Origin of the sequence: Thaumasiovibrio clandestinus, assembly GCF_047250365.1 — a bacterium.
In the GTDB taxonomy this organism is placed as follows: Bacteria; Pseudomonadota; Gammaproteobacteria; order Enterobacterales; family Vibrionaceae; genus Thaumasiovibrio.
This window is the reverse complement of the sequence record NZ_JBLBVL010000001.1, coordinates 229,834-287,504: the sequence shown is the minus strand read 5'-3', so window position 1 is coordinate 287,504 and position 57,671 is coordinate 229,834. Positions and strand designations below refer to the sequence as shown.

At 45.0% G+C, this 57,671-nt stretch carries 46 protein-coding genes (2 of these 46 only partly in view); 29 read left to right on the top strand and 17 right to left on the bottom strand.

Going from position 1 to position 57,671, the window contains the following annotated elements; genetic code table 11:
• Positions 1-430: the 5' portion of a YchE family NAAT transporter gene (locus ACKLNH_RS01360; RefSeq protein ID WP_413110435.1), read on the bottom strand. 212 nt of this gene lie to the left of the window's left edge; the window shows 430 of its 642 coding nt (coding positions 1-430); the start codon lies at positions 428-430; its stop codon lies beyond the left edge, outside the window.
• Positions 431-1,019: 589 nt separating this feature from the next.
• On the opposite strand from ACKLNH_RS01360, the gene adhE reads away from it, so the two are divergent.
• Together adhE and thpR are read left to right on the top strand one after the other, a co-directional pair.
• Positions 1,020-3,716, top strand: a complete 2,697-nt coding sequence (adhE, locus tag ACKLNH_RS01355) for a bifunctional acetaldehyde-CoA/alcohol dehydrogenase (protein ID WP_413110434.1) — start codon at positions 1,020-1,022, stop codon at positions 3,714-3,716.
• A gap of 164 nt (positions 3,717-3,880) precedes the next feature.
• Complete coding sequence (thpR, locus tag ACKLNH_RS01350) at positions 3,881-4,414, top strand: RNA 2',3'-cyclic phosphodiesterase (protein ID WP_413110433.1); 534 nt, start codon at positions 3,881-3,883, stop codon at positions 4,412-4,414.
• Positions 4,415-4,541: 127 nt separating this feature from the next.
• On the opposite strand, the gene ACKLNH_RS01345 is transcribed toward thpR, so the two are convergent.
• Positions 4,542-4,712, bottom strand: coding sequence for a hypothetical protein (locus tag ACKLNH_RS01345; RefSeq protein WP_413110432.1), 171 nt, complete (start codon positions 4,710-4,712; stop codon positions 4,542-4,544).
• A 201-nt stretch (positions 4,713-4,913) separates the two neighbouring features.
• Between ACKLNH_RS01345 and htpX the strand changes: the two genes are divergently transcribed.
• Positions 4,914-5,786, top strand: coding sequence for a protease HtpX (gene htpX / locus ACKLNH_RS01340; protein ID WP_413110431.1), 873 nt, complete (start codon positions 4,914-4,916; stop codon positions 5,784-5,786).
• A gap of 181 nt (positions 5,787-5,967) precedes the next feature.
• On the opposite strand, the gene tyrS is transcribed toward htpX, so the two are convergent.
• Complete coding sequence (tyrS, locus tag ACKLNH_RS01335) at positions 5,968-7,179, bottom strand: tyrosine--tRNA ligase (RefSeq protein WP_413110752.1); 1,212 nt, start codon at positions 7,177-7,179, stop codon at positions 5,968-5,970.
• Positions 7,180-7,338: 159 nt separating this feature from the next.
• Between tyrS and ACKLNH_RS01330 the strand changes: the two genes are divergently transcribed.
• Positions 7,339-8,223, top strand: a complete 885-nt coding sequence (locus ACKLNH_RS01330) for a LysR family transcriptional regulator (protein ID WP_413110430.1) — start codon at positions 7,339-7,341, stop codon at positions 8,221-8,223.
• A 104-nt stretch (positions 8,224-8,327) separates the two neighbouring features.
• On the opposite strand, the gene ACKLNH_RS01325 is transcribed toward ACKLNH_RS01330, so the two are convergent.
• On the bottom strand, positions 8,328-9,653 hold the full coding sequence (locus ACKLNH_RS01325) for an anaerobic C4-dicarboxylate transporter (RefSeq protein ID WP_413110429.1): 1,326 nt from the start codon (positions 9,651-9,653) through the stop codon (positions 8,328-8,330).
• A 549-nt stretch (positions 9,654-10,202) separates the two neighbouring features.
• Between ACKLNH_RS01325 and ACKLNH_RS01320 the strand changes: the two genes are divergently transcribed.
• From ACKLNH_RS01320 to ACKLNH_RS01310, 3 genes are all read left to right on the top strand, one after another.
• Complete coding sequence (locus tag ACKLNH_RS01320; RefSeq protein ID WP_413110428.1) at positions 10,203-10,544, top strand: hypothetical protein; 342 nt, start codon at positions 10,203-10,205, stop codon at positions 10,542-10,544.
• A gap of 8 nt (positions 10,545-10,552) precedes the next feature.
• Entirely contained in the window at positions 10,553-12,967 is a 2,415-nt protein-coding gene (locus ACKLNH_RS01315; protein WP_413110427.1) for a hypothetical protein, read from the top strand.
• Between the two features lie 162 nt (positions 12,968-13,129).
• On the top strand, positions 13,130-14,014 hold the full coding sequence (locus tag ACKLNH_RS01310; RefSeq protein ID WP_413110426.1) for a D-amino acid aminotransferase: 885 nt from the start codon (positions 13,130-13,132) through the stop codon (positions 14,012-14,014).
• A 50-nt stretch (positions 14,015-14,064) separates the two neighbouring features.
• Here ACKLNH_RS01310 and ACKLNH_RS01305 read toward each other — a convergent pair whose 3' ends face one another.
• The gene (locus tag ACKLNH_RS01305) at positions 14,065-15,018 is read right to left on the bottom strand and encodes a LysR family transcriptional regulator (RefSeq protein WP_413110425.1); all 954 of its coding nucleotides are present in this window, start codon (positions 15,016-15,018) and stop codon (positions 14,065-14,067) included.
• A gap of 111 nt (positions 15,019-15,129) precedes the next feature.
• Here ACKLNH_RS01305 and ACKLNH_RS01300 point away from each other — a divergent pair, with 111 nt between their 5' ends.
• From ACKLNH_RS01300 to ACKLNH_RS01285, 4 genes are all read left to right on the top strand, one after another.
• Positions 15,130-16,365, top strand: a complete 1,236-nt coding sequence (locus ACKLNH_RS01300; RefSeq protein ID WP_413110424.1) for an argininosuccinate synthase-related protein — start codon at positions 15,130-15,132, stop codon at positions 16,363-16,365.
• 12 nt (positions 16,366-16,377) lie between these two features.
• Entirely contained in the window at positions 16,378-17,133 is a 756-nt protein-coding gene (locus tag ACKLNH_RS01295) for a 2OG-Fe dioxygenase family protein (RefSeq protein WP_413110423.1), read from the top strand.
• A gap of 9 nt (positions 17,134-17,142) precedes the next feature.
• Positions 17,143-18,072 carry a DMT family transporter gene (locus ACKLNH_RS01290; protein WP_413110422.1) on the top strand — a complete coding sequence of 310 codons (930 nt, stop codon included), beginning with the start codon at positions 17,143-17,145 and terminating at the stop codon, positions 18,070-18,072.
• 285 nt (positions 18,073-18,357) lie between these two features.
• Positions 18,358-19,407, top strand: a complete 1,050-nt coding sequence (locus ACKLNH_RS01285) for a serine hydrolase domain-containing protein (protein ID WP_413110421.1) — start codon at positions 18,358-18,360, stop codon at positions 19,405-19,407.
• An 84-nt stretch (positions 19,408-19,491) separates the two neighbouring features.
• Here the strand turns inward: ACKLNH_RS01285 and glgX are convergent, their stop codons facing one another.
• A complete protein-coding gene (gene glgX / locus ACKLNH_RS01280; protein WP_413110420.1) occupies positions 19,492-21,564 on the bottom strand; it encodes a glycogen debranching protein GlgX in 2,073 nt (690 codons plus the stop codon).
• Positions 21,565-21,749: 185 nt separating this feature from the next.
• Entirely contained in the window at positions 21,750-22,058 is a 309-nt protein-coding gene (locus tag ACKLNH_RS01275; RefSeq protein WP_413110419.1) for an isoamylase early set domain-containing protein, read from the bottom strand.
• Between the two features lie 268 nt (positions 22,059-22,326).
• On the opposite strand from ACKLNH_RS01275, the gene ACKLNH_RS01270 reads away from it, so the two are divergent.
• The 6 genes from ACKLNH_RS01270 (at position 22,327) to ACKLNH_RS01245 (ending at position 28,981) form a co-directional block, all read left to right on the top strand.
• On the top strand, positions 22,327-23,022 hold the full coding sequence (locus ACKLNH_RS01270) for a GntR family transcriptional regulator (RefSeq protein ID WP_413110418.1): 696 nt from the start codon (positions 22,327-22,329) through the stop codon (positions 23,020-23,022).
• Complete coding sequence (prpB, locus tag ACKLNH_RS01265) at positions 23,019-23,900, top strand: methylisocitrate lyase (RefSeq protein WP_413110417.1); 882 nt, start codon at positions 23,019-23,021, stop codon at positions 23,898-23,900. The genes ACKLNH_RS01270 and prpB overlap by 4 nt, the downstream gene beginning before the upstream one ends.
• A gap of 41 nt (positions 23,901-23,941) precedes the next feature.
• On the top strand, positions 23,942-25,093 hold the full coding sequence (gene prpC, locus ACKLNH_RS01260) for a bifunctional 2-methylcitrate synthase/citrate synthase (protein ID WP_413110416.1): 1,152 nt from the start codon (positions 23,942-23,944) through the stop codon (positions 25,091-25,093).
• 18 nt (positions 25,094-25,111) lie between these two features.
• Complete coding sequence (locus ACKLNH_RS01255) at positions 25,112-26,563, top strand: bifunctional 2-methylcitrate dehydratase/aconitate hydratase (RefSeq protein ID WP_413110415.1); 1,452 nt, start codon at positions 25,112-25,114, stop codon at positions 26,561-26,563.
• A 64-nt stretch (positions 26,564-26,627) separates the two neighbouring features.
• Positions 26,628-28,505 (top strand): propionyl-CoA synthetase, encoded by a 1,878-nt coding sequence (locus ACKLNH_RS01250; RefSeq protein ID WP_413110414.1) that lies wholly within the window; start codon positions 26,628-26,630, stop codon positions 28,503-28,505.
• A 164-nt stretch (positions 28,506-28,669) separates the two neighbouring features.
• Positions 28,670-28,981, top strand: a complete 312-nt coding sequence (locus ACKLNH_RS01245; protein ID WP_413110413.1) for a DUF3081 family protein — start codon at positions 28,670-28,672, stop codon at positions 28,979-28,981.
• Between the two features lie 56 nt (positions 28,982-29,037).
• On the opposite strand, the gene bamJ is transcribed toward ACKLNH_RS01245, so the two are convergent.
• The 3 genes from bamJ to ACKLNH_RS01230 form a co-directional block, all read right to left on the bottom strand.
• Entirely contained in the window at positions 29,038-29,508 is a 471-nt protein-coding gene (gene bamJ / locus ACKLNH_RS01240; RefSeq protein ID WP_413110412.1) for a BamJ family beta-barrel-assembly machinery protein, read from the bottom strand.
• 138 nt (positions 29,509-29,646) lie between these two features.
• Positions 29,647-30,291: a murein L,D-transpeptidase catalytic domain family protein gene (locus ACKLNH_RS01235; protein ID WP_413110411.1), complete on the bottom strand. Its 645-nt coding sequence runs from the start codon at positions 30,289-30,291 to the stop codon at positions 29,647-29,649.
• Between the two features lie 335 nt (positions 30,292-30,626).
• Entirely contained in the window at positions 30,627-33,803 is a 3,177-nt protein-coding gene (locus tag ACKLNH_RS01230) for a chitinase C-terminal domain-containing protein (protein ID WP_413110410.1), read from the bottom strand.
• 211 nt (positions 33,804-34,014) lie between these two features.
• Here ACKLNH_RS01230 and ACKLNH_RS01225 point away from each other — a divergent pair, with 211 nt between their 5' ends.
• Complete coding sequence (locus ACKLNH_RS01225; protein WP_413110409.1) at positions 34,015-34,632, top strand: alpha-ketoglutarate-dependent dioxygenase AlkB family protein; 618 nt, start codon at positions 34,015-34,017, stop codon at positions 34,630-34,632.
• Between the two features lie 68 nt (positions 34,633-34,700).
• Positions 34,701-34,994 carry a glutaredoxin gene (locus ACKLNH_RS01220; RefSeq protein ID WP_413110408.1) on the top strand — a complete coding sequence of 98 codons (294 nt, stop codon included), beginning with the start codon at positions 34,701-34,703 and terminating at the stop codon, positions 34,992-34,994.
• 48 nt (positions 34,995-35,042) lie between these two features.
• On the opposite strand, the gene ACKLNH_RS01215 is transcribed toward ACKLNH_RS01220, so the two are convergent.
• The gene (locus ACKLNH_RS01215; RefSeq protein WP_413110407.1) at positions 35,043-35,951 is read right to left on the bottom strand and encodes an aldo/keto reductase; all 909 of its coding nucleotides are present in this window, start codon (positions 35,949-35,951) and stop codon (positions 35,043-35,045) included.
• A gap of 288 nt (positions 35,952-36,239) precedes the next feature.
• Here ACKLNH_RS01215 and ACKLNH_RS01210 point away from each other — a divergent pair, with 288 nt between their 5' ends.
• The 3 genes from ACKLNH_RS01210 (at position 36,240) to ACKLNH_RS01200 (ending at position 40,564) form a co-directional block, all read left to right on the top strand.
• Positions 36,240-37,217: a phosphate/phosphite/phosphonate ABC transporter substrate-binding protein gene (locus ACKLNH_RS01210; RefSeq protein ID WP_413110406.1), complete on the top strand. Its 978-nt coding sequence runs from the start codon at positions 36,240-36,242 to the stop codon at positions 37,215-37,217.
• 36 nt (positions 37,218-37,253) lie between these two features.
• Entirely contained in the window at positions 37,254-39,476 is a 2,223-nt protein-coding gene (locus ACKLNH_RS01205) for an EAL domain-containing protein (protein ID WP_413110405.1), read from the top strand.
• 128 nt (positions 39,477-39,604) lie between these two features.
• Entirely contained in the window at positions 39,605-40,564 is a 960-nt protein-coding gene (locus ACKLNH_RS01200) for an ADP-ribosylglycohydrolase family protein (protein WP_413110404.1), read from the top strand.
• A 90-nt stretch (positions 40,565-40,654) separates the two neighbouring features.
• Here the strand turns inward: ACKLNH_RS01200 and ACKLNH_RS01195 are convergent, their stop codons facing one another.
• The 4 genes from ACKLNH_RS01195 to pabB form a co-directional block, all read right to left on the bottom strand.
• A complete protein-coding gene (locus ACKLNH_RS01195) occupies positions 40,655-42,016 on the bottom strand; it encodes an L-serine ammonia-lyase (RefSeq protein WP_413110403.1) in 1,362 nt (453 codons plus the stop codon).
• A 229-nt stretch (positions 42,017-42,245) separates the two neighbouring features.
• Complete coding sequence (locus ACKLNH_RS01190; protein ID WP_413110402.1) at positions 42,246-43,499, bottom strand: SLC5/6 family protein; 1,254 nt, start codon at positions 43,497-43,499, stop codon at positions 42,246-42,248.
• Positions 43,500-43,684: 185 nt separating this feature from the next.
• Entirely contained in the window at positions 43,685-44,287 is a 603-nt protein-coding gene (locus tag ACKLNH_RS01185) for an NUDIX hydrolase (RefSeq protein ID WP_413110401.1), read from the bottom strand.
• A 26-nt stretch (positions 44,288-44,313) separates the two neighbouring features.
• On the bottom strand, positions 44,314-45,678 hold the full coding sequence (pabB, locus tag ACKLNH_RS01180; RefSeq protein ID WP_413110400.1) for an aminodeoxychorismate synthase component 1: 1,365 nt from the start codon (positions 45,676-45,678) through the stop codon (positions 44,314-44,316).
• A 157-nt stretch (positions 45,679-45,835) separates the two neighbouring features.
• On the opposite strand from pabB, the gene ACKLNH_RS01175 reads away from it, so the two are divergent.
• On the top strand, positions 45,836-47,353 hold the full coding sequence (locus tag ACKLNH_RS01175; RefSeq protein ID WP_413110399.1) for a fumarate hydratase: 1,518 nt from the start codon (positions 45,836-45,838) through the stop codon (positions 47,351-47,353).
• Between the two features lie 608 nt (positions 47,354-47,961).
• Entirely contained in the window at positions 47,962-49,446 is a 1,485-nt protein-coding gene (locus ACKLNH_RS01170) for a glycerophosphodiester phosphodiesterase family protein (protein ID WP_413110398.1), read from the top strand.
• A gap of 121 nt (positions 49,447-49,567) precedes the next feature.
• Here ACKLNH_RS01170 and ACKLNH_RS01165 read toward each other — a convergent pair whose 3' ends face one another.
• Positions 49,568-50,965 (bottom strand): amidohydrolase, encoded by a 1,398-nt coding sequence (locus tag ACKLNH_RS01165; protein ID WP_413110397.1) that lies wholly within the window; start codon positions 50,963-50,965, stop codon positions 49,568-49,570.
• A gap of 178 nt (positions 50,966-51,143) precedes the next feature.
• The gene (locus ACKLNH_RS01160; protein ID WP_413110396.1) at positions 51,144-52,784 is read right to left on the bottom strand and encodes an electron transfer flavoprotein-ubiquinone oxidoreductase; all 1,641 of its coding nucleotides are present in this window, start codon (positions 52,782-52,784) and stop codon (positions 51,144-51,146) included.
• A gap of 179 nt (positions 52,785-52,963) precedes the next feature.
• On the opposite strand from ACKLNH_RS01160, the gene ACKLNH_RS01155 reads away from it, so the two are divergent.
• The 5 genes in view from ACKLNH_RS01155 to ACKLNH_RS01135 are tightly spaced (at most 5 nt apart) and all read left to right on the top strand, a layout consistent with a single transcriptional unit that may run on beyond the window.
• Positions 52,964-53,722 carry an electron transfer flavoprotein subunit beta/FixA family protein gene (locus tag ACKLNH_RS01155; protein ID WP_413110395.1) on the top strand — a complete coding sequence of 253 codons (759 nt, stop codon included), beginning with the start codon at positions 52,964-52,966 and terminating at the stop codon, positions 53,720-53,722.
• Positions 53,719-54,681, top strand: coding sequence for an electron transfer flavoprotein subunit alpha/FixB family protein (locus ACKLNH_RS01150; RefSeq protein ID WP_413110394.1), 963 nt, complete (start codon positions 53,719-53,721; stop codon positions 54,679-54,681). Before ACKLNH_RS01155 ends, ACKLNH_RS01150 begins: the two co-directional genes overlap by 4 nt.
• A gap of 5 nt (positions 54,682-54,686) precedes the next feature.
• The gene (gene pdhA / locus ACKLNH_RS01145; protein ID WP_413110393.1) at positions 54,687-55,754 is read left to right on the top strand and encodes a pyruvate dehydrogenase (acetyl-transferring) E1 component subunit alpha; all 1,068 of its coding nucleotides are present in this window, start codon (positions 54,687-54,689) and stop codon (positions 55,752-55,754) included.
• Positions 55,744-56,730 (top strand): alpha-ketoacid dehydrogenase subunit beta, encoded by a 987-nt coding sequence (locus tag ACKLNH_RS01140; protein WP_413110392.1) that lies wholly within the window; start codon positions 55,744-55,746, stop codon positions 56,728-56,730. The genes pdhA and ACKLNH_RS01140 overlap by 11 nt, the downstream gene beginning before the upstream one ends.
• Positions 56,727-57,671 carry the 5' portion of a dihydrolipoamide acetyltransferase family protein gene (locus ACKLNH_RS01135; protein ID WP_413110391.1) on the top strand. It continues 189 nt past the right edge of the window, so the window shows 945 of its 1,134 coding nt (coding positions 1-945); the start codon lies at positions 56,727-56,729; the stop codon falls past the right edge of the window. The genes ACKLNH_RS01140 and ACKLNH_RS01135 overlap by 4 nt, the downstream gene beginning before the upstream one ends.

Below are 57,671 nucleotides of genomic sequence, written 5' to 3'. Positions count from 1 at the left end.
CTGGGTACCTTGCACCATAAACGATAGTGGAACTGATGGCACCAGGTCCCGCCATGAGTGGCATTGCTAATGGTACGACACCGACCTGCTCACGTTTTATCGACTCTGTCTCTTCTTGCTTATTTTGTTTATCTTCGCCGAGCTTACCGCTCATCATCGAAAACGCGATACTGAGTAATAATATGCCACCAGCAACCCGAAATGAGTCCAGAGAGATACTAAAGAGATCTAAAAGTATTTGCCCTGCTAACAGAGAGACAGTCAGAATGATAGCCACGGCAATATTGGCGATATAGGCGGTTCTGTTACGCTCAGCGGGTGTCATATGCCCAGTCAGGGAAACAAAAACAGGCATAATGCCAATGGGGTTGACGGCGGCAATCAGGCCAACGAAAAATTGTACAAAAATGGCAGTTTCTAACGCGTGCATAACAGTACTCAGATTAAGTCCGTAAAAGTCGGCCATTCTAGTGGATGATAGGCGTAGTGCTAGTGAATTTTTTTTGCTTATGACTGATAAGAATTCTAATAGATGACATAAGTGCTACAAGTTCCGCACTTTTGGTTTGGTATTCCGTTCAGGTATGTAATGGGTATTGTTAATAAGTGTTGCGACATTGCGGGGGTTCTGAGTCGATTTGAGGAATGCAATTTAGGGTTTAGCTTTTAAAAAAATAATGTAATTTTTCTACATTTTATCTGTTTTTAAATTTGTTGTAATTATACCTAACTGTGTGATACGTAGGCATAAATGTGGTGATAATGCGTTGTTTAGTTAATAGCCATTTGATGCTGTATCATAAAAACGGTTGTAATTTTTCTTTCAAAAAACTTCGTAAAGTGATCTGTATCAACATTTTTGTTAACCTGCTGGTTATAATCATCAACGAAAACTTTTTACTAAGATGATGTGCTACATCGACAAAATTGTTTAGACTGTGCTTCTAGAATGTTATACGTCAACGTGTTGTTTGATCGCCTTACTAAAACGTTTTTATATTTAAAGTTAGGAGTTAACTATGCCTGTTACTAATATGGCTGAACTGGATGCAATGATTGCACGCGTTAAAACCGCGCAAAAAGAATTTGCTACTTTCTCTCAAGAGCAAGTGGACAAAATCTTCCGCGCAGCTTCACTTGCTGCCAACAATGCGCGTATTCCACTGGCACAGCAAGCAGTTGCTGAATCAGGAATGGGAATCGTTGAAGACAAAGTAATTAAAAACCACTTCGCATCAGAATTTATTTATAACAAGTACAAGGACGAAAAAACGTGCGGCATTCTTGAAGAGAATGACGAGTTTGGCACAATGACCATCGCAGAGCCGGTCGGCATCATTTGCGGTATCGTTCCTACTACTAACCCAACTTCGACGGCTATCTTCAAATCACTTATCTCATTGAAGACCCGTAATGGTATTATTTTCTCTCCGCACCCACGTGCAAAAAACTCAACTAACGATGCTGCTAAATTGGTACTAGACGCTGCAATTGCTGCTGGTGCACCAAAAGACATCATCGGTTGGATCGATGAGCCATCGGTTGAGCTTTCTAATGCGCTAATGAAACACGATGACATTAACCTTATCCTTGCGACTGGTGGTCCAGGTATGGTTAAAGCTGCATACTCTTCAGGTAAGCCAGCCATCGGTGTAGGTGCAGGTAACGTTCCTGTTGTTATTGATGAAACTGCCGATATTAAACGTGCAGTTGCGTCAATCCTTATGTCTAAAACGTTCGATAACGGTGTTGTTTGTGCTTCTGAGCAAGCTGCTATTGTTGTTGATTCTGTCTATGAAGAAGTTAAAGAGCGTTTTGCTTCTCACAAGGCTTATGTATTGACTAAGGCTGAAGCAGAAAAAGTTCGTAAAGTTCTTCTTATCGACGGTAACTTAAACGCGAAAATCGTTGGTCAACCAGCACCAGCAATCGCTGAAATGGCGGGTGTTAAAGTTCCTGCTGATACGAAGGTTCTTGTTGGTGAAGGCATTGGTAAAGTGTCATATGACGATGAGTTTGCACACGAGAAGTTGTCTCCAACTCTGGGTCTATTCCGTGCCGATGATTTCGAAGATGCTGTTGCTCAAGCAGTAACAATGGTGGAGATTGGTGGTATTGGTCATACATCTGGTCTGTATACTAACCAAGATGTCAATGCAGACCGTATCCGTTACTTCGGTGATAAGCTGAAGACAGCGCGTATTCTTGTTAACATTCCGACTACTCACGGTGGTATCGGTGACTTGTACAACTTCAATGTTGCACCGTCTCTAACCTTGGGTTGTGGTTCTTGGGGTGGTAACTCTATCTCTGAGAACGTAGGTCCTAAGCACCTTATCAACAAGAAAACTGTAGCGAAGCGAGCTGAAAATATGCTGTGGCACAAACTACCTAAATCAATTTACTTCCGTCGTGGCAGCCTTCCAATCGCGCTTGGTGACCTAGAAGGGAAGAAACGTGCGTTCCTAGTTACTGACCGTTTCTTATTCAATAACGGGTATGCTGATGAAATCGTTGCGCTGCTAAAAGCACAAGGTATGGAAGTACAAACTTTCTTCGAAGTAGAAGCGGATCCAACGCTGTCTGTTGTAGAGAAAGGTGCGGACGCAATGCAAAGCTTCCAGCCAGACGTTATTCTAGCGCTTGGTGGTGGTTCACCAATGGATGCAGCGAAGATCATGTGGGTAATGTACGAGCACCCAGAAACGCATTTTGAAGAACTAGCAATGCGCTTTATGGATATCCGTAAACGTATCTACAAGTTCCCTAAAATGGGTAAGAAAGCTGAACTAGTTTGTATCACTACAACGTCTGGTACGGGTTCAGAAGTGACACCATTCGCGGTTGTTACTGACGACAAGACTGGTGCTAAGTACCCACTAGCTGACTACGAACTAACACCACAAATGGCTATCGTTGATGCGAACCTTGTGATGAACATGCCTAAGTCACTGACTGCTTTCGGTGGGTATGATGCGGTAACTCACGCACTAGAAGCTTATGTATCTGTTCTAGCGAACGAATACTCTGACGGTCAAGCGCTTCAAGCACTTAAGATGCTTAAAGAATATCTACCGTCAAGCTATGCGAACGGTGCGAGTGACCCAATCGCTCGTGAGAAAGTTCATAACGCTGCAACGATTGCTGGTATTGCATTTGCGAATGCCTTCCTAGGTGTTTGTCACTCAATGGCACACAAGATTGGTGCTGAGTTCCACCTACCACATGGTCTGGCGAACGCATTACTGATCTCGAACGTTGTACGTTACAACGCGAACGACAACCCAACTAAGCAAACAGCGTTCTCTCAGTACGACCGCCCACAAGCACGTCGTCGTTACGCTGAAGTTGCTGACCATTTAGGTCTAAGCCAAGCTGGAGATCGCACGGCTCAGAAGATTGAGCGTCTACTTACATGGTTAGAAGAACTGAAAGGTGACCTAGACATCCCATTGTCTATTCAAGCGGCGGGTGTTCCAGAAGCTGACTTCCTAGCTAAGGTTGATGACTTGTCTGTTGAAGCGTTCGATGATCAATGTACTGGTGCTAACCCACGCTACCCATTGATCTCTGAGCTGAAAGATGTGCTTCTTGCTGCGTATTACGGTAAAGCATATGTAGAAGGTGACACGTTTGAGGGCACTTCAGTTATCAAGAAGAAAGATGACCAAAAGCCTGCGACTAAGTCAGCAAAAAAAGTGACTGAAAAAGCTTAAATTAGTCACGCTAGCGCAATAAATGATAAATTTTGGCCCACCATTTTGGTGGGCTTTTTTATTATTGGCGGGTTTACATTAATGCGTCATTTGACCGTGTACCAGAGCTGATGCGCTATATTCATATGTATCGCTGATTTATGATGACTGACATGGGAGGCGTCATGGTTGATAACCCTTCATGCTTTATTGCGCTGCCATTATCAAAGTCTTTGTGCCATGCTCTTGCATCTTTGCAGATCAGGGTACCTGCTGTTCGTTGGATGCCAATAGCCAACTTTCACTTAACCTTGTGCTTTATCGGTAACGTTCCGACAGAGGGTTTATTGACTCAGTTACGCTTAATTCGCCTTCCTTGTTTTGAGATCGTAGTGAATCATGTTGGGTCATTTTCTACGTCGCATGGTCGCCATGTGCTGTGGGCAGGAATCGCCGAGAGTCACTCATTATTGCGACTTCAGCATGCGGTTGAGTGGGCAACGGTTATTACAGGTATAGAGCCTGAAGTTCACCGATTTTACCCCCATATCACATTGGGTCGAACGAGGCGTACTCACTATAGAGATACAATTAAACCATTTTTGCAGCAGAAAATTAATGTTGTAGAGCAATGTAGGCAGTTTGTATTGTATGCAAGCGACCCGCAGCCACAGGGTGGATCGCGTTACGTACCGATACAGCGCTTTGAGCTTGTCTAACATGCGTGTTAACTGGAAGGGCGTAGCTATAGGTAGAGCAACACAATAAGTAGGCCAAGAAAGACAAAAAAACCGCACGATAATGCGGTTTTTTAGTTATGAAACAGTGATACAACAGCACTTATTATTATATTGCGGGCTTAACATCAAGCAGCGCTTGTTGTGTGTCCACGATGTTGGGCTGTGTTTGTTGTTCACTATTACTGATACCTAGCTCTTCATGAGCTTCTTCTTCACTCATACCTAAGTGGCATCGAAGAATGTCGATAGCAACCTGGTAATTCTCTTTATCTGCCATTGTAGGCACTCCCTGTATAATATCCTTCCCGAGAATAAAAATAGCTGACGAATGCGAATTCGACAATACGACCAAAGTCTAATGTGGTAAATATGCGCAACACTCGATACTCGCGGTAACAATTTTTTTCTTTCCCTTGTAAATAAAATGGCAGACCATACATTTGTAATAAGGCCATATTTGAATTGGAGTATGTATTATATGAAGAGACTTGCACTCTTTTTAGCAACGAACCTTGCGGTGATGTTAGTCTTCAGCATTGTCTTGAATATTGTTTATGCTGTTACTGGCATGCAGCCGGGAAGTCTCTCAGGGCTATTAGTGCTTGCTGCACTGTTTGGTTTTGGTGGCTCATTGGTTTCATTGATGATGTCGAAATCGATGGCCCTGCGCAGTGTTGGCGGACAGGTGATTGAACAACCACGTAACGAGACAGAGCACTGGTTACTGAGTACCGTGCAGCGTCAAGCACAACAGGCAGGGATTGGTATGCCAACGGTTGCCATTTACTCGTCGCCAGACATTAATGCCTTTGCGACAGGAGCGAAGCGTGATGACTCTTTAGTCGCAGTATCAACAGGCTTGATGCAAAGCATGACGCGCGATGAAGCAGAGGCGGTATTAGCGCACGAAGTCAGCCACGTTGCCAATGGTGACATGGTGACGATGACGTTAATGCAAGGGGTGGTGAACACCTTTGTTATCTTTATTTCTCGTATTATTGCGAGTGTCGTTAGCGGACTCAACAACAATGATGATAACCGTGGCGGAAGTTACATGGTCTATTTTCTTGTCTCCTCAGTGATGGAAGTGCTATTTGGTTTCCTCGCGAGCATATTGACCATGTGGTATAGCCGCCACCGTGAGTTTAAGGCTGATGCAGGCTCAGCACACCTTGTCGGTAAAGAGAAAATGATTGCAGCGTTAGAGCGTTTAAAGCAAAGCCACGAACCTCAACTAGAAGGTTCTATGATGGCCTTTGGTATTAATGGCAAGCGCTCCCTTACTGAGCTTCTAATGACCCACCCGCCGTTAGACAAGCGCATCGATGCACTGCGTCGTGGTGAACACTGATAACTCGGGTACTATTAGCTTTCGCTAAAGTGGGCTTCTTCTAACTGAAGAAAAGTGACTTTATTAGTTCGAGATAACGAAACATCTCTTTATCGCAGAGTATGTAAGGCCTAGCTCTATAGCTAGGCCTGTTTGTTTTAGGCTGCAACTATGATGGCAAGCTAGGTGGGTAAACGCCGAATTAGCTAAGCGCATCATTTTGCGAGGCACACACCTGGATTTTTGCAAATCGTCTTTTTCCTATTTGATAGATGGCTTCTCCTAGCTCAGGAACCCATTTTTCATCGCTTATTTTCTTGCCATTGATCTTTACTGCCCCCTGACGAATGAGGCGTAATGCTTCCGATGTCGATGCCACTAATCCTACGTGTTTGAGTATTTGACTAATTGTTAGGCCGTGCATAATAGCGATATTATCTAGATCCTCAGGAAGTTGGCCGGCTTGAAAACGTTGGTTGAACTGTATCGCTGCGCGGTCTGCATCGTCGGCATGGTGAAAACGAGCGACAATTTCCTTGGCCAATACTATTTTGACGTCTTTGGGATTACGTCCATTCGCAATATCAATCTTGAATTGCTCGATCTCTGCCATGTCTCGAAACGACAGAAGTTCAAAGTAATTCCACATCAATTCATCTGATATTGACATGATTTTGCCAAACATTTCATCCGGTGAGTCGGTAATGCCAATGTAGTTATTGGCCGATTTGGACATTTTTATGTTGCCATCTAAACCAACCAATAGCGGCATGGTAATCACCACTTGAGGCTCTTGGTTATGCTGCTTTTGTAACTCTCGTCCCATGAGCAAATTAAAGGTCTGATCGGTGCCACCTAATTCAATATCAGCCTCTAATTCGACAGAATCATAGCCTTGCAATAGTGGGTAAATGAACTCATGGATACCAATAGGCTTGTGGTTGGCGAACCGTGTTTTGAAATCTTCGCGCTCTAGCATTCTTGCAACTGTTTGACTTGCTGACAATTTCAACATGCCTTCAGCACCAAGCTGCGATAACCATTCGGAATTAAAGGCAATGCGCGTTTTGCTTGGGTCTAACACCTTGAACACTTGTTGTTGATAGGTTTTTGCATTGGCTACGACTTGCTCGGTGGTGAGTGGAGGGCGAGTGCTACTTTTCCCGCTAGGGTCGCCAATTTTTCCCGTAAAGTCACCAATTAAGAATACAACGTGATGACCCAGATCTTGAAATTGGCGTAATTTATTTAGAATAACGGTATGGCCTAAATGGATATCTGGTGCGGTTGGATCTGCGCCCAATTTTACGATCAGCGGACGGGATTTCTGCAGCTTATCACGTAACGCTGATTCTGGCGTAATGGCCTCTACTCCGCGTTGAATTAGGTTAAAGGCGTGGTTTATATCCATGATAACTCCTGGCGATTGTATATTGTTTATTCGGCTGTCTGTTGTTAGTGCTAGCGAGAAGGCTGAGAGTAACAGTGGGGTATTTGTTAGCAAAGTTAGTAACTATCACGAAGTGTGATAGCCTAATAAGCAAGAAACATAAGACGAGGAGTGAAGGCGGCAGTGTACAGTTTTGAACAATTAAAGATGTTTGTTGCTGTGTGTGAGACGGGATCGTTTTCAGCCGCGGCACGAAAGCACAAACGTGCTCAGTCTGGTGTGAGCCAGTCGATCTCTAATCTAGAAATCGCACTGAATCACTCCTTGTTTGATCGTACTGGAAACACACCAGTATTAACGGTTGAAGGTGAAGCGTTATTACCGATTGCCCGCTCAATACTGCTACAGCAACAGCGTTTGGAACAAAAAGTGTCAGCATTGGATGCAAATGAGGAACATGAGCTTGTCGTAGCAATAGAAGAGAGCCTGTTGGATCCAAATTTGTTAGGGGAAATCGCGAAACTTGGCGAACAATTTCCGATGACAAATGTGGAAGTGTTGTCTGTATCAACGTTCGATATTCATACGATGGTTAGTGCAGGGAGAGCCCACGTTGGTATTGTATTTGCTGATGGTAGTATGGCGGAAGAGACGGAGTTTGCAACGATTGGGCATAGTCGATTTATTACGTTAGCCGCCCCAGAACATCCTCTGGCGAATAAACCGCGGCTGAGTGATGATGAACTAAGAAATTATCGCCAGATAGTACATCGCTCCTCTAGCGCCGAAGAGTTGTGGTTTAGCTATGCGGTTAGTACACGTGTATGGTATGCCAATACACATCAGTTGTTGTTGCAGTTGGCATCGCAGGGACTAGGGTGGGCAATCGTTCCTGAGCGCTTGGCGATGCCGTATGTTCAGCAAGGTCAATTAGCGATACTTGATCTCGCCTTTGAACCCAATGGATGGGTAACCCCGGTTGATATTATCCAAACTCGGCGACATAAAGAGGGACCCGTCCGACAAGCCTTACTGGCTATCTTGGAGAAGGCACTGTTTGTGAGGTAGGGTTGATGTCGCTTTGATTGTTTATTGTTCAATGAATAGCACATTTAGCAAAAAGGACAATAGCTTGCGCTATTGCCCTTTATAATATTGGTTTAGTGGTTGTATTAACCGCCAATAATTACTTTTGCAATCGCCATACCGATAACACACGCAGAGATAACACCAATTAAGCCAGGCATCATAAATGAGTGGTTGAAGTAGTATTTACCAATCTTTGTAGTACCTGACACATCGAAGTTAGTCGTCGCGATATCAGAAGGGTAGTTAGGGATGAAGAAGTAACCGTAAGTCGCTGGCATTAGAGCAACAAGTAGATAAGGTTCTAGACCCATTGCAATACCAACGGGAAGCATCATAACAGCGGTCGCCCCTTGGCTGTTAACTACAACAGAAACGACGAACAGTGCTAGTGCGAATGTCCAAGGGTAAGACTGAACCATGTCCATGATCCCACCTTTGAATGCTGGCATCGCAAACTGGAAGTAAGTGTCACTCATCCAAGCAATACCATAAATCGCAATGGCAGCAACCATGCCAGATTTAAACACCACGCCATTTGGCACAGATTGAACGTTGGTACGAGTAATTAAAAGAATCAACCCACCAAAACCTAGCATCATCATCTGGATAACGTTAGACATCGAGACGGCGCTGCCTTCAATCGTTCTTACAGCAGGAACCATCGCGATAAAGACAATAGTAACCAATGCGGCTAAGAACAGGTATACAGCATGGCGTGCAGATGCTGGTAGTGTTTCATCTAGCGATGATGCGGTTGTGTTCTTGATTTTCTCTGCCCAGTTAGGATCTTGCAGACGTGCTTGATATTCTTGATCTTGATCGAGCTCTTTACCGCGACGTAAGCTGTATAGCGATACCAAAAGGACACCACAGAACGTCGATGTCATGGTTACTGAAAGAATTGTCAAAAGGGTGATATTTGAGTTTAGCTCTGCTATTTGTGCTAAGTAGTAGACAACAGCGGCTGAAATTGGGCTGGCTGTGATCCCCATTTGTGAAGCGATAGATGCAGCGGCCATTGGACGCTCTGGACGAATGCCGTTTTTCAGTGCGACATCACCAATGATTGGCATCACAGAGTACACTGCGTGGCCTGTACCTAGCATAACGGTCATAAGCCATGTTGCGATAGGACCTAAAAAGGTAATTTTCTTTGGATTGCGGCGTAATACACGTTCAGTGACTTGAAGCATATATTTTAAACCGCCTGCGGCTTCAAGAATTGAAGCACAGGTAACAACTGCCAAAATAATTAGCATGACAGTAACAGGCGGAGAAGACGGCGGCATTCTGAAAATAAAGACTTCAATTAATAAGCCAATACCAGAAACAACCCCTAAGCCGATTCCACCATAGCGACTTCCTGTATATAGAATCGCGAGAAGAAAAATGAACTGCATATAAAGCACGGTAGAACTCCTTTAAAAAGTGCAAGATATTAATCTGTGTAGATACTCGCATTTTTTAATGATTATTGATTGATTCTTATCAAATGTGGCGACATGAATTTTCTGGTTAACTGAAAGTGTGACGCAAGGGTTGTTTGTAGCACTTAATGTTAAGCAAGTGTAAGTGCGCTGTAGCTAGGTTGGTGGTTTGAATGCGGCTAAGGTATATATTTTCTAACTGCGTGTTATCTTTTTATAGGCAGCTCATTCCCATGTTGTTATTGATCATGTAACGATGACAGTGGGGAGAGTGTGAGGTTGCTGCGATGTTGTTGGGTTGGTGCTTGTGGTTGCGGTGTTGTGTTATTTTGATGCGCATGCAAAACATGTGTGTAACTGCGGAATTTATCAATAAATTAAACGTGAAATATGTCCAATTAATCGTGCAAAATACGAATGATTTATTTAACAGTCAATGTGCACTTTCACCATTGTTATAAAATATGCGCAAATTTAGCAGGGCCTTTGGTTTATATGTTGACTCGTGGAGTATACAGCTTTGGAGGAGTGGTGTTTAAATTGTTGGCTTATATTTTGGTATTGTCTGCGTTGCTGATCGCTTTATTTTTTTTGCAACTATTCCAAGGCAGCGAAGAAAGCTTAGAAGTGCATTGCCAAATATTTAAAAAAGATAACACCATAGCGTACTCAACCATAATACAGCAGCTTCTATCTGATGAAAACGTTGAGTATCGTCTAAGTAATTACCCTCCTTCAACTAAATGGGAAATATGTGAACAAGGTGCTGAGCTCGCCTCAATTATGTCTCGTGGACCATATGGGCCTAAAAGTGAATGCACATTAAGGGCGATAGACGGGCAACTGCAAGTAATATGCAATCAGATAAAATAGGAAAGGGAATGAATCATATATTATTAGCCGCTAGTCTTGGCACGGTATTTAGTGCAGTGGCCATGGAGCAACCATCGACTAGTCATGCACCAGTAACACATAAGGCCCCTGTTGCCAAAAATATGGCAGCGCGTGATGACTCAAATCGAATAAACATTACATTTTCTGAGTTCTCTTCAGGGACAAGTATTACAGGTCAATATCGTGATAAAGGCGTCGTATTTGGTGGTGATGCACCTTTTATTACCCCCGATGGTGCTAACCCAACGTCTCCTGTTTTGTCTGGAAGCCCTCTTTATGAAGGGGCAATAGAGGGCTATTTTGTCGTTCCTGATACAGATGAGAAAACATCGGTAGCGGAGTTTTCTATCGATGGTGGTTATTTTGATGAGTATGGCACTGTTAGGATCAGTGTTTTCGACAAGGAAGGCAACCGAATAGGTCAAAAAATTGCCAACCAAATCGGGATACAGAACTTCTCATTTGAGGGCGTAATTCACCGCTTTAGGATTGAAACAATTGCTCATGAGCCTTCTGGGTATGCAATAGATAACGTTTCTTTTGTCCCGTTAAAAAACGCCGTGGTGTTTAGAGAGAAGGAAGAAGCCGGGAGTCGAGACGGTTTTTGGTCTTTTCTTGATGATGAAGTTCCGGGGTATGACCATGTCGGCTTTAGCTATAGTGGAGAGGTGTACGAAAGTCATCCTGGCTATTATCCGGGGATTTACGTTTCTGAAGATGGCGAGAGCACCACTTATGTGCAGCGTAGGAATGGGGTGCAAAAAGAACATATACTTGAAACATTTAAGTACTATTCGCAAATTAAGGGACAGACAAAAGTTACGCAAACAAATGAAATTCAAATTAGTGACGATCTTGCCAAGCAGATGGCTGAAGCCGCTGATTCTGCGATAGCACAGGGCGCGACGTTTAATTACCTCACCTCAGATTACTTTGATTTCGCAACGCTAGAGGAGTGGTTAAGTCCTGCTGCGCAAAAAGGCGATGACAATACTTACACCTGTGTTGGTTTGGTGGAATGGGCAGCAGAGCAAGCTGGCCACCGTTCTGGGCAAGGCTTTATTGATAACCGTTATGAGTCGTTCGCGTTAACCATTCCAGAGTTCCAAGAAGGCGATACATTGCCGACACTGAAAACCTATGAGTTACCACTATTATCTCCAGAATGGTTAGAGCATGTGATGCGTTTCGGACAAGGTTCTGAAGGGATAGCAGAGTGGGCTTTAGGTTGGTTTGACCCTGTCGATGTTATTGTGACGGATCCGGTTGGTCGTCGCGTTGGCACACTCGGTGATGAAGTTTTTGCTGAAGTGCCTAGTGCATTCGTAACCCCCAATGGTTTTATTGACATGCTGGCGATTCCTTACCCACTTCCAGGTAAGTATAGTGTCAAGTTTGTAGGGTTAGGTACACACGCGAAAGGAGGCTTTCGAGTAGGCGACAACATGATTACGATTAATCAAACATTAGAAGAGGGAGAAGTCATCACCAAGGAGACCTATGTTGCATTGACAGGTGACTACCTTGAAAGGGTTGATGTGAACGGTGATAGCCTATTAGACGAGAATGATGTGATCATGTTGCAAACTTTAGTGGGACGATATACTGATGGGCTATTTGGGGCTGGCGACTTGAATAACAATGGTGAGTATGATGTAGAAGATGCCCAACTTCTTGCTGAGCTTGTTCTTGCTTTGAGTGAAGAGGTGATACCTCAAGATGTAGACAGAAGCAGTGTTGTCGATGAGGCTGACGGTTTGTTGGTGTTGGCGGATCTTGGTACCTGTAGTGATGAAGATGGTAATTTTGCCGCGGCAGATATTAACAGCGATGGATGTGTAACCTGGTTAGACTATCAGTCGTGGTGGAAAGTTGCTCATGCCATGGAAGATTTGGGCGAGGAAGCTGATGTCTCACTTAGTAATGGAAAGGGTTTTGTTGGAGAATCTGTTAAGCTCAGTTTAACGCTATCTCAAATGGCGTTGGGCTTGGAAGCAGAGCTACTCTTTGATTCAGAGCGTTTACGTTTTGTTAGTGCTGTTGCGGAACATTCAGATTATAGAGTTAAGTCGTGGCATAACGGCAATGGCAATATTCAATTCGTAGCGAGTACGTTAGCACCGCAAAATATCTCAGGTGATGTAGTGGTGACTTTTGAGTTTATGCCGTTAATTGCTGGTGATGCAGATATCCGTTTAACGTCAAATGAAATTGCTGATGCTGGTGTGGTTGGTAATAGAGTGGCAGCAGTAGATGTTACGGCAGTTATAAGTGCAGAGAAAGCTCACGATAGTGAAGAGTCAGAAACAGAGGATGAAAAGGAGCAGCATGGTAGTTCAACTGGCTTATTGTCCTTGTTGATACTGTTTGGATTGTTAGTGCGGCACCGACGCTTCCGCTAGCCGTATCGAGCATAAGCACTTGATGAGGTGTTAACCGTAATATGGTTAATGCCTCTTTTTGTTTGTGGTCAGTATTAATGCTGTGCGTACGGCCAATTTGGCAAACAGCAAGCGATGCATTAAAGTAGATGTTTGATTTTGCAGTAGACTGAAGGATGGAACATGGAACGTACAGTTTTTCTTAATGGTCAGTATGTACCCGAGTCTCAGGCGAGTATTTCTGTATTTGATCGCGGCTTTCTGTTTTCTGACGCAGTGTATGAAGTTACTGCGGTGGTCAATGGTCAGCTAGTCGATGTAGATGTGCATATGCGGCGTTTAAATTCGTCTTGTAACAAGCTCTCATTACCACTTCCTTATACACAACAAGAGCTTTGCGATATGCATGAAGAGCTAGTTACCCTTAATGATCTGAAAGAGGGCTGTGTCTATTTTCAACTGTCACGAGGTAATCAAGGAGATAGAGATTTTCTTTGTGATGACATCGCACCCACCATTGTTGCGTTTACGCAACCACGTGCGTTAGTTCAGCATCCTCAAGCGGAAGATGGCATTCGTGTTGTCACCAAAGACGATATTCGCTGGCGCCGTTGCGATATTAAGACAACTGCACTACTCGCCGCTTGCCAAGCGAAGGAAGAGGCAAAGAAATTGAATGCCGACGACAGCTGGTGGGTTGATGACGAAGGGTATATCGTTGAAGGCAGCTCGAGCAATGTGTTTATTGTTAATGCACAAGGAAGGCTGGTAACGCGACCAGTAAGCAATGCGCTGCTAGAAGGCATTACTCGTCGCAGTATTTTGCAAGTAGCGGTAGCAGAAAAGCTCGATATTGAAGAGCGCGAATTTACCTTAGATGAAGTCTATCAAGCGAATGAAGCGTTTATTACTAGCGCGACAACCTTTGTATTACCCGTTATTGCTGTGAATGGACGGACGATAGGCTCAGGTAAACCGGGTGAAATTACGGCGTTATTGCGTCAATGTTATATCACCAATGCTTCTCAGCCAGCAGCAGCGGATGATAATGACGAAGTGAATGGCTAAACGGTTTATTCGTGATTGCTTGCGGTATGGTATCTCCCTTTTCTGTCTCATTAAGATAAGGGAGTATGGTTTAGTGTTTTCATCATCTCGGGATTTTTACTAAAACACTCGACAATATAGTCAACAAAGACACGCTGTTTTGTTGGCATGTATTTTGTTTGGGCAAATTGCATTACCACCTGACCGCGATAATTTCCTGCTAGCTGCCAATCAGGTAATACATGAATGTAGTCTGGGTCATGCATAATGGTACGAGCTGCAAATTCAGGTAACACACCGATCCCAATACCCGATTTAATGGCATCTAGGCGCATCTCTGTATGATTAACGCGATAGCGCCCATCAATAGAAACTTTTACTTTTTTGCCTGCCAACGAAAATTCCCACTCATTGTCTAGTACATTTTCACCCAGAAATACGCACTCGTGCTGTATTAAGTCGCTAGGGTGGGTGGGTACCTCTTTATCACTGAAATAGTGCTTACTCGCGTATAAAACCAACCGTATATCGCCAAGCTTTTTAGAGACTAACCCTTCTGTTGGGTGATCAGTTAATTTAAAAATAACGTCAATTTGATCACTAATTGGGTCAACGTAATGATCGCTGATTTTAATGTGAAGTTTTATTTGCGGGTATCGTTTCAAAAAAGGGGGGATTAATGGGGATAGGATTTGTTTACCGAATGCTTTGGGAGCAGCAACACGCAGAAATCCTCGTGGTTCATTGACAGTTGAACTCGATATATCGCAAGCCTTATTTGCTGCATCAAGCATATTGACACTATAGGTATACGCAACTCTTCCTGCTTCGCTCAAGGTTAAGTTTCTCGTCGTTCGCTCCAATAGTTTTACCCCCAGAGCATCTTCAAGACGTGATATTTGGCGGCTGATAGCAGAAGGCGTAACGCCAACCTTTTGGGCAGCAGCGGTGAAGCTGCCCGTATCAACAACTGTGGTAAAGACAGCCAAGTCAGAGAGTAAAGGAAGGAGTTTATTTGTGTCCATAGCGCAAAAGTCCTATTCCAAAGAGCGATATTATAACTTGTTAGGAATAAGTTAGCATTAATGTAGTGGTAGTTGTTAATGAAAATAGAGATAACAGGCAGGGTGCAGACGATGGACGAGATGAAATTAGTACGTAGTGCTCAAGATCTTATACGTATTGCTCAACACACCGATCATGTTTTGACGTTATTTTCAGGAGGACTGGATAGCAGCTATTTGCTGGCAATGTTAAGTGAGTTACCTGTAAAGGTGACAGCATTGGCTGTTGATTTAGGTGACGATATTGATCAGCCGCGACTTGCCCAGATATGTGAACATTTTGGTGCAGAGCTGGTTGTGGCCAATGCTCGCTCAAACTTTATTCATAATGCCATCATTCCGGCTCTTCAGGCGCAAGCAAAATATTTGGGTATTTTCCCGATTAGTTCATCGTTGTCTCGCCCAATTATTGCACAACAAGCGGTGGAAATCGCACAACGCCGTAATTGTGGAGCGATTTTGCATACCGCTAATTTGTCACAAAATAGTTTGCGCAGACTAAATGGAGCGATTAGCAGTAGCGAATATAGCGGATTTTATGGTTCACCATATCAATTAACGGTGCTGTCGCGCGAACAGAAAAAACAAGCGCTCGGTATATTGGGGCTTCATGGATTTTCTAGGCGCTGCGTCAGTGGAGACAGCAATTTATGGTGCCGGGAGTATGAGTCTGGCATTTTGGATAACCCTGAGTGCTTTTTTGTGCCTGATGGCTTGTTTCAATGGAGTGTGTATCAACCAAACCTTCAACTTAGCAGTGAACGTCATATCTTAAGTATCACCTTTCGTCATGGTGTTCCTGTTTCCATCAATGGAATATCAATGCCGCTGGAGCGCATGATAGGTTATTTGAACTGTGTCGTTGGTGCGTATCAGATTGGTCAGTATGCCGGGCTAGAGCACTTAGAAGGGGGACAAAAAGTGCTTGAAGTGCGAGAGGCACCGGCCGCTGCCGTCTTAATGGACGCGTATCGACAGTTAGAAACGGCGGTACACCCAGCATCGTTGTTACAACAAAAACTGATTATGGAGCAGCAGTGGGTTATGGAAGCTGTGGAAGGGCGTTGGGGGAGTACAACGCACACCGCAGCACGAGATTTTATCAATGCAACCACAGACAATGTTTGTGGGGTAGTGACCTTTCAACTGCATCGCGGTGGTTGGGCTGTAAACGCGATTCTTGCTGAAAACCCACTTTATTTGAAAAATAGAGATATGTGGGAGGCGCAACAAGCAGCCTTACTTTGTCGCCGAGAAGATGGCGAGTTGCGTCATGAACAGAACATCTGGCACAAGACATGGGCGTAGAGGAGAACGGATATGTCGCTATGTGCATCAAAAAATGTTGAACATCGTCGCTCAGAACACAGTGAAAAGTCCTTTTTTGGTCAGGGGTACATGCATATACCGAGCCGAGAAATTATAAAGTCGTTAAAGATAAGTACAGATCAAATGGTTGATTTTGCAGACTATTGGAACCGATTATTTCTTGATAAATACATGGGGGATAAGGGGACATATCGTTTTAGGCGTTATGGTCAGTGTGATTTTCGGTCCGCGTCGCGTTTGATGGTGTGGTGTGAGCATCAAGCTTATGTACAATCTCACCTTATTAATGCCTTAAACGGAGGAATAGCACGTTACTTTGAGCCTTTGGAAGAGGGGTTTAAGGATCACTATGTATTACAACGATTAACCGCTTATTTAGCCTCGCAATTTGATGAGCAGTGGGGTGCAGCAGTGAATTGGCGTGTACGTGTCCACCCTTATCGAATTATTGCAACAGACAATGAGTTGGGGTTACCTACCCCTGAGGGGTTACATCGAGATGGTGTGACATTCATTACGTCAATAATGATTCGTCGATACAATATTCTAGGAGGGAGAACCACAGTTACCAATCAGCAAGGAGAGGAACTTGCGAGCATTGAACTCAGTGACCCCTTTGAGCTTGTGGTGGCTGATGATGAAAAAACGATGCATCAAGTTAGTCCAATTAGTGTGGAAAATGGTCGGATTGGTACTGCTTACAGAGATGTCTTAGTGATCGCCTTTACCCACCCATCACAACTATAGGGGTTGGAGATGTTGAAACAGGAAAGTGCAGGCCGATTAAGCAAAGTTTTCATGACGCAACGGTTTCCACCAGAAGTACTATTGTTATTGGTGGCCATTTTTTGGGGTACGAGTTACGGATTTACTAAACAAGCATTGGTGTATGTCTCTATTACAGCCTTTCTTGTTATTCGCTTTACGTTAACCTTTTTGTTGTTACTGCCCAAATGTATTGCAGAGTATCGCGTCGGTCAACGTCACGATATGTTGTGTGCGATGCCGACGGGCATCATCTTACTGGGGATTTTTTGTTGCGAAGTTTACGGGGTTTATTACACGTCTGCTTCAAACGCTGTTTTTCTTATTAGTTTGTGTGTGGTGATTACCCCATTTGTTGAGTGGGTGACGACACAAAAGCGCCCACCAACCCATATTGTGTGGGCCGGTGTGGTGAGTTTGATTGGCATTGGTTTGCTGACGTTACGTGATTTCTCAGCCTTAACACTAAATCGAGGTGATCTTTTAATTCTTAGTGCAGCGGTGTTGCGGGCGATTATGGTAGTACTGACCCAGCGGGTGTATCGAAAAAGGAAGTTGTCAGCCTTATCGTTAACAACAGTACAGTCTGGCGTTGTTGCATTGGGGTGTTGGATGCTATTTATTTGGCAAGGGGATAGCTTAATCACATTGGTAGCAGTTGGTGCGGAATTTTGGTCAATCGTACTTTATTTAGTCTTAGCATGTACGCTGTTTGCATTTTATGCCCAGAATTATGCTGTTCAACATCTCTCTCCCTCCAAAGTTAACCTATTACTGGGCTCTGAACCGATATTTGGTGCTGTTTTTGCCGTTGTTTTTTTTGACGAGGCATTAACGGGGTGGCAGTGGTTTGGTGGAGGGCTAATTGTATTGGCAACGGCTAGAATTACACTGCTTCGGCATTCCAAATTAAGAGAGTAATGTTATCTACTGGGAGCAGAGAAAAAGAGAACGTGTGTATAGTGTGATCATGAGTCCATCGATTTGAAAATTGTATCGCTCGGCTCAAAGAAAACTTGATTCTCTATCATGTTTGCATTTGACATTGCGATCACTATAAAACAATTGCTTAAAAATAACCCATATTTAAACCTGCATGCACGTAAGTGCATAGGCTTCGGTTACTATTTGTTTTTCGTCCAGTTACCCTTTTTATTAATTGTCGTAGCTTAATGTTCAACGTTCAGAGTTTAGGAGGCAAGCTTAATGGAACAATGGAGAGCGTATATTATTTGTTGCTCTTTGTTATTGACTGCTTGTGAGCAAGGGACTGAAGAGTTAGATGGCCAAGTGGAGCCACGTTTTGCTCCCATGATTGAGCGTATCAGTGATGGTACTGTGGGTAATTTGCATGGCTTGGTCGTTTGGCAACGTGGTGTCACGCGGTTGGAGTATTATGGCTCTGCTCCCGGTATGGCAGGATTTCAACCTGCATCGATGATTCAGGGAGCCGCAGATAAGCATTTTAATTTGCACTCAGCAACGAAACTAGTGGCAGCGTTACTGACATTTATTGCGGTAGATGAAGGAAGAATTGCGTCGCTGGATGAGCCCATTAGAAACTATTTGCCGTCATTGCCCCAGCAGCCCACACGTTGGCAAAAAATTACCTTTCGACATGCACTAGAAATGACGACAGGGCTTGCACTCGATGAGGCAGCGCTACCCAAGCAGCATATTAATAACGATTGGAATAGAATGAACCAGTCGGAGGATGTGCTAGCATTTATTTATCAACAGCCATTTAAATCGGCTCCAGGTAGTGAGTATCGCTATAGTGGTAGTGGTACGATTTTAATCGCCGCTGCTTTGGCAGAGATTTACGGTTCAGAATATCCATTATTGGCCAAGGAAAAGCTTTTTTCACCGTTAGATATCAGCTCACAGCGCTGGCTGCGTTTTCAGAATGGCGCGATGGTAAGCAGTGATGCGGGTTTGCAGCTGACCGTGATCGATATGGTCAAACTGGGGCAATTGCTGTTGCAAAAAGGGGAGTGGAACGAACATCCGTTAATACAGCCGCATTGGATTGAGTCGGCAATGGCGTTAGATGAAAACAATGAAGCACGTTCGTTGCTTCATACCAAAATCGAAGACGTACAAGATGGTCGGTTGGTGATTCATGGTGATGGTGAGCAGTATATATGGGTATTGCCCCAACAACAGGCGGTGTTGGTCAGTGCGGCTGGAAACTATCGGGGAGAAGAACAAGTCTATAACTTGCTTAACGCCATTCCTGAATTATTAAATGATTAAACAAAACACGCCACGGCTGATCGTTTAAGGTCAGTCGCGGCTGCCTTTATTTCGTAAAGCACATCGTTTTTAATCTCTCCATGTCTAATTTTTTATCACCATAGCGATAACACTCCTCGCCTGGGCAATTACGGTATCTGCATGATAGCGCGGGGCATTTTCTATGCTAAAGATGTCATCAGGGCTTTCTGCTGCGGTGTCTATTAGCTGGCACCATGCTTTCTTATGGTGATCCGGTAAGGTGAAAGTTAACGGCTCCCAATAAGCATTAAAAATAAGGTAGAGCTCATGCTTGGTGACAGGGTGACGTATTGTTAACGCCAGAGAGTGGGAGTGCTCTCCCCAATCTGGTTGATACGGCTCGACGCCGTGCCAATTGATATTCAACTTGGCTAAAGTGGTATTTAATGACGAGTGAGTGTTCCATTCTGGTTGAGGTTCCCAACGTTTTATTTGACTTAGCCCTTGCACAAAACGGTGAAGATCTGCGTGTTTCTGTTGTAAGTCCCAATCAAGCCAACTAATCAAGTTATCTTGGCAATACGCATTATTATTACCAGCTTGTGTGCGCCGGAATTCATCCCCCATATTTAGCATGGGTGTTCCCATCGCTAGGTACATGGTAGCGAGCATATTCTTGCACTGTTGAGTGCGAAGTTGCTCCAGTTCAGCATCATCACTGGGGCCTTCTATACCGTAGTTATAGGAGATGTTGTGATTGTCGCCATCACGATTATCTTCGCCATTTTCGAGGTTATGTTTGTTGTTGTAACTCACCAAGTCATTTAACGTAAAGCCGTCATGCGCACAGATAAAATTAATGGAGCGATGTGATGCATGGTGAGCTTGATGGTATATGTCTGGAGAGCCAAGAAAACGAGAAGCAAAGGCACTAACACAGCCTCTGTCACCACGCCAAAATGCTCGCACGTCATCTCGGAATCGGCCGTTCCATTCAACCCAACGATCACCAACAAATGAACCGACTTGATAGAGGCCTGCTGCATCCCACGCTTCAGCGATAATCTTGACGCCACTAAGGATAGGATCGGAGTCAATTGACCAAAGCAGCGGGGGTTCAGCGAGTGGGTGGCCGTTACTGTCTCGTGACAGTACCGAGGCTAAATCGAAACGAAAACCGTCAACATGCATCTCTTTTACCCAGTAGTGCAGTGCTTCGATGATCATTCGGCGCACAACACTTTGATTCGCATTACAGGTATTTCCACATCCGCTGTAGTTTGCAAAGCGGGTTGCATTGTCTTCGAGTAGATAATAAGTATCAGCCCCAAAGCCTTTAAAGCAGAATGTAGGTCCTTGTAAGCCGCCTTCGGCGGTATGGTTAAACACAACATCCAATATCACTTCAATGTCGGCGTTGTGTAATGCTTTAATCAATGTTTTTAGCTCAGAGATTGCAGTTAAGGGGTGACCATCGCTGGCGTAATCAGCATGGGTAGCAAAGAAATTGATTGGACTATAGCCCCAGTAATTTTTCCGCTCTGCAGGTGCGTCGTCCGGATCAAACTGTTGGATCGGCATGAGCTCGATGGCTGTGACTCCGAGAGACTTTAAGTAAGGGATTTTATCGATAACCCCAAGATAGCTACCTCGCCGTTGTGGGTCTACGCCTGATGTAGGGTGGCGGGTAAACCCCGCAACGTGGAGTTCATAAATGATCGTGTCACTGAAGGGATGTTTAGGGGGGTAATCTTCTTCCCAATCGAAATGTTGATGATCAACCACAATGCTCTTCATGCATTCAGCATGATTTGGCGTTGTAGGACGCGGCGCTGAACGAGAGTACGAAGCGGGAATGTCGATAGCGTGGCTGTAAGGATCAATCAGCAGTTGATTGGGATTAAAGAGTGCGCCAGCATCAGGCGCCCATGTCCCATCAACTTGATAAGCATAATATTGACCATGTGTGATATTGGCGATAAAGATAAACCAGTAATGGCCTCGTTTATGGATGACCGGGTCGAGCTCGAAACTATGCGTTGGCTGATCTGAGTCAGCGCGGTCATAGAGATGAAGACAGACCAGCGTGGCATCTTTTGAGTAGAGACAAAAATTGACACCATTCTCTTTTACGGTTGCACCTAAAGGGGACGTCTCTCCCACCCATGTATAGATACCTTCATTGTTCTTTTCCATTGCGTTCATTCCTTGCTGGTATAAGCAGGTACAACTTAGTGCATATTAGGGCGATGTCCAACGTCGAAGGGAGGGGATGTGTGGCTGATCACCGTCGGAAGATGTCTGTTGCAGTGCGGTGGTAGATTATTTGTGGGAGGAGCAACAAGCCCAGCATACGTGTCGCTGGGCATTGTGGAGAGTCGTTATGCTGTTTGTGATTCATAGGTTGAAACAACACAGTTGCTACTGCCGTAGTCATTACCGACATAACTGTCAGCTTCAGCGTCATTATGCCATTCAGTTTCGTTTACGATATAGCGAAACTGGAATTCTTTCGACTTTGGTAGCCTTAGTTTAAAAGTAAAGTTCTTTGTTTTGCGGTTATACCGCATTGGTTCGGCTTGCCAATCGTTAAATTCGCCCACGATGTAAGCTGATTCCAAATCTCCTTTGGGAATCTCGAAAGTGATTTCTACTTCATTCTTGGTTTTAAAAAAGCGTTTTTTAAGCATTGTCCTTTTCCTATCTTCGACGCAGATGAATAAGTATTACTCCAGTTTCATATCAACTTCAAGTATTTAACTTGTTTCTGATTGAAGCCATGCACGTTATCCCTGAACAAACAGGCTTAATGCTATTTGCTGACAAGTAAATATTCAGTGATTGTCAACAGCAAGACTAAAGTCTAATGAATATTGTCTGCAATATACATTGATATGCGTGATGAGAGGGTCTATACCTAAAGCATTCAATATTAATTGTAGACAATTGAGATTTCATATGTCGGTCAGCTTGAATTTTGTAGACAGCACGCAGGGTGAATCGGAAAAGCGCCCCGCCACGTTAGCTGAACAGCTCACAGAGGCGATTGTGACTGGTGTGTATCAGCCGAGTGAGAAGCTATCGGAAGCCGAGATGGCAAAGCGGTTTGGGGTTAGCCGAGGCCCATTGCGTGAAGCGATGATGCGATTGGTTTCTCTTGGGTTAGTTGAACGTGCACCGAATGTCGGCGCACGAGTGATCACACTGAATATGCAAACCTTAGCGGAAGTTTACAGCGTTAGGGAAGCATTAGAAGGGATGGCGGCTCGCCTTGCTGCAATCCATATTAGCGCGGCTGAGTTAGACAACTTAGCGACGCTATTACAGGCACATCACGCCCATATTGAGCAAGTTGATGGGGCATCATACTTTCATCAGCATGGCGACTTTGATTTTCACTACTGCATTATTAAAGCCAGCCGCAATCACAAACTGATCAGTTTGTTGTGTGATGAGCTCTATCACCTCCTTCGTATGTATCGGTATCAGTCACCTCGCTCACATTCTCGCCCTGTTAGTGCACTGAATGAGCACCAGCAAATACTTGAGGCTATGAGAGAAAGGGACGGCGAGTTGGCAGAAATGTTAATGCGTCGACACATTGCTCGTAGTCGCCAGCTAATTGAACAGCAGTTAGATAAGGAGACAGTATGAACCAGGGAACGCCCGGCGCACGTTTTCGCCACGTTGTTGAGCAGAGTCAGCCATTACAGATTGTTGGCACCATCAACCCATACTGCGCCATGATGGCGCAACAAGTCGGCCATCAAGCGATATATCTGTCTGGAGGTGGCATCGCCAATGCTTCTTACGGTTTGCCAGATCTCGGTATTACCACATTAAACGATGTACTGGAAGATGTCCGGCGGATCACGACTGCGTGCGATTTGCCGCTGCTGGTCGATATCGATACTGGTTTTGGTGGTGCATTCAATATATCTCGCACGGTGAAAGCAATGGAAAGGGCAGGTGCAGCTGCGGTTCATATTGAAGATCAGGTTGCGCAGAAGCGTTGTGGGCATCGCCCTAATAAAGCCATCGTTACTCAACAAGAGATGGTCGACCGAGTAAAAGCGGCGGTGGATGCCAAGTCAGATAGCCAATTTGTGGTGATGGCAAGAACGGATGCGTTGGCAGTGGAAGGTATGCACGCAGCAATTGACCGTGCACTAGCTTGTGTTGAAGCGGGTGCTGACATGATCTTTCCAGAAGCCATGACATCTCTCGAGCAATATCAGCAGTTTGTTGATGCGGTGAAGGTGCCCGTCTTGGCCAACATTACCGAGTTCGGGCAAACTCCGCTCTATTCTGCTCCAGAGCTAGCAGAATGCGGCGTCAAGATGGTGCTGTACCCGTTATCGGCATTTAGGGCAATGAACCAAGCGGCGCTGAATGTCTACCAACACCTGCTCAGTGACGGTCACCAGCGTGAGGTGCTTGATACGATGCAGACCCGAGATGAGCTATATAAGTTTCTTGATTATCATGCTTATGAGCAGTACTTGGACTCAATGTTCGGACAACAAAAATAATAATCCGCCGTTACGTGAAAGAGAGTAAAAAGGAGAAAGTTATGTCTACTATCACTGCTGAATGTACTCAACCCAAAAAAGTCGGCGGGGCAGGACTGCGGGGTCAAAGTGCTGGCGAAACAGCCCTCTGTACGGTGGGAAAAACTGGGACTGGCCTCACCTATCGTGGTTACGATATTACTGACTTAGCGCGTTATGCGCAGTTTGAGGAAGTCGCGTACCTTTTATTGAAAGGTCGGCTACCTAACCAACGTGAACTCGATGCGTATAAAACGAACTTGATTGAGCGTCGGGGATTGCCAACGGCATTAAGAACGGTGTTAGAAACGATTCCTGCAACGGCTCATCCTATGGACGTAATGCGTACAGGTTGCTCTATGTTAGGCAATCTTGATCAAGAGTACGACTTTTCGGAGCAGCTAGATAAGACCGATACCTTGTTGGCAATGATGCCTGCCATTATCTGCTATTGGTATCGATATAGTCATGATGGTGTTCGGATTGATACGCGCAGCGATCAAGACTGTACGGGGGGCTATTTTCTCGAAATGTTAACGGGCGTGGCCCCCACAGCATTACAAAAACAGGTGATGCACTGTTCGTTAATTGTTTATGCCGAGCATGAGTTTAATGCATCGACGTTTACCGCGCGGGTTTGTGCCTCGACGCTCTCCGATCTGCACTCTTGTATTACAGCCGCCATTGGTAGTTTGCGAGGGCCGTTGCATGGTGGTGCAAATGAAGCCGCAATGGCCATGATTGAGCAGTGGAACAATGCCGATGATGCTGAAGCTGGAATCATGAAGAAGCTAGAGAATAAAGAGAAAATCATGGGCTTTGGTCATGCCGTGTATACCGAGAGTGACCCACGCAATGCCGTTATCAAAGAATGGGCTGAAAAATTGTCACATGGTGCAGCAGATAGTTATCTCTATCAGGTGTCTGAACGAGTAGAAGCCGTGATGCGCAGGGAGAAAGGGTTATTTCCCAATGCCGATTTTTATCATGCTTCGGCTTATCACTATATGGGTATCCCGACAAAACTATTTACCCCAATTTTTGTCATGAGCCGCTTAACGGGTTGGGCGGCACATGTCTTTGAGCAACGTGCCAATAATCGAATCATTCGTCCGAGTGCCGACTATACCGGGCCAGAACATCAAGACTGGTTGCCACTGGATGCGCGAAAATAACCGAAAGGAGAAGAGACAATGAGTGCCAATGTCGATATTAACCAACGCCCAGAGCCCGATGAGCTATTGATCAAAATTGCCGACTACGTTAGTGGTTCCGAGATAGCGTCAACAGAAGCTTATAATACGGCCAGAAATTGCCTAATGGATACCTTAGGGTGTGGGCTGCTTGCATTACGCTTTCCAGAATGCACTAAACATATGGGCGCGTTAGTGCCGGGAACAACCGTCCAACATGGGGCACGAGTACCGGGCACATCGCATGAACTAGATCCAATAACCGCCGCATTTAATATCGGCTGTATGATACGTTGGTTAGATTTTAATGATACTTGGTTAGCTGCCGAGTGGGGGCATCCTTCAGATAATCTTGGTGGGATATTAGCCACAGCGGACTATTTAAGTCGAGTGGCGGTTGCTCAAGGGAAAGCAGCACTAACCATGCGTGATGTTCTGACTGCCATGATTAAAGCCCATGAAGTTCAAGGGGTATTAGCATTAGAGAACAGCTATAACCGTGTGGGGCTTGATCACGTCCTTCTTGTCCGAGTGGCCTCGACAGCCGTGGTTACGAAGATGTTGGGTGGAACACGGGAACAAATCATAGATGCTGTATCACAAGCTTGGGTTGACGGTTGTGCATTGCGTACCTATCGCCATGCGCCGAATGCAGGCTCGCGTAAATCTTGGGCTGCTGGTGATGCAACGTCTCGGGCGGTAAGGTTAGCGATGATCACCATGAAAGGAGAGATGGGCTTACCATCGGTGCTTACTGCGCCACAATGGGGCTATTACGATGTGCTGTTTAAGGGTGAAGCGTTTAAAGTCAACCAGCCATTCTCCAGTTATGTGATGGAAAATGTGCTGTTCAAAATTTCATTTCCAGCCGAGTTCCATGCCCAAACTGCTGTCGAGTGTGCGGTGACATTACATAAGCAGGTGATACAACGAATAGACGAGATAGAGCGCATCGAGGTAACGACGCATGAATCGGCGATACGTATTATCTCTAAAGTTGGCGACTTGGCGAACCCCGCAGATCGCGATCACTGTTTGCAGTACATGATAGCGGTTCCTCTACTTTATGGCGATTTAGTGGCTGAGCACTATGAAGACAGCTTCCACCGCAATGATCCGCGTATCGATAAGTTACGTGAAAAGATGCACATTGCGGAAGATGCAGCATATACCCGCGAATACTTAGAGGCCGACAAACGCTCTATTGCCAATGCGATACAGGTTTTCTTTACTGACGGTAGTGCAACTGAGAAAGTGGCGGTTGAATACCCGATTGGACATCGTCGCCGCCGTGAAGAGGGGATCCCCGTACTAGAACGTAAGTTTATGCGCAACTTGCAAACCCGCTTCCCACAGGGTGTGTGCGAGAAGGTGATGGCGTTATGCCTTGATCAGACTGCGCTTGAAGCGACTCCAGTTAATGAATTTATGGATTTGTTAACCATCAACTAAGTTGTTGGCGGGGATAGGCTGTTCCCCGTTACCTCTTGCAAACCGACGAGAGTGAGGAGACAGTATGTCTGCTTATAACACTGCTTATACGTTAGCCACGGAAAGCCCGATTGAATTTTGGAAGAAACAGGCAGAGGCGTTAGATTGGTTTCGTTTTCCCCAACAGATATTAAGTCGGGATGAGAATGATATAGAGCGCTGGTACAACGACGGAGAACTCAATACCGCTCACCTTGCATTGGATTACCATGTTGAAAACGGGCGAGGTGATCAAGTCGCTTTGATTTATGATTCTCCGGTGACAAACAGCAAAGCGCAATACAGCTACCGAGTATTGCGTGATCAGGTCGCGAAAACAGCCGGTATGCTGGCGGAGCTTGGGGTCGCAAAAGGGGATCGGGTGGTCATTTACATGCCGATGATTCCGCAAGCGGTAATGGCGATGCTTGCGTGTGCTCGGCTAGGGGCCATTCACTCGGTGGTATTTGGCGGTTTTGCTCCACATGAGCTTGCGATAAGGATTGAAGATGCCGAACCCAAGGTGGTATTAACGGCATCATGTGGGGTTGAAGTTGAAAAAGTGATCCCCTATAAGCCGCTGGTGGATAAAGCGATCATGGATAGCCGCTGGAAGCCAAACCATGTTGTTGTCTATCAGCGTTCCCAATGTCCGGCGTTATTGGATTTTGCGCGAGATAAAGATTGGGGGGCGCTACAATGTGTTGCCAGCCCACATGCTTGTGTTGCTGTAAAATCGATAGACCCGCTCTATATTTTATATACCTCAGGAACGACGGGAAAACCGAAAGGTGTCGTCAGGGACAATGGCGGGCACGCTGTTGCGATGAAATACAGTATGTCGGCGATTTATGATGTGTCGCCTGGCGAAGTGTTTTGGGCTGCATCTGATGTGGGCTGGGTCGTTGGTCATTCTTATATTGTTTACGCGCCACTGATACATGGTTGTACGACGGTTTTATATGAAGGAAAGCCCGTAAGAACGCCTGATCCAGGCGCGTTTTGGCGAGTGTGCGATGAGTATGGTGTTAGCGTGTTATTTTCTGCACCAACCGCGTTTAGAGCGATTAAAAAAGAAGACCCACAGGCGCAGTGTTTACAACACTACTCCTTGGATAAGTTGCGCACCATTTTTATGGCGGGAGAACGTTTAGACCCGCCGACACTGGAATGGGTTCAAACCTATACCCAACGTCCCGTTGTCGACCACTGGTGGCAAACGGAAACAGGCTGGGCTATTGCTGGCAACCCAATAGGCTTGGAGTGCTTTGCGTTGAAGCCTGGTTCAGCGACCAAACCGCTACCTGGCTACCAGGTTGATATTTTGAACGAAGTGGGTGAACAAGTGGAGGCGATGCAACAGGGATATATTGCGCTGAAGCGCCCATTACCCCCAAGTTGTTTGCCAACCATTTGGCGCAACCATGATCGCTTCGAAGCGGGTTACCTTTCACAATTTCCGGGCTACTATGTCTCAGGTGATGGTGGGTATATTGACGAAGATGGCTATATCTTTGTTATGGGGCGCATTGATGATGTGATCAATGTAGCAGGTCATCGTTTATCGACCGGCGAGATGGAAGAGGTGGTTGGTAGTCATGAAGCGGTGGCAGAATGTGCCGTTATTGGTGTACATGATGAGCTGAAAGGGCAGATCCCACTCGGCCTGGTGGTGTTAAAGGATGGGTTTACTTCTATTAATGGCGCAATCGAAGCAGAGTTATTGCAAAAAGTGAGAAATGAAATTGGCGCGATTGCCTGTTTCAAAAGTGCCATTATTGTTGACCGATTGCCGAAAACCCGTTCTGGAAAAATATTGAGGAGAATTATTCGTCAAATTGCAGATGGCGAACATTATACCGTCCCCTCGACTATTGATGACCCGGCTAGTTTGAACGAAATTGCCGCGGCATTAGAGCCATAAATTTAGTGCTTTGAAATTAGAGGTGCTTTGAAATGAGAATAGGTGTGAATGATTGCACGCCTATTCTTATATTCGTTGATACAGATTAAAACTGGTTTGCTTTTTCCTGCATTTATGTGGCTGGGTTGTATTCTTATAGAGAGTACATAATAAGAGGGGGTCTTATGAAGAATCAAGTCAACGTACGTTCACTGTTGGATGTGTATGAAACAGTGCGTCGACATGGGCACTATACCGAGCGAGGTATTGAGCTGGACGATGTGATTGGGGTTGATACGGGGGATGGATATTCATTAACCCTGAGTGATGGAACGGTGACCGTTGACCTTAATTTTCACAATACTTACCATTTTCATGTTGTAGAGGCAGAACAGAATATTAACCATACTCCAGCACAAAAAGCGGAAATAGAAGAAGAAAAAATTGCAGAATTTATTAAGAAGCTCAACCAAATACAGGCAAAATATCCTCATTAAGTGGCAGAGTATACAATGAGAAAAGCGCATAAAATTATGCGCTTTTCTATAGTGAGCTAAGGGTTGATTTTTATTAACTCGACATCAAAAATCAAGGTCGAACCCGGTGGTATTTTCCCAACGCCACGGCTGCCGTAAGCGAGCTCCGCTGGAATAAATAGGCGGGTTTTCTCGCCTTCAACCATATACTGTAGGCCTTCTGTCCAGCCTTTGATCACCTGATTAAGACCAAAAACAATTGGTTCTCCGCGTTCTACCGAGCTATCAAATACCGTTCCATCAATTAATGTTCCATGGTAATGAACACGGACTTTATCTGATGATATAGGGTGGGTTTCTCCCTTACCCTGGGTTAGCACACGGTATTGTAGGCCAGATTCAGTGGTGATCACTCCCTCTTCGACGGCGTTTTTCTCTAAGAATTCTTTTCCAATTTGAATGTTATTCTCTGCATTTTTTTGTCCGGTTGTGCGTTGGACGAAAAAATAAAAGATAACGATCAGCAATGCCACAATAATGAATTTCACTTAAATCCCCTGATACTTGTGTCTCTAAGTAGCGAGTTTAACTCAATTTTAGCAGTAAACAATAGGATGTGATGTGATATCTATGTATTAGACATAAGACATTGAATGTCATTCCTGATACAGAGTCGTGCTTTTCTTTTAGCCGTGCGCGTAGACGACACTGCCATTTTTAATGGTATCGATAATATTGCGTGCAAGGGTCATTGGCACGGCGGGGCAACCCCAGCTGCGGCCAAGTTGACCATTCTGCTGAATAAATGACTCTTCCGCATAGTTAGCACCATGAATCACAATATAACGGTCACGCGCATTGTCGTTTTGTCCTGGACTGAGTCCATCTAAACGCAATGAGTAACCGTTGCTGCCATTGTATGTACTTGAGGTAATGAACACTCCCAACGAAGTTTTTTTAGAGTTGACGGTGTTAGAAAATCGGGTCGCGAACTCTGAACCACTATTTTTTCCATGCGCAACATAAGTGTTGAATAATACGCTGATTTCTTTCATATCGATAACAAAAAAGCGTTTTTCAGTTGAAGATTTGGTGTAATCGATAATTGATAGATATTGGCTGCGTTTACCATCGAGGGTGTTATAGGCATTTACCGCATTTTCAAACACCTCATAGTCAAGCCTGTTTTCTAGCTTGAGTTGACGATAGATGTCAGATGCTGCGTTGCTGGCATAGTTTAAGCTCGGGCTAGCGGTAGAAGCAGTTACATAACCTGTTGATAGAAAAAGAAAGAAGATAATAGTGATAATTTGCTTGGTAATCGTATTCATGTCTTTTGGGTGTCTTACGCAATTCGTCGTTTAAAGTGAGCAAAAAACATACTCTAACATAATCTACGCCAATAACCAGTGAGTGTACCATTCATGCGGCACGTGTGTTGATTGTGCGTATTCCGTTGTGCTAGTTAAAAATCAAGCACATTCAAAGAGATAGGATATGCTTAAATTTAGCATACCTAACGAAAGAAAATAAAAACTGTTAATCTATTGATTAATAGAGAGATTAAAGTGACTTGATAGATGTAAAAATTGTTGATGTAGGTCAAAAAAGAGCCCCGTAAATGGGGCTCTTTATGCTTATTATTGCTGCGTGTTACTGGTTGCCGTTATGGCAGTGAGCAGACAACAGCCCAGCTTCCATCGCTACCAGGCATAGATGCTGTCCACCAGTTTGCTTGGTATACCACACCGTTGTGGATCATTTTATCACCCTGATTAGCATGGCTTGGGTTACCTTGCCAGTCAGTTTGCGGGAAATTTGGATAGGTATTGATGCCAGTCGTGTCTGTACAGTCAGCTGCACCACCACCGCCATTTCCACCATTACCGTTATCACCGCTAATATCACCTAGTGGTAGATCTGGATGTTCAAAGGCAAATGCATAGCTATTATTACCAATCTTAACACTGTAGCTTGACGGGCCAGAGATAGGTAGATAGTAGACCATGTCTAGCTCATAGCTCTCTCCAGCGACCAGCGGCCCCCAGCTTGGCAAAGTAAACGCGACGCGATGTTGCTCGCCTTTAAGACCACCAATATTGTTGCCGCTATGACCAGATGCGATAACTTTTAGCCCACCACCTGACTGATCTTTGGCATTGTCAGGCGCAGAGGTCGGGATATCAAACTGGAACTCTGTACCACCAGGAAGATCAACACCAGTATTGTTGGTGAAGGTGATTTTAGGATTGATAGGGTAGTTTTGATCGCCCACTTTAAAGCCGTGAATCGCTACACTGATATCAACGGCTTCAAGTGGTGTCGCGGTTTCACTTTGATGCGTTGCATAAGGAGCAGCACTCACAAACTTGTTGTAGAAGGCGCTTGTCATGGTATTACCCATGTGGTATTCGCCCTGACCCGTTAAACAGGCTTGCTCTGTTGCATCAACAAAACCACGCTGTCCATTGGCATTAACGATATAGCAGTTGTAGTCACCCGCCAGCTCCCAGAACATCACACCACCGATACCTTTATCGACAATGTAGTCTGCTTTGACGTTGACTGACTGCTCGTCTTCCGTAGACAAGAAGACTTTCTTCTCAGCATTCCACAGCCATGGTGCAACCGCAACAGCGTCGTAGAAGCGACGGTAATCGCCAACCAAAGCATGCTGAGGGTTGGTTTCAGGAGATACATTATAGGCAGGTAAGTAGCTACCCATGATGCCATTTTCTAAGTTCTTAGCGTGCCACATTGGGTTAGAGCCGGCGCCCATTTCTCGGCCTTGCTCATCCAAGTCATGCCATAAGTTATCGATACCCACGGCACCGTTACCACAGTTGTTTTTCTCACCTTCGCCAGTGCCAGGTGCACACTCTGCTTGGTTCGGCAATGCTGCACGTCCCCAAAGACCATTAGTGCCACCAGTGACGTTTTGCCAGCCACGAGTGTAGTATGGAACACCAATGTTGATTCGACCTGCAGGCATTGAACCACGGAAGTAGTTATATGCCCAGTCAGTATTAAGGTAACCAATGCCGCCATAGGCTGCCGTACCATACACGTTCCATGCTGCAAGTTCAGAATCTTCACCAGTATCAAACAGAGCTGCATTTGGTCCGACATGATCGTTCCATGCACCGTGCAAGTCATAGGTCATGATGTTAACGTAATCCAAGAATTCCGTTACTTGCATTGTCTCCATACCACGCAACAGGTAGCCAGAGGAAGGCGATGCGATGGTTAACAAGTAATGTTTACCATCTGCTGCACTCGCTGCATCTAGCGCTTCACGTAGTTTCTTCATCATGATGACATACGAGTTCATCAGATAAGGACGACGTGGCTCAGAGAACTCAACATCCAACGGGTTACCCGCGCCAGACATAGAGGTTGGATATTCGTAGTCGATATCTAAACCATCGAGTTTATAAGTACGCATAAACTCAACTGAAGTGCGAACAAAGTTGTCAATGGCGGTATGGTTGACGCTACCATCGGCATTGGTTGTCATGGTATAGAAACTACCATCGTTAACACGGTCGCCATTCTCACCAAAGTAACCGCCAGTTTCAGCCCAACCACCAATCGAGATTAAGGTTTTCACACCGTGTTTTTCTTTTGCGGTAGCGAGTGCCCCTAGGTGGCCTTTAAAGCCAAGTGCTGGGTCAATTTCAACGCCTGGCCATTCTAGTCCTGTCGCTGGGTTTGCTGGATCGTTCACATCCCCGATGTTAATTGTTCCGTCAGCTTTAACGCTAGCAAACGCGTAGTTGATGTGAGTAAGCTGCTCCCAAGGAATGTCCTTGACGAGGTAAGCGGCTTGTGGGTCGTTGCCTGCACGCCAGCTGGTAAAGTAACCAATAATACGACGCGGAAGATTGTTAGCGAGCAGCTCTCGGCCATCTTGGTCATATTGAGTACAATATGGAACATTGATGCCAGCCGTTTGGTATAGACCCCTTGGGCGGCAGTTATTATCAACCGCAGTGCTGAGAACAAGTAGTGACGCGCTGTCACTGCTGGTTAACCCTTCGCTGTTTGTTGCGACAACAGAAATGTTATAGCTACCCACAGCATCAGTGAGAAGGTCATAGCTAAATGGTGCATTGGTGAGTGTTTTGGCTAAAACGCCGTCGAGGAAGAACTCAACTTTTTCGATAGCGCTAACGCTGTCTTCTGCAACCGCTGTGACGGTAACTGTCTCGCCTACATTGACGCGGCTTGCGCTGAGTGTCAGGCTGGTACTTGGTGGTACTGGGCCGTCGATTTTCTTAACAGTAACGGCGGCACTACTGATAGCAGAACTTGCCCCTAAGTTGTCCACGGCGATAACGGAAACGGTATGAGCTCCTTCCGTTGCTGTCCACGCAGCACTATAAGGAGATACGGTTTTAGACGCGACAACACTGCCATCGACCATGAAGTCGACGCGGGCAATGTCACCATCGCTATCAGAAGCATCTGCTGTAAGCGTGACGAGATCACCGACTTGAAATACTTGGTTAGAAGAAGGTGATGTCAGCGTGGCGATAGGCAATTCGTTTGGAAGTGGCGCTGTGCCATCTCCGGCACATTCTCCTTCAACACGCCATACACCCCACTCAGAAGAGCTTGTTGAAGGGTCTTGTCCTTGTGTCCACCATGCTGCTTTATAGACAGTGCTGCTTTGTTGAACTTTCGCACCACCTGTATAAACAGAGCCTGCATCCCATGCGTTAACATTTGAGCAATCAATCGCGGCATAGCTATTGAACGCAAGCATGCAAGCACTGGTAATAGCGCTGAGTTTTAAGGTTTTCCTTACCTTACTCGCACCTTTATCCTGAACTGGATTCATACTATTGTATCCTTAATTTATTTGTCATGAAAAAAGAACAACTCGGGAAGTTCGCTTGTTATTCTTTGCCGATTATCTTTAGTTAAGTCGGAAAGAATTTCCTGTTTAGTCTGCTTTTTTTCGAGTGTTAAGGCATTGCTGTGTCGTTGCAGTCATTGTGTTTCATGATTTTTTGCCTCAATACTATTTTTTTGCTCAATAGGTGCACATTATGGATATGACGAACGGAGGGGGAAGGGAGAGTGATAATTTAAATGATCAGCCACCGTTGCCTCTGTCGGAGCATATTGAGTGGTTTCCAAATTGGCTTGACCAACAGGAAGCAGGGACCGCGTTTGATACCCTTAGGCAGCAACTACCTTGGCAGCAATATCCGATTCAACTTTTCGGGCGAACGGTGCTTCAGCCCCGTTTACAGGTGTGGATGGGAGAAGCTGATTACACTTATTCGGGGTTAAAAATGTCACCAGTGCCTTGGCACGCGCTGGTACTGCAGTATAAACAGGTATTAGAGCAACGTTTTGAGTGCCCATTGAACGCGTGTCTACTCAATCTCTATCGAGATGGGCATGACTACATGGGGTTTCATCGAGATAACGAACCAGAGCTTGGAGGCTACCCCAACATTTTCTCGTTAAGCTTAGGTGTTGAACGTCGATTTGTTTTTCAACATATCACAACGAAAGAAACGTGGACTCAATGGTTAACGTCGGGGAGTTTGCTCTATATGAAAGGGGCGTGTCAGCGGCATTGGAAGCATGCCTTGCCAAAAGCACTGCGCGTGACTGAGCCGAGAATTAACTTAACCTATCGGTATATTCAGCAATAGGAATGACTTGATCTAGGCTTGAAGAGGGCGTAGCGTATCTTGATATTAGAAAATGATAGGGAAGGGTAATGACCTTACATCAATATAAAAACTTAGTTATCAGCAAGTCGAGCTGTCCGTATTGCGTGAAAGCAAAAGCAATACTGGATCAACGCGGTGTAGACTATGTGACATTATCGTTAGACAGTGATTTAGATAAGGCGACGATGGTTGAGTTTATCGCAGATATTGCCAACGTCGTTGTAAATACGGTTCCGCAAATTATTCTTGATGGGCGCTATGTTGGTGGCCATGACGATTTGGTGGCGATGTTAGAAAAAACGTCGCTGGCAGACGATACTTTCAGTGACTTTGAGCTGTAAAAAGTAAAAAACCGCCACCTGGCGGTTTTTTGTTGATTAAGGGTTGGTTTAAGGCACCCCGTGCCCCTTAGATGCAACCCAAATTCGAAACCATTGTTCGTTTGTCAGCGACAATTGTGTTGCTGCAACAGCTGCTTCGATACGCTGTATATTGCCGGTTCCCAAAATTGGCAATGGCCCTGCGGGTAACTTTAACAGCCAAGCATAAATAACCTGATCAATATCGTACCCACCGAGTTCATCGCCAATAGCATGCAGTTCGGCGCGTAAACGTTGCGCTTGCTCCGTCTGACTAGAGAATATCTCTCCGCCAGCCAAACAAGACCAAACCATTGGACGAACACGTTCGGTTTGCAGCTGATCCAATGTTCCGTCGTCTAGCGCACTCATGTTCATCGGGTTGATTTCAATCTGATTCGTCACTAATGGGGCGTCTAGACGAGATTGCAGTAGCTCAAATTGTCGAGCTGAGAAGTTAGATACGCCAAAATTAAGGACTTTTCCGGCGGCTTTTAGTGCCTTAAAAGTCTCAGCGACCTCATCTGCATTCATGAGTGGATCTGGGCGGTGAATAAGAAGAAGGTCGATATGATCGGTGCGCAAGTTTGCCAGCGAGTTGTCAACAGACTGAGTAATATGGGTAGCGCTAGTATCGTAGTGATTGATTTTACGGCTAGGGTACTTGTCTGTTGCTAGTTTAATATCACATTTAGTGATGATCTGTAGCTGATGGCGAAAGGCGGGGTCTAATGCTAGCGCGGCGCCAAAAGCAGACTCACAACCGTAGTTACCATAGATATCAGCGTGATCGACCGATGTAATCCCCAAATCCACATGTTGCTTGGCAAAATTAAGCACATCTTTAGCAGACATATCCCATGCCATTAAGCGCCAATATCCCTGAATAATTTCAGACAGTTTAAATCCGTTAGCGGCAGTCACAACCTGATTTATCATTTTATTCTCCTGATGGTTTAAACAGATAGTATGAAGCCGATTACGGTATTGCAAATAGTAATAGGAAATCTGTAATCAGGTTCATTGTTTGTTTACCTGATGAGCAAAGGCGGAGAGTTTTATTATTGCCATGTGCTTGTTAATTATTGTTTTATATGAACATTATCGATTACGCTTTGAGCTTGATAACGAGTTAATATTAATTCTATAAATAGATGCGCTTTATTGAGCGGGTGTAAAAAGCCTTTGCTATGCTTTATATGCCAACAGTTGCTTAGTGGGTGGGTTATGAGCTGCAATTTAGTGGATAATGAATCGATATTTGTAAAGCGCATTTCAACGTATTTATGGGCATTAATGCTCCTTTATATCGGCAGTGCTGCGGCTCAGGCACCAGTACCTGACGTGCTGCCAGTGGTTAGTGAGCGTGGCGAAACATTGATCATTGGGCGTGTGAGTACGAACCCAAAAAAGCACTATCAGCACCTTAAGCCAATGGTTGATTACCTAGCCGCTCAAATGGCTGACGCTGGCATTAAAAAAGGGAAGGTTGTCTTTGCGAAAGATAGTGATGAGATGATAGAGCTATTAAAACTGGGTAAAGTTGATCTTATCTCTGAATCGCCATTCCTAGCGCTTACTTTTCATCAATCAGGCGCAGCAGAAATATTTTTGCGGCGTTGGAAAAAAGGAACGGCAGAGTATCGAACCGTAATGATTAGCCATAAAGATGGGGAAGTGAACTCGTTGTCTGATTTGAAAGGTAAGAAAATTGCGTTTCAGAATGGACGTTCAACAACCTCTTTTTATGTACCTGCTGCGATTATTTCTCAGTATGGTTATGATTTAATTCGGTTAGATAGCCTTAACGATACTGTGCCTGACAATAAGGTCGGCTATGTTTTTGCTAACAAGGAAGTGAATATTGCTGCATGGCTAAGCAAAAGATTGGTTGATGCTGGCGCGATAAGTAATATTGATTGGCAAAATGAAAGTGATATGCCACCCGTATTTAAGAAAGATATTAAAATTATATATGAAAGTGAACTGTTCCCACGTTCCGTTGAACTGGTAAGAACAACGTTAGAACCGAAGATAAAGTTGGAAATAAAAGAGCTTCTACTTCGTGCTCATGAATCGATAAAGGGAAAGGAAGCACTGTACGAGTATCAGAAGACAAAACGTTATGATGAGATTTCACTTAATGATAATGGAATGACCTTAGTTAAAGACTTACAGGATGTTGTAATGAAAAATCTTTATTGAAGCGTTTATTAAACTATTTAGCGTCGGGTGATTTCGGTGAATAAACGGTTAGGTCTGCAGCGTAAGTACATTATAGTCAATGCAGTGATTGTTTTTGTAGTCATTGCTGTCCTTTCATCTGTCTATTTGTTTTTTTTGGATATTAATCAAAATAGAGTTGTCTCTTATAGTAATAGCCAAGTGACGTCCAGTTTAATTAAACAGCTAGAGGTGAGAGGAGGCGTTGTTACTGACTATTTGGCAGATTTAATGGTTAACCCGCTCTATCAGTATGACTATGAAGAAGCGCGTCAATTAATTAAGCCTGTGCTACTGAATAATGAAGTGCTATCTGTCTACATCTACAATAGAGAAGGTATCATTTTTCATAATGGAGATAAATACCTAAATAGCTTTGGAAGATTATTCCCCAATGAAAATGAATTAACCTCAGTTCTTAAAAAAGGTGTGGCATATAGAAATGTGACGCCATATTACATTGATATAGCCAAACCTATATATATGCATAATGAGATCTTGGGGGGAGTATCTATACGGTTATCATTGGCAGGGATAAAGAAAGAGATAGATGCTGTTTATCAGGTAATAACAGAAGCAAATGATGATGTATTTAAACGTATATCGTCTATTACGGTCGCTCTTGCGTTAACATCATTTGGGGTTGGGGTTTTACTGTCTGTTTTCGTTTCAACTCGGGTTGTAAAACCAATTCGTGATCTGGTGGCACATACAAAAAGGATTAGTCGAGGTGATTTTAATATTACCAACGGAAATAGAACAGATGATGAGTTGGGTGAGCTAGCTAATGCATTTATGGATATGGGATCTAATTTAGAATCAAGAAATAAAGAGATTGCTTTTCTGGCATATCACGATAGTTTAACAAAGTTACCCAATCGAGCCTACTTTATTGATCATGTGAATAATTGCATTGATAATAATTTAATTGAGGCTATCGGTTTTACCGTGTTGTTTGTTGACCTGGATGAATTTAAACATATTAATGATAATTATGGACATGAATCTGGAGACTATTTGTTGTGTGAAATTTCAGAACGAATATCTATGCAATTAAAAGTAGAGAAAGAGCTAAATTGTCCGTTTGATGTTTCAGTGAGTCAGGAAGTTGTCGCTAGAATTGGTGGTGATGAATTTTTAATTTACATTCCGTTTGTCACTCGAAGAGAAAGTACATCCGCGATTGCAAAGCGTGTAGTCAATATTGTTAAAACATCTGTCTTGATTGAAGGTGATGATGTTGCCATTGGGGCCAGTATAGGTATTGCGAGTTACCCTGAAGATGGACGTACTGCATCAGAACTAATTAAAAATGCGGATATTGCAATGTATCAAGCGAAAAGGAAGGGGAAGAATACATATAGTCACTTTAATGAATCTCTTCATGAAGGGTTAAGGTTAAAGATGGATTTGGAGCGCGATCTGCGTCGAGCGACATCCGAACATTGCCAGTTTGAAATTTGGTATCAACCACAGTTTGATATTACCAGTAATCTTATTGTTGGTGCTGAAGCTTTGATTCGTTGGCACCACCCTACAAAGGGATATATTTACCCGCAAGACTTTATTTCAATTGCTGAAGATACAGGGCTTATTCTTCAAATAGGCGAGTGGATTATAGATTCTGTTTGTCGTCAGGTAGGTCTTTGGTTAAAGAATCTGCCACCAGGCTTTCATGTTGCAATCAATTTGTCTGCAAAACAGATGTATCGGCAAAACGTTGCAGAGGTATTTTTCCGTTTATTGCATCAATATCGTGTCCCTCCACAGTTTATTCATGTAGAGGTAACAGAGAGTTTATTGATGAAAGATGAAATGATGGCTGAAAAAACATTGCAGTCATTACGCCAATTAGGACTGAAGCTTTGGTTGGATGATTTTGGCACCGGATATTCATCCTTGGATTATCTACGTCGCTTTCATTTTGATGGTGTAAAGATTGATCGCAGCTTTATAGCTAATATTGAACATGATAAATATGATCGGGCGCTAACATCAGCGGTCATTGATTTAGCGGGCAATATTAATATGGACGTGGTGGCTGAAGGGGTTGAAACAGAGTATCACATCAATTTTCTACGCCAGAAAAAGTGCAACATTGTGCAAGGGTATTACTACTCGAAGCCAGTCCCGGCATCTGAGTTTGAACAGTGCTATTTACAATTAAATCCGAGCAAAAAAGCCACTGATGAGGACAATAAGACAGTAACACCATTTGTAAGGTCTGGTAGTGCCTCATGATTTTATCTTCATCGAGGTTGTGCGGCTCAAGTTCAGCTTCAAGGAGATGATATCTCGTCTACACTTGTGATAAATTTTCCTGCACTGCAGTACTTTTATGTAGATGCATTTAAACAGAGGATGTCATTATGCCAAATCGAACTGCAGCACTGCTTGGTGCGTTGGTGGCTGATGCTGCTGCCTTAGGTACGCATTGGATATATTCACCACAGCGTATTGCCGAGTTATCATCGGTGGATCACTTTCCGTTTATTGAACCTGATCATAGAAATTATGAAGGGGTGGAAGGGTATTTTGCTCATGCCAGTAAAACGGCAGGAGAGCAGAGCATTTATGGTGAATGGCTTGGCTTATATGTCCGTTTACTGGCAAAAAAGGAGGTATCGGTTGGTGTCATTCAACAGGAGATATTGGACTACTTTGGTCCTGGGGGCGATTTTGTCGGTTATGTGGATACGCCGACCAAAGCATTGTTATTAACTTTGTTTTCTCGCACACCCGACGAATGGCCAGAAGATTCAGGCAGTGATGATGATCAGAACTTGGCATTGTGTGCGGTGCCTCCTCTTGTTTGCGTGGCGGCAGATTCTCAAACATTAAATGACGCGCTTGAGCGCTATATTGGTATTACTCACAATAATACGCTAGCGCTAGCGAGCGCCAAGGCTTTTGCTAGTGCATTAAATGAAGCGATACAATCGCAACGAATAGAGCCGACATTAAATGTGTTACAGGTAAAGTCACCGGCGCCGATTCAGGATCGAATTATTGAACTGCGCGCGTTGGCTGATAGAGATAATCATCTTGATCATGTCTTATCGGTCGTTAACCAAGCGTGTCACTTAGTGGATAGTTTACCCATGTCCGCTTGGATACTGCAAAATACAGAAAACTATCGAGAGGCCATTATTCAAAATATCATGGCGTCAGGCGACAGTTGTGGTCGTGCTATGTTAGTGGGTGCGATTGCTGGTGCTTGCTATGGTGTTGGTGGAGAAAAGGGTATTCCAATTTCTTGGTTAACGACGCTGCAGTATGCTGAAAGCTTGTCTGATGATATTGAACGTCTACTTGGTGCAGTTACATAGTGAATTTATTTATATGCATAAAAAAACGCCTCGCAACTGCGAGGCGTTTTGTTTATTGTTCAGAAAGTACAGATCTCTGCCGTTGTTATCTTAGCAAATAACCTTGATCGCCAGTCCACCTTGAGACGTTTCACGGTATTTCGCGTTCATATCTTTACCGGTTTCAAGCATGGTTTCGATAACTTTGTCCAATGATACGCGTGGAGCAGATGAACGACGCAGTGCCATACGCGTTGCGTTGATGGCTTTCACTGCAGCAATACCGTTTCGTTCAATACAAGGTACTTGTACCTGACCAGCAACAGGATCACAGGTTAGGCCAAGGTTGTGTTCCATGGCAATTTCAGCCGCCATACACACTTGCTCTGGGCTACCGCCCATCAATTCCGCCAGACCAGCCGCTGCCATTGAACATGCCACACCGACTTCACCTTGACAGCCGACTTCTGCACCAGAAATTGACGCATTTCGCTTATATAGTCCACCAATCGCGCCAGATGCAGCAAAGTAACGAATGTATTGTGCTTCTGTAACAGGCTGAATGAACTTGTCATAGTAAGCTAGAACAGCAGGAATAATGCCGCAAGCACCGTTAGTCGGGGCTGTTACCACACGACCGCCAGCCGCGTTTTCTTCGTTAACGGCAAAAGCATACATGTTAACCCAATCAACGACGGTCATAGGATCGGTGCTAAGGCGTTCAGCGGTTTCAAGTTGATGACGAAGGCTTGCAGCACGGCGTGGAACACGTAGTGGCCCAGGTAGAAGCCCTTCAGTATTCATACCACGTTCCATACATTTCTGCATGGTGTCCCATATTTTTGCGTACTGAGACTTGATTTCGTCTTGTGGCTTGAACATACGCTCGTTAGCCATAACAAGAGAGCTAATAGAAATGGCGTTGTCTTTACACAATTCAACCAGTTCGTGCGCAGTACCATACTCATACGGGACTTTTACTGTTTGTTCTTGTTCCACACCGAAGTTTTCCTCATCAACGATAAATCCACCGCCGATAGAGTAATACGTTTTTGAGTATGCTATCTCATCGCCAATCCACGCATGAATTTGCATACCGTTTTCATGCAGTTCAAGGTTATGGCTATGGAAGTTCATGCCACCTTCACGAGGGAAGGCAACAGTGTGCTCGTTGTCACCAATTACCAGTGTTTCTGTCTCTTCTAGGCGTGCAATATAGCCTGGGATGCTGTCGATATTAACGGTATCTGGCAGGTTGTCGGCGAGGCCCATGATGATAGCGATATCAGTATGGTGACCTTTACCCGTTAGTGAAAGCGAACCATAAACGTCAGCAGTCATTTTCGTAATCGATTTAAGCTGGTTAGAAGCACGAAGATCATCAATGAACTCTTTACCTGCTTTCATTGGACCGACGGTGTGAGAACTGGATGGACCAACACCAACTTTATAAATATCAAAAACACTTATCATTCGAATAACCCAGTGAGAGGAAGCAGCTTGGTGACAAACCTAAGCTGACATCTACTTATTAAACTTCCCCCATCCGTGGTGAGAACGTTAAAAAACTAAAAAAGCAGGGCGGTCCGAAGACAATCCCTGCTCTGATTCTATTTTACTGGACTTTGTTAATAAGGGAACCATATGGTTGCCTTATCATTACCAAGGTCACTGAAAACATCATAATATCTGGCAGGCGGTATTATAACATGCCATAGATAACAGATGAAATTGCTGCAAAACCACATAGCACAGTGAAGATGCTAACTGGTAGTGATGTACGGTATTTCGCCATTGATGGCACTTTGTACATTGCGAATACAGGCATTAGGAACAGGATACCTGCAATCATTGGTGCGCCGATATCTTCGATCATACCCAGAATACTTGGGTTGATGATAGCGACGATCCAAGTGGTTACAACAATGAACGCAAGAGAGAATTTTTCAAGCTTCTTAACCGGCATGTTAGTACGAGACTTCGCTAGACCAACCATACCTTCGTGCGCACCTAGGAAGTGACCGAAGTAGCTTGACGTAATTGCGGCAAAGGCAATAACAGGACCAAGAATAGAGATTAGTGCTGAGTCATGTACGTTCGCTAAGTAAGATAGAACACTGATATTTTGGTCTGCTGCTTCTGCAAGTTGTGCTGGCGTTAGTGACAGTACAACAGAGAATACGAAGAACATAACAAATACCATTAGCATGCCAGCAGCACCGCCAGTGATCATATCGGTTTTCTTCGATGCTTCTTCACCGTATACACGACGTTGCTCTTTTGCAAACTGACTAATGATAGGGCTATGGTTGAACGAGAAAACAATGATTGGAATCGCTAGCCAAACAATAGACGGCATAGTTGACCATTCAGGGCTTACTGCTGCCATAGACATGTTCCAATCTGGAATCAGGTAAATAGATAGAGCTAGTAGGATAAATACTAATGGGTAAACCATCGCTGACGTTGCTTTCAGCATTAGTTCTTTACCAAAAACAACCCCTAAGGTCATAAGGCTAATCAGCGCACCAGATAGTAACGGACGAGGAATTGATTCCATGCCAAGCTGGTTGATCATAAACGAATCAGCAGTGTTGGTAATACCTACACCGTAGATTAGAACGATAGGGTAAATGGCGAAAAAGTAGGCAAAGGTGATAAGGTTTGCGCCAGTTTTACCGAAGTGTTCTTCAACAGTATCAGTGATATCAGCTTCAGGATTTTTAGCAGAAAGAACGAAGCGAGCTAGTCCTTTGTGTGCAAACCATGTCATTGGCATTGCGATTAGAGCCAGCATAACAAGAGGCCAGAAGCCGCCTGCACCTGCTTTAATTGGAAGGAATAGAACCCCTGCACCCACTGCGGTACCAAATAGAGATAGAGCCCAAGTGATATCTTGGTATGTCCATTTGTTCTTCTTTGTTGAGGTTTCAACAGCGCTAGAAGTTGTTTGCATTATGTATATCCAAAGTAAATTACAAAACGGAAATTAGGAACGGGGCGTATTCTCCATATTCTGTGGCACGTAACTTTGATCTGGATCGTATATTGAAAGTTGATGAAACATATATATCCAATTAGTGATTTGGATCATATTATTGATTCTGGTGATATTAGCATTTCTAATGCCTGCGCCAAGATTTATTCATGCCACACCTGAATGGATAGTAATTTAATGATTTGTGCAGTTGCGCCCCATATTGCATATTCGGGGTGACGAACTGAGTAAACAATATGAGGGTAGTTGTTTATCAAAAAGGCGTGTTTATCTATGTTTTTGGGGTTTAGTAGATGATTTGCAGAGACTTCAAACAGAGAGGCAACTTCATTACTATCAATCTTCGCTTGATAGTCTGGATTGATGAGTGCGACATAAGGATGGATAATGTATCCAGACACGGTTGGTAGAGAAGGCAGTTTACCAAGTATGTTTTTTCTCACACATTCTATGCCAGTTTCTTCTTTTGTCTCTCGAAGAGCAGTGTCGATTAAATCATCGTCTGAATGTATTTCAAAGCGCCCTCCCGGAAACGCAACTTGTCCAGGATGGTGCTTAAGGTGAAACGCGCGCTGGGTAAGGAGGATGTGGTAGCCATCACTTCGTTTAACTAAACCAATAAGCACGGCGGCTTTTTTGAATGTCGTATTTTCCGGTACTCGTTTGGAAATACTGTCAATAACCCCATCATCATAGCGTCCCGTCAGGGTAAGAAGAAAGCGTTCTGGAAAGGGCGTGATCATCATATTGGCCTCCTTGCCATTTTTGATCATTATAGCAGGGGAAGTATGCGACTGAGTTTATCGCGTATTTCTTGGTACTCGCTATTTACTTCACTATCGGCAACCAATCCACCTCCTGCCCAAGCATAAAACTGATCATTTTGGCTAATCAAGGTGCGGATAGTGATGCTGCTATCCATGTTACCGCAGTTACTAATATAGCCAATGCTGCCGCAGTAGATACTGCGCCGATGTGGTTCGATCTCTTCAATGATTTCCATGGCTCGAATTTTTGGAGCGCCTGTAATCGATCCCCCAGGAAACGCAGCGCGAAGCAGATCGGCGGCTTCATATTCGGGTGATAATACCCCTGTTACTGTACTAACCAAATGGTGCACTGCAGGAAAGCTCTCTATAGCGAATAGCTCAGGCACTTTAACTGAGCCGGGAGAGGCGACTCGACCAATGTCGTTGCGGAGCAAATCGACAATCATTAAGTTTTCTGCTCGGTCTTTTTCCGTATTTTGCAGGCAGGTAATTGCTTTTTCATCAGCGCTAGGGTCATCGTAGCGAGGGCGAGTGCCTTTTATTGGTTTGGTTTCGATTTTACCTTGCTGTAAGGATAAAAAGCGCTCCGGGGAAATCGATAGAATGCTGTGTTCGGCTAAACGAATAAAGGCTGAAAAAGGGGCTTGATTGGCATGCTCGAGCTTGCGGTATGCGCTCCACTCACTCCCGATATAAGGGGCTTGAAAACGCTGTGCCAGATTAATTTGGTAACAATCCCCAGCAAAAATATATTCTTTTACTGCATTAAACCGTTCGCCATAGCTGTTGCGTGTCATGTTACTTTGCCATGGACCCGTTAATTGGAATGGTACTTTGGGTTGGGGGACTTGTTGTTTTAACCACGTATACCGGTCGATAGTAGGGTTAAGGTTCACTTGCCAGAGTTTATTCTCTTTATGATCGGCAATAATGGCCCAATCATAGAGTCCAATTGCCATATCTGGTGCGGTGATATCGTGCTCGGCTGTTTGTGGTAGGGTTTCAATTCGCCGACCTAAGTCATAACCCCAGTAACCGACAGCTCCACCCAGAAAAGGTAAGCTCGGATGAGCCGGCAGTGAAGGCAGCCAGGTTTCTTGCAGTTGTTTAAGTAATGTAAATGGATCTTCTTTACTGGTGGCTTTTCCAGTAGGACAATAAATAGTGCTAATGTTACCAGTTGTCGTTAATGTCGCGATGGGATCTGCCACTAAAATATCAAATCTGCTATTCACATGGGCGTTTGAGGCAGATCTTAACAACATTGCCCAAGGTTGATGTTCTATTGCGTTAAATAGCTGACTTGTTGCAGTGCTTTTGTATTCAAGTGATTGAATTGTGATGGAATTGTTGATGTCGGTGCTCATACTGTGATTTTTGTAATAAATGATCGTCTGCGGGATAGCAGAGAGTTCTTCCTAAGGGTATCATACCCGTAGTATTTTTCGATGTTGGCAGGAAGCTAAAATTATAGATTAAGTCGGCTTCTCCGGCACCATGGATGAGAATTAGCGAGGCAATGAAATGACCGTCATACGGAAAGAAGATGTAATCGCGAGTGTCGCGGATGCATTACAGTATATATCTTACTATCACCCGTTGGATTTTGTACAAGCTCTGGAAAAGGCTTATCACAAAGAACAGAACCAAGCCGCGAAAGATGCGATTGCACAGATCCTAATTAATTCGCGTATGTCTGCCGAAGGACACCGTCCTATCTGTCAAGACACCGGTATTGTTACTTGTTTCGTGAAAATTGGTATGAATGTCCAGTGGGACAGTGACCTGACGGTGCAAGAGATGATTGATGAAGGGGTACGCCGCGCTTACAACAATCCAGATAACCCACTTCGTGCCTCTGTTGTAGCAGATCCAGCAGGTGCTCGTACGAATACCAAGGACAACACGCCTGCTGTGGTACATATCGACATGGTGCCAGGCAATAAAGTTGAAATTCAGATCGCAGCAAAAGGCGGTGGCTCTGAAAATAAAACTAAGATGATTATGCTAAACCCGTCTGACGACATTGCGGCTTGGGTGGAAAAGGTCTTACCGACAATGGGGGCGGGCTGGTGCCCACCGGGTATGATTGGTATTGGCATTGGTGGTACCGCTGAGAAAGCAGCAGTGCTAGCCAAAGAGTCACTAATGGGGCACGTTGATATCCATGAGCTGATAGAGCGTGGTCCACAAAACGCTGAAGAGGAACTGCGCCTAGATATTTACGATCGTGTGAATAAACTTGGAATTGGTGCACAAGGCTTAGGTGGTTTGACCACAGTTGTTGATGTAAAAATCAAAACTGCGCCAACGCATGCTGCTTCGAAGCCTGTCTGCTTGATCCCGAACTGTGCGGCGACACGCCATACTCATTTCACACTGGATGGAACGGGTCCTGCTGAATTAACACCACCTAAGCTAGAAGAGTGGCCAGAAGTGACGTGGGAAGTGGGTAAAAATGTCCGCCGTGTCAATGTTGATGAAATCAGTAAAGAAGACGTTAAAACCTGGAAGACAGGGGAGACGGTGTTGTTATCCGGTAAAATATTAACTGGACGTGATGCAGCACATAAACGTATTCAAGAGATGCTAGCCAATGGTGAAGGTTTACCAGAAGGTGTTGATTTTAATGGACGCTTTATTTACTACGTCGGCCCTGTCGATGCTGTTGGTGATGAAGTAGTGGGTCCTGCTGGCCCTACTACCTCAACTCGCATGGATAAGTTCACCGATATGATGCTGGAAGAGACAGGCCTTATCGGTATGATTGGTAAAGCAGAGCGTGGCCCTGCCGCTATTGAATCGATCAAGAAAAACGAAGCGGTTTACTTGATGGCTGTTGGTGGTGCGGCATACCTTGTTGCGAAAGCGATTAAGAAATCTCGTGTCGTAGCGTTTGAAGAGTTGGGTATGGAAGCCATTTACGAATTTGAGGTTGAAGACATGCCTGTGACCGTTGCGGTTGATTCGTCTGGTGCGAATGCACACCAAATCGGCCCTGATACGTGGCGTGTGAAAATTGCCGAGATGAACGAAAGTTAATTTCACTGTTTTCTGATGATAATGCCGCTCAATTTGAGCGGCTTTTTTACATCTAAATAAAATTTGACTTTTTACTCTATTTATTAGGGCGTTCTATATACAAGCATGCCATTGTTTAGTACTTCTGGGGGCATGCTGACGTATTTATTGAGACCCTTTGCAAAAGACTGGATGTTATTTGAGTAAAGAGAGGAAAATCCGAATATGATGAATGGTAAAGTAAGCAAACACAACGTAGGCGAAACAAACATTTGAGTAGCGCAGTCTTCCATCGTATTCGACATATTTTGTATTTCATGTGGTATAGACTGAAGACCAGTGGCTTGCAAATGCTGATCTGTTTTATCCTCGTGCGAAGTGCACTATTAACTTTATTTGTCCCATTTGACTTATGGATTAGCTCCAAATTAATGGGCTTTTATGGTGTAAGCGCAATTGCTAACCAAGAGTTGCTAGCATTTTTTCTTTCACCGGTGGGATTTTTACTTAGCTTGTGGTTTGTTACGCAACTGAGCTTTTCGTTTTTTGTGGAGCACTCTGCAATAAGTATCTTATTGGCTCAGCATGATTTGGGTAAGCGGTCTATTTTAGATGCTTTTGGATTGATAATGCAGCGCAGTTGGCGGGTGGTTAAAGTCGTGCTTGCACAATCATTAGGGGTAAGCTTGCTTTTTGCTACCTTACTTTGGAGTGGGCGCTGGATCTATGGGCTCATGCTGAATGACTGGGACATTAATTATTACATTAATAACCAAATAAGCTCACTGTGGATTGCACTTAGTTTACTGATCTTGATCTGTTTACCAAGTGTATTTTGGATGGTTAGATACTGGGCCAGTTGGTGGCTAGCACTGCCGCTGAGCCTATTTCAAGATTGTTCGCAGTGGCAGCTTTTTAAGCAAGCTCGACGTTTAAGCAACGCTATTTTACCGCACATTTTTGTTGGGCATATTGTTTGGCTATTTGGTCGGGTGGTTATTACAGCGGCTTTCGCCGGAAGCCTTTTATTTGCACTTGATCCGATATTGCTCTGGGCGACGTCCGACTCAGAGCATTATCCATGGCTAATGCTTGCAGCTATTCTTTTGTTTGGTGTTGCATTACTGCTTAGTTTTGTGGACCGATTTGTTTACGCGAGTTGTCAATACTACGTATTGCGTTTACAAACCAAACGTCTCAAATTGGTAAATGCGCATGAGCGTTTTGTTGGGTTAAAACGAAGCACACGTCGCCGCGTCTCACTGGGAATTGCGATGTTGCTGTTCACTGTGTTTGCAGCAAACAAAGGTTATGACGATGTTCGCCACTTCGTCAAACATATTCAAACGAATACGACAGGCTATATTACTGCACATCGCGGAGGTGGCTTTATGTACCCTGAGAATAGCGAGGCGGGCATACAGTACGCGATTTCATTAGGACTCAAAAGTGCAGAAATCGATGTGCAGCTAACTAAAGATGGTAAAGTGGTGGTGTTTCACGATCGCGATTTAGGCCGTATGCTTGGTGTTCCCTTGGTGATTGAAGAGTCAAATTATTCAGATATTGTTGCCGCGTATCAGCAAAATAGTGCCGTGCCGCCACCTTTATTAATTCATTTGCTCGATAAGTATGCCACAGACATCGAATTAAATGTTGAACTAAAACGCTACAATCAAAGCGCAGATCTCGCTTTCGCAATGGCAGATCTGCTGCCTAATTATCAGCAAGCCATGATAGTGTCGAGTCTTGATGTCGATCTTCTCTCAACCTTAATGCGTGAGATGGAGGCCACCCGTCCTGAACAGCTCCGTTATGCGTTGATCTATGCAGCAAGTGTTGGTGAGTCTAAGCTGGAAAGGGACGTCGATTTGCTAATGGTGAGCGAACAGTGGCTCAATGTATGGCGCATAATAGAAATACAACAACGTGAGCAAGAGGTTATTGTTTGGACTATCAACGATTCAGCAGCGATGCAGCGATTGTTGTTACTTGGGGTGGATGGCATTATTACCGATGAACCCAAGTTAGCATTAGAGACTAAATTGCTAATTGAAGGGATGGACTTTTCTGATCGCGCCCTGCTTACCTTACGGCACTGGTTGTCACTCTAAGCTAGCCATTACTCGCACAATTAAAGACGATGTAATGATTGCAGAGAGAATAAAAAGGACAGCCTTTGTAGGGCTGTCCTTATCTATTTAACGCAATAAGATGCTATTTAACAGGCAAGTATTATTTAATTTCTTCGCCACTGTCTAATACGGTTTTACGCACTAGCTCAGTATATGTAAGCAACTCGTTACGAATCTCATCTTCGTTAACGGTAAGCATTTCACGATCTTGCATTAGCAGTTCACCAGCAACAATAGAGTGACGAACGTTTGCTGCGTAAGCAGAGTAAACTAGTGCAGAGTAAGGGTTATATACTGGTACCATATTCGGTGCTTTTACATCAACAACAATGATATCGGCTTGTTTGCCCACTTCTAGAGAACCGATAGTGTCTTCCATGTGTAGCGCACGTGCAGCGCCAATGGTTGCCATCTCGATAACATCGATTGGTGGCATTGCTGCGCGATCGTTATTCACTAGCTTGTGTACTTTAGCGACCTGATTAAACTCATCAATCGTACTTAGGGTGTTGCCAGACATTGGGCCGTCAGTTCCTAAACCGATACGTACACCTGCTTGTTGCATTTTAAGCACAGGAGCAACGCCTTTCGCTGATTTAATATTTGCACTCATGTTATGTGCAACACCAACATCGTGCTTTTTCAGCAGTGCAATATCTTCGTCATTAACGTCAATAACATGCGCAGCAACGACTTTATGGTTAAGTGCACCGATCTCTGCCATGTATGCAACAGGAGATAGGCCGCCACTACGCTCAGCGATTACTTCGATTTCACGATCAGATTCAGCAAGGTGAATCAGTACAGGTACATCGTGCTCTAGAGACAATTTACTAATTTGTTGTAGCGTCTCTGTGCTATTGGTGTATGGTCCATGTGGTGCGAATGCTGGAGTAATACGCGGGTGGTCTTTATATTCATCAATAAAGTTTAACGCGTATTGAATGCCAGCTTGCGCATTTTCTGCATCAGCAACAGGGAACTGAATAACCGTCTGCCCAAGGACAGCACGCATCCCAATTTCATCGACGGTTTTTGCGACTTCATCTTCGAAGTAATACATGTCCGCATAGGTGGTTACACCACCTTTAACCATCTCTACGTTGCCCAGTTGCGCACCGATACGTACCATATCGCGCGCCACTAGTTTCGCTTCTAGCGGGAAAATATAGCGGTGTAGACGATCAGGTACATCATCGCCGAGTGAACGGAATACCGTCATTGATGCATGGGTATGGGTGTTGATTAGGCCTGGCATGACGATGTCACCATCAACATCCAACACTTTTTCTGCTTCATATTGTTTGGCGAGTGCGGCGCTACCAACGGCGACAATAATATCATCCTTAACCACAACAGTGCCTTGCTCATAAACAGCTTTGTCGCTGTCCATGGTTAGAATGGTCGCATTGGTGATCATGACATCTGCTGGTTCGGCAGCATATGCACAAGATGAAATTGCAGCAATTGCTGCTACAAGTAGTTTTTTATTAAACATTCAGCGTAACTCCGCAGTATAGATTGCTGCACATTCTATGCATTCATTCTGGCACGTAAAGCTCGTTTTAGCTTTGCTTTTCTTTCTGTGATCCAAATCACCAAACATGCCGCAACCGTTTGCATTTGGCGCGTAAATAGGGCGCTAAACGCTTACTTAGTTGGGGATGAGAATGTTGTCACATTCCTCGGTAATTAGGCCCAGAACCCCCTTCCGGAGGCACCCAACGTATATTGAGGGTAGGGTCTTTAATATCGCACGCTTTACAGTGAATACAGTTGGCATTATTTATATGCAGCTTATTTCCATTTGCGGTGTGAACAACGTCGTAAACACCTGCGGGACAATAGTGTTGTGCGGGTTCGTTATAGATTGGAATGTTGATTGTTTGCGGTGTATTAGGACAACGCAAAAGTAGATGGCAAGGTTGCGATTCCGAATGTTGAAGACCTGAGAGATAAACCGAGCTAGCCTTATCAAAACTCACGATATTATCGTATTGTGGGTAGCTGATTTCGCGGTGCAGTTCTTTTGCTTCCAGCGCAAGATGGTCAGCAATACGATCACTGATGTTCCACGGCGGCTGGTGGTCGAAAATGTGTTGCTCAAGCATGGCAAGGCCCCCGCCAATTAAGGGCCCGAGTCGATGAATTGAAGCCGCGAAAGTGCGGGTATCGGCCAGTTCGTCGTAAAGCCAGGTGGTACGGAAAAAGTCATCATATTCGATAAGCGGTGACGGATGGGTAGATTTCATTTCATCGATGATCGCTTCGGCTGCAATCATACCGGACTTCATCGCGCAATGGCTACCTTTGATGCGAGAGACATCTAATGTGCCGGCATCGCATCCAATAATCGCTCCACCAGGAAAGGCTTGTTTTGGTAATGAAGAGAAGCCACCTTTGGTCAAAGTACGGGCGCCATAGCTCAAGCGCTCACCCTGTTCGAGAAGTGAACGGATTTGCGGATGTTGCTTAAAGCGTTGGAACTCTTCATAAGGGCTGAGATAGGGGTTTCGGTAATTCAAATCAACAATCAAGCCAACAGAGAGTTCATTATTGAGGGTGTGGTAGCAAAACCCCCCGCCAGAGGCACGTTGAGAAAGGGGATAACCAACAGTATGCATCACCTTTCCGGGTTGATGGTGTTGCTCTGGAATACGCCAACGCTCTTTAAAACCAAGCGCATAGTGTTGCGGCTCGCATGCATCATCAAGTTCAAAGCGTTTAATGACTTCTTTACCTAAGTGACCTCGCGAGCCTTCCGCTAGTAAGGTATAGCGAGCGTGTAGCTCAACGCCTGGTTGATAAAGCGCTGTGGGTTGATTGTTGCAGTCTTTTCCTTTCTCTCCGGTTAATACGCCGATTACTTCGTTTTTATCGTTATAGAGCAGAGCTTGCGCTGCAAAGCCGGTAAAGATCTCGACGCCGAGTTGCTGAGCTTGTTCACCTAGCCAGCAGCATAACTCGCCAAGACTGATAATGTAGTGACCATTATTATCTAAACTGGGTGGCAGTAAAGCATGAGGAACAGAGAGCGAGTTGTTGCTATTCAGTAGCAGCATCATGCTGTCTTCTTCAACCACGAGATGGAGTGGGGCACCTTTTAGGTGCCAATTTGGAAATATCTCTTCGAGTGGGCGCGGATCAAAAATGGCACCAGAAATAATGTGCCCACCCAATTGATCGGCTTTTTCTATCACTGCAACGGTGAGTGTCATTGACGAAAGTTCGGCGAGCTTTTTCAGCTGACAAGCCGCGGCAAGGCCGGCCGGCCCAGCACCAACAATTACGACATCAAAGGTCAGTGCGTCACTCATTATTGCCTCCAAAACGATTGAAGTGTCATCGATTGTTTACGTTTTGCTCAGTATAGCTCATTCTTTTCGTCGTTGACGTTAACGTAAACTTACCTAGTCTTATAAATAGCCTTATCCGCTCCGCTACCTATCAATACTTATAACGATCGCTTTTTTGTTTCGTTGAAGAAGGAATGAAGATGAAGATATTAGTGGGACTAAAACGCGTTTCTGATCCGTATACGCCGATCAGGGTGGTCTCAGGAAAAGGGGAGCAAGGACGGGTTGATGTCGATCACATTAAGCAGGTGATTAACCCATTTTGCGAAATCGCCCTTGAGCAAGCGCTATTGTTAAAAGATGCCGGGTTGGCGGATGAAGTGATTGTTCTCAGTATTGGAGAGAGCAAAAGCCAAGAAACGTTACGCGCAGGCTTAGCTATGGGCGCGGATCGAGCGATTTTGTTGGAGGACGAGCGACGTTTCGAACCTTTGTTGGTGGCCAAGGTGTTTCGTGCCATGGCAACAGAGCATGATTGCCAATTGGTGATTTTAGGTAAACAAAGTATCGATACTGATAATGGTCAAGTCGCACCCATGCTGTCAGCGTTGCTTGGTTGGTCGCAGGCGACATGTTTAGCGTCTTTAAATGTTAAAGGGAATAACCTTGATGTCATCGAGGAAGCTGATCTTGGTGAGCGACATCTAACGGTTCCTCTGCCTGCCGTGCTTAGTGCTGATTTACGCTTAAATCAACCGCGCTTCGCTACGTTACCGAATATTATGCAAGCGAGGAGTAAGCCCTTGGCAGTGATTTCATTATCTGCATTGGGCTTGCCCTATCACACGTCCGCGCAACGTATCGCTATTATGGCACCTCCTCAACGACAAGCCGCAGAGCAGCTGGCCAACATTGAAGACTTAATCGACAAAATTAACTCGTTGCGGGAGGGGCTATGAGAACCTTGCTCTATTTGAATCGAATTGCAGATAACTATCACCTAAAAAGAGGGCTATCTCGGGCATGCTTACAATCAATTAGCGCCGCGAATGCAGTGGGGTATCCGGTTGATGTCGTTATCATGGGGGCCAATGTTGAGACCACGGTAGTAACGGCGGTGACAGAGCAGCGCGGTATTGACAAGGTTATCGTGCTAGATGACGAGCAGGCAGCCAATGAAATGCCCGATGTTGTCACCACACTCCTCCTCGCTCTGATGGCTAACTATTCTCACTTAATCGCGCCTGCCTGCCAACACGCAGCTGCTGTACTACCACGTATAGCCGCAATGCTTGATGTTGGCATGCTTTCTGATGTCACCAAGGTGGTTAGTCCCAATGAGTTCGAGCGTCCTATTTATGCCGGTAATGCCATTGAAACCGTGCAGGTCAATGAGCGCCATATTGTATTAACCGTTCGAGCGAGCGCTTTTGAGATCGCTCACACGACTTCGAACAGAGAGAAGAACGCAATAGTCGAACGTCCAATGCTAACGTCACCAACTAGCGCAGTGACCTGGCTTGGCGAGCACACGGTAGATTCACCACGACCAGAGTTGGCTTCGGCTGACATCGTTGTTGCTGGGGGGCGAGGCTTGGCAGATAAAGCCCATTTTGCCCTCGTAGAGCAGTTAGCAGACAAGCTAGGCGCGGCTGTTGGTGCATCGCGAGCAGCGGTGGATGCAGGATTTATTGGTAATGAGTTTCAAGTCGGGCAGACAGGTAAAGTGGTGGCCCCCCAATTGTATATTGCTATCGGTATTTCTGGTGCAATTCAGCATGTTGCGGGGATAAAAGGGTCGAAGGTGATTGTTGCTATCAACCGGGATCCCGACGCGCCAATATTCTCCGTCGCTGACTATGGGCTGGTGGCGGACCTGTTTGATGTATTACCCGCTCTGCTTGACGCGTTGGAGTAAGACAGATGAATGAATTGATTCGATTTCTCTCTGCACAAGGGGTGCTATTGCGTGATAAACCGAAAGGAATCGATGATCAGCGCATTCTTGAATTTTATCAGCAAATGGTATTAGTTCGCCTCTATGACAGTAAGGCCATTGCACTGCAAAGAACTGGGCAGTTAGGTACATATCCTTCTCATATGGGAGCGGAAGCGATTGGGATTGGCACAGGCTATGCTATGGCGACGGATGATGTACTTGTTCCCTACTATCGAGATATGCCAGTGCAGTGGGTGAGGGGAGTGCCTATGGAGTCTAACTTGCTGTATTGGGGAGGCGATGAGCGTGGTTCTGATTTTCCATCCAGCAGTAAAGATCTCCCTTTTTGCGTTCCTATTGCGACTCAATGCACCCATGCGGTCGGGGTGGCTGCGGCCATTAAAATCCGTGAGCAACGCCGTGCAGTTGTCGTAAATCTTGGTGATGGTGCTACGTCTAAAGGGGACTTTACTGAATCAATTAATTGTGCGGGCGTGTGGCAACTGCCTCTGGTGTTTGTTATTAACAATAACCAATGGGCGATTTCGGTTCCGCGCCGCTTGCAGTCAGCCGCTAAACACTTAGCAGATAAAGCGTTAGGGGCAGGAATCCCTGCTATGCGGGTTGATGGTAACGATGTATTGGCTGTGTATAGCAGTGTTCATGATGCGCTTTCGCGGGCCTATCATGGTCTTGGTGCGACAGTGATTGAGATGGACAGTTACCGTTTGAGCGATCATACAACGGCCGATGATGCATCTCGCTACCGTGATGAAGAAGAGTATCAGCACGCATTGCGTAACGAGCCACTCATTCGACTTAAACACTATTTGGTCTCTGTGGGTCTGTGGACAGAGCAGCGTGATGAAACGTGGTATAAGCAATGCCAACAACAAGTGGAGCAAGCGGTACAACGTTATCAGTCTGTAAATAGTCAAGCCCCTGAGTCGTGCCTCGACTACCTGTACTCAGTGTTACCGCCTGAGTTAGAAGCAGACCGCGATCGACTTATTACCAAAGCTATGCGTATGGAGGCAGACCGTGACCAGTGAAATCACCTTGTTAGAAGCGGTTACGCTTGCGCTCGATTATGAAATGGGCCGAGACCAGAATGTGGTGTTGCTGGGCGAAGACATAGGTGCGAATGGGGGGGTTTTTCGGGCCACGCAAGGACTAAAAGAGAAGTACGGATTTAAACGGGTGATGGACACGCCGTTAGCTGAAGCCTTGATTGCTGGCACGGCGGTGGGGATGGCGACACAGGGGTTGCGCCCAGTCGCTGAATTTCAGTTTCAGGGTTTTGTCTTTCCGGCGATGGAGCATATTGTCTGCCACGCTGCACGAATGCGCAATAGAACCCGAGGAAGGTTGACTTGCCCATTGGTCTATCGTGCGCCGTTTGGCGGGGGGATCCATGCACCAGAACATCATTCAGAGAGTGTTGAAGCATTGTTCGCTCATACTCCGGGGCTGCAAGTGGTGATTCCTTCATCACCACAGCGAGCCTACGGCCTGCTGTTAGGCGCCATTCGTAGTGATGATCCTGTGATGTTCTTTGAACCTAAGCGTATTTATCGAACGGTGAAATCGACGGTGATAAATAATGGCGTGGCGTTACCGTTAGGGCGCAGTTTTGTCTTACGTAAAGGGCGCGATGTTACCATGGTGACATGGGGAGCTTGCGTGGTGGAAGCATTGCAAGCAGCAACGCATTTAGCGGCGGAGAATATTGACGTAGAAGTGATAGATTTGGCGTCGATAAAGCCATTAGACATGGGGACAGTATTGCGTTCGGTAGAAAAAACAGGCCGTTTATTGGTGGTGCATGAAGCGGTAAAAACCTGTGGTGTTGGTGCAGAAATTGTTAGCCGTGTTGCAGAGCAAGCGATGTGCTTGCTAAAAGCCCCGCCGAGTCGATTAACGGGGATGGATACCATCATGCCTTACGCTAAGAATGAGGCGTATAATTTGATCGCCACGGAAGACATTGTGCTAAAAGTGCGGGCGTTAATGGAGAATTGGCAATGAAAACATTCCGATTACCAGACCTTGGTGAAGGGCTTGCAGAGGCAGAAATTATCGAGTGGCATGTCAGTGCAGGGGATCATGTCGATGTTGACCAGGTGTTGCTTACCGTCGAGACGGCCAAAGCACTGGTCGAAGTCCCATCGCCTTTTAGCGGTACGATAATGCACTGCTATGGTGGCATTGGCGATATATTGCATATTGGCGTCAAGTTAGTCGACATTGACCCCGCAGAGAATGACACTGGTGATAATAGCGATGCAGGGACAGTGGTTGGCAATGTGTCACAGCAGACAAGCAATGTCGCCGTGGATCAATTTTGGCTGGATGATGAAATTCAGCAACAGGGTAACAGTATCGTCGCACTGCCCGCTGCGCGCCGCTTAGCGGAAAAGCTTGGTGTTGATTTGCTCGAAATTACTGGTTCTGGTTCTAATGGCACCATTGTCGAAGCCGATGTTTACAATCAGTTGCGTTATCAATTACCGGGAACGGAGGTGTTGAAAGGGGCACGGCGAAGTATGGCCAAGGCGATGGCGGAGTCTCATCATCATGTCGCGTCGGTGACGTTAACGGAAGAAGTGGTGTTAGCAAAGCAACACCGACATGACATTACGGTTGCCGTTATTAAAGCGATGGTTTTTGCTTGCGAGCAAGAGCCAGCATTGAATGCATGGTTTGATGAAGAAACCATGACACGTTGCATGCACGAGCAAGTTAGTATCGGTATTGCCGTGGACAGCGAGCGTGGACTCTATGTGCCGGTGTTGCAATCAGCGGATACCTTGTCGGACAGTGAAATACGTGGTTGGTTACAAGAGACCGTGGTTGGAATACGAAATCGGCGGTTAGGCCACGATCAACGCCAGCACGCGACGCTAACGTTGAGTAACTTTGGTGCCATTGCGGGCCTTTATGCGACCCCAGTAATAACCCCTCCCCAA

What these genes read in the sequence shown, in the direction of transcription:
- adhE (WP_413110434.1), top strand. Translation starts at nt 1,020, where the DNA reads ATGCCTGTTACTAATATGGCTGAACTGGATGCAATGATTGCACGCGTT.
- thpR (WP_413110433.1), top strand. Translation starts at nt 3,881, where the DNA reads ATGGTTGATAACCCTTCATGCTTTATTGCGCTGCCATTATCAAAGTCT.
- ACKLNH_RS01345 (WP_413110432.1), bottom strand. Translation starts at nt 4,712, where the DNA reads ATGGCAGATAAAGAGAATTACCAGGTTGCTATCGACATTCTTCGATGC.
- htpX (WP_413110431.1), top strand. Translation starts at nt 4,914, where the DNA reads ATGAAGAGACTTGCACTCTTTTTAGCAACGAACCTTGCGGTGATGTTA.
- ACKLNH_RS01315 (WP_413110427.1), top strand. Translation starts at nt 10,553, where the DNA reads ATGAATCATATATTATTAGCCGCTAGTCTTGGCACGGTATTTAGTGCA.
- ACKLNH_RS01310 (WP_413110426.1), top strand. Translation starts at nt 13,130, where the DNA reads ATGGAACGTACAGTTTTTCTTAATGGTCAGTATGTACCCGAGTCTCAG.
- ACKLNH_RS01305 (WP_413110425.1), bottom strand. Translation starts at nt 15,018, where the DNA reads ATGGACACAAATAAACTCCTTCCTTTACTCTCTGACTTGGCTGTCTTT.
- ACKLNH_RS01300 (WP_413110424.1), top strand. Translation starts at nt 15,130, where the DNA reads ATGGACGAGATGAAATTAGTACGTAGTGCTCAAGATCTTATACGTATT.
- ACKLNH_RS01295 (WP_413110423.1), top strand. Translation starts at nt 16,378, where the DNA reads ATGTCGCTATGTGCATCAAAAAATGTTGAACATCGTCGCTCAGAACAC.
- ACKLNH_RS01290 (WP_413110422.1), top strand. Translation starts at nt 17,143, where the DNA reads ATGTTGAAACAGGAAAGTGCAGGCCGATTAAGCAAAGTTTTCATGACG.
- ACKLNH_RS01285 (WP_413110421.1), top strand. Translation starts at nt 18,358, where the DNA reads ATGGAACAATGGAGAGCGTATATTATTTGTTGCTCTTTGTTATTGACT.
- glgX (WP_413110420.1), bottom strand. Translation starts at nt 21,564, where the DNA reads ATGGAAAAGAACAATGAAGGTATCTATACATGGGTGGGAGAGACGTCC.
- ACKLNH_RS01275 (WP_413110419.1), bottom strand. Translation starts at nt 22,058, where the DNA reads ATGCTTAAAAAACGCTTTTTTAAAACCAAGAATGAAGTAGAAATCACT.
- ACKLNH_RS01270 (WP_413110418.1), top strand. Translation starts at nt 22,327, where the DNA reads ATGTCGGTCAGCTTGAATTTTGTAGACAGCACGCAGGGTGAATCGGAA.
- prpB (WP_413110417.1), top strand. Translation starts at nt 23,019, where the DNA reads ATGAACCAGGGAACGCCCGGCGCACGTTTTCGCCACGTTGTTGAGCAG.
- prpC (WP_413110416.1), top strand. Translation starts at nt 23,942, where the DNA reads ATGTCTACTATCACTGCTGAATGTACTCAACCCAAAAAAGTCGGCGGG.
- ACKLNH_RS01255 (WP_413110415.1), top strand. Translation starts at nt 25,112, where the DNA reads ATGAGTGCCAATGTCGATATTAACCAACGCCCAGAGCCCGATGAGCTA.
- ACKLNH_RS01250 (WP_413110414.1), top strand. Translation starts at nt 26,628, where the DNA reads ATGTCTGCTTATAACACTGCTTATACGTTAGCCACGGAAAGCCCGATT.
- ACKLNH_RS01245 (WP_413110413.1), top strand. Translation starts at nt 28,670, where the DNA reads ATGAAGAATCAAGTCAACGTACGTTCACTGTTGGATGTGTATGAAACA.
- ACKLNH_RS01235 (WP_413110411.1), bottom strand. Translation starts at nt 30,291, where the DNA reads ATGAATACGATTACCAAGCAAATTATCACTATTATCTTCTTTCTTTTT.
- ACKLNH_RS01230 (WP_413110410.1), bottom strand. Translation starts at nt 33,803, where the DNA reads ATGAATCCAGTTCAGGATAAAGGTGCGAGTAAGGTAAGGAAAACCTTA.
- ACKLNH_RS01225 (WP_413110409.1), top strand. Translation starts at nt 34,015, where the DNA reads ATGGATATGACGAACGGAGGGGGAAGGGAGAGTGATAATTTAAATGAT.
- ACKLNH_RS01220 (WP_413110408.1), top strand. Translation starts at nt 34,701, where the DNA reads ATGACCTTACATCAATATAAAAACTTAGTTATCAGCAAGTCGAGCTGT.
- ACKLNH_RS01215 (WP_413110407.1), bottom strand. Translation starts at nt 35,951, where the DNA reads ATGATAAATCAGGTTGTGACTGCCGCTAACGGATTTAAACTGTCTGAA.
- ACKLNH_RS01210 (WP_413110406.1), top strand. Translation starts at nt 36,240, where the DNA reads ATGAGCTGCAATTTAGTGGATAATGAATCGATATTTGTAAAGCGCATT.
- ACKLNH_RS01200 (WP_413110404.1), top strand. Translation starts at nt 39,605, where the DNA reads ATGCCAAATCGAACTGCAGCACTGCTTGGTGCGTTGGTGGCTGATGCT.
- ACKLNH_RS01195 (WP_413110403.1), bottom strand. Translation starts at nt 42,016, where the DNA reads ATGATAAGTGTTTTTGATATTTATAAAGTTGGTGTTGGTCCATCCAGT.
- ACKLNH_RS01190 (WP_413110402.1), bottom strand. Translation starts at nt 43,499, where the DNA reads ATGCAAACAACTTCTAGCGCTGTTGAAACCTCAACAAAGAAGAACAAA.
- ACKLNH_RS01185 (WP_413110401.1), bottom strand. Translation starts at nt 44,287, where the DNA reads ATGATGATCACGCCCTTTCCAGAACGCTTTCTTCTTACCCTGACGGGA.
- pabB (WP_413110400.1), bottom strand. Translation starts at nt 45,678, where the DNA reads ATGAGCACCGACATCAACAATTCCATCACAATTCAATCACTTGAATAC.
- ACKLNH_RS01175 (WP_413110399.1), top strand. Translation starts at nt 45,836, where the DNA reads ATGACCGTCATACGGAAAGAAGATGTAATCGCGAGTGTCGCGGATGCA.
- ACKLNH_RS01170 (WP_413110398.1), top strand. Translation starts at nt 47,962, where the DNA reads ATGCAGCGCAGTTGGCGGGTGGTTAAAGTCGTGCTTGCACAATCATTA.
- ACKLNH_RS01165 (WP_413110397.1), bottom strand. Translation starts at nt 50,965, where the DNA reads ATGTTTAATAAAAAACTACTTGTAGCAGCAATTGCTGCAATTTCATCT.
- ACKLNH_RS01160 (WP_413110396.1), bottom strand. Translation starts at nt 52,784, where the DNA reads ATGAGTGACGCACTGACCTTTGATGTCGTAATTGTTGGTGCTGGGCCG.
- ACKLNH_RS01155 (WP_413110395.1), top strand. Translation starts at nt 52,964, where the DNA reads ATGAAGATATTAGTGGGACTAAAACGCGTTTCTGATCCGTATACGCCG.
- ACKLNH_RS01150 (WP_413110394.1), top strand. Translation starts at nt 53,719, where the DNA reads ATGAGAACCTTGCTCTATTTGAATCGAATTGCAGATAACTATCACCTA.
- pdhA (WP_413110393.1), top strand. Translation starts at nt 54,687, where the DNA reads ATGAATGAATTGATTCGATTTCTCTCTGCACAAGGGGTGCTATTGCGT.